The organism is Paenibacillus sp. SJS-P3 (assembly GCF_056711585.1).
In genome coordinates, this window is record NZ_CM160043.1 from 4,208,015 (window position 1) to 4,265,685 (window position 57,671).

Here is a 57,671-nt window from a genome sequence, read left to right on the forward strand (position 1 = left end):
TCGTTGGGTTTGCCATCCCTAGCGGTTACGGAATATTGACACATGGGGGCCATGACTACCCGATTTTTCAATTGTAAACCGTTAATTTCATAAGGAGAAAACAAGTGATTGGTCAAGTCAGAACCTCCATTAATTTACATAGGTCATATCATCAACTCTTCGCCTATCGGATATTCCCATAGTCCCAGTTTTCCCTTCACTGGAATATAGGTCTTCAGCAGACGGAAACCCGCTATTTCCCACGCAAAATAACCTGGACTGTAATCGCCTAACAGGAAGTCATCCCCCGTCACGACCTTCCCGCAATCCAGAATGGCTGACGTATCATTAGCGTCGATGACTTGATAACAATTCGTAAGCTCGCAGGTTGCAAGGATAACCCCCGTAGGGAGGTTTTGTTCCGTATAGCCATTCTTGGCGAGTAAAGAACGAATGGGTTCATATTTGCAGGCCTGCTTATCGACTTTCTTGCTTGCATGAATGGCCAACGGTCCGCGATACCGGGTCTTCCAGGATCTTGTTTCATAGAGAGTCTCGCCTTGGACAAGCAGAGTCGCCCACGGTTGAATCATGGATAATACTTTCATTCCTCTACGCTCCATTACGGTTCATAATGAAGTACTATTCCCCAAACATTCTCCAAACTTTCCTTACCCCGCATAAAAAAGACGCAATCGCTCCGGTCGCATAAGACCTTCGGGATCAACCTCTGTTTCACAACGCTCCATTAAGCCTGAATTTCGTTTACGATTTGACGTAGACCCTCGCACTCCGAATTCCAACCCGAATCGGAACGACCGGTTCAGGTACACCTACGCTGCTCATTATGCTGGCATAAGTTTCGTCATCCACTTGTTGAACGGGATGAACGGGATAAAAGCCCTTCCATATTTAAGGAAGGGCTTGATCGCCGATGCGCCTTGTATTCAAACGTTTCTTACCAGTAGCGAACAGCACTCCACATGTGTGGAGTATACAAAAAAAAGAAGCCCGCTATCTAATCCCTTGTGCTTTCGATTCGTCTTAGATTCTCAGTGTCCCGAGCCGGAGATGAACCGAAGAAGCGAGAGTATTCTCGATTAAACTGCGAGGGACTTTGATAGCCAACTTGATATGCGGCACTTGCTACTGGATAGCCCTCAAATGCAATGAGGCTTCTAGCCTCCAAAAGCCTTAATTGCTTTTGAAATTGAATAGGACTTAAACCCGTTGCCCTTTTAAACTGACGGTGAAAGGTATTTATAGCCATACCAGATTTTGATGCCATCTCGCCAATGTCTATTGGCTTCATAAAATTATTGCGAAACCATTTTATACTCTGGGGAATCTTAGATAGATTACTTTCCCGTAGACCAAATTGCCTCAGATACCATCCTTGTGGTCCCATTAGAACGCGATATAGGATTTCGCGCTCATAAGCTGGTGCAAGACCAGGAATGTCTCTTGATGTTTTCGATAAACGCAGTAAGCGCAGCCATGCCTCCATAAATTCAATGTCCATTTCACAAGCTGCGAAATGCTCTGAAGCAGTCGGTAATTGATTTTCAGGAAGATCTCTCAATATACTCTGAAGAACATTCTGATTCAACTTAAGGCCAAGGGACATGTAAGGACGGCCCTCGCGGTCTAGATGTACACTCGCTTTTGCAGGAACATGCACCGGCAACACGTAATATGATGGCCCTTTCAGGTCAGTGCTGCGCTCCCCGATGGAAAGAATCTTTGTTCCTTGAACCGTAAAACCAATCATCGGCTCGTAGAGCGATGCGAGTTGATGAGCGGGGATGTCTCCCTTAATCATACTTAGCCCCGGTACTCCGGTTTCCATTTGTCGAGTACTTGCCCCGCTCATTAGATCAATAATTTCATCAAGGACGTTATTCATGCACTTATTTTATCACACGACTTCTTGTCACTCAACACAGCTCTGAAATGATTCGGCATTTTTAGACTCATCATAGGACATATATAAAGGATAATTGGGGTTGCACGAAAGATAACGTGGTGGTTTTAGGCAATAAGATGGCATTATTAGATCTATGTTATTTCAACAGATGCGACTAAAATTGAAACCAGATCGAACATAAACGAACACAAAATTAGGAGGAAGATCTTATGAAAATTGCGATTGTAACAGGTGGAAGTAATGGCATTGGAAAAGCGACGGCGCTCGAGCTTGGCAAACGTGGAATTAGCGTCATTCTCACCTACAATTCCTATAAGGACCGGGCAGAAGCTGTCGTTAAGGAAATTGAGCAGAATGAAGGCGTTCGGGCACTCGCACTGAAGCTGGATCTGACTCAAATATCTACATTCGAAGGTTTTGCTCTTGAAGTGAAAAAGAGCCTCCAAGACATCTGGAACAGAACGACTTTTGATTACTTAGTTAATAATGGCGGTGTCGGTGGGCCAATGATGCTCTCTGATATGAGCGAAGAATACTTCGACAAGATTCTTAATACGAACTTCAAAGGATCGGTTTTTTTAACAAAGCAACTTGTCGAATTCATGGAGGATGCCGGAGCTATTGTAAATACTACGAGCTCTTCCAAAAACCAATCATTCCCAGGCTACTCCATCTACGGCTCGTTAAAAGCAGCATTCTCAAATTGGACTCGCTATATCGCCAAAGAACTTGGACCTCGCCAAATTCGGGTCAACGCAGTTTCGCCCGGTCCTACGCACAGCAATTTTGGCGATGGAGTATTCGACAAACATCCTGAATTCATTCAGACGCTGGCTGAGCAATCTGTATTTGGCAGAATCGGCCAACCCGAAGATATTTCGAAGGTCATTGTGAACTTATTGTCTGATGATTTCGGCTGGGTTACAGCCCAGGACATTGAAGTGTCTGGCGGACATTTGCTTTAGTTCCCCAGGTGAAAAAAGTCAATAAATAGCCCGTATAAAAAAGGGTGTCACATCGTCATTATTATGACTTATTGGACACCCCTTCATTTTGCGACATTCTCGGGATCGCCTATCAATTGCTCGCATCGTTTATCTCTAGCAGCTTCCCCTCTCGGTACTGCATACTGTTCCCCCAACCGGCCGTCATTGTGCGAAATGCACTGCGAAAGCCGGAGACAATCGAATCTGTCACATCTCATGTTCGAACCCTCAATATGACCGACTCCACATGTGTGGAGTAGACAGTGTGAACAAAACTTATCTTCACAATGTGTTGCGCCTTAGTTCATAGAAATACTGCACACTTGGATGCTTTAACTTCATCTTCTCGGACATGGTTAAGATCCGCTTTTTTCCAAACCTTCTGTCCACCAAGGCTAGGATATTCAATAAGATATCATTGCTCTCTAAGCTTTCCTCTATAGAAGTAGATAAAAACTTATTAGCCACAACGATAAAATTTGATTTACTTAATGAAGCCTGTGCTGCCAAAAGCTCTTTTGCATATTCTGAACTTATTCTGCTTCTGGCAATTACTTTTAGACGATCTTCCGGCACGGTCCCCTTGGTAGCTTTTCTAACCGCTTCAATATCGTCATTGTTGATAGGAATTTGAATATCTGGATCATTCTTGATTTCCAGCTCCGTCTGATACCATCTGATGAAGCTGGTTTTATCCATCATATTGAGTACGTTCTTTTTATCTACAGAGATATAACAAATACCTGTTTTATCAGGTAAATAACGGTAACCCGGTGCGCGGTATTCTACCCTTCCTTCTAACGCAGGACAGAGAAAGCTCTCCAGTTGTTGCTTCAATTTGCTCCAGGACATGTAATCCCCTCCATATAAAAACAGAGGAAAGGATAGTTGTCTCTGGGTTTGCCCCGTCTCCATTCATCCGATCCTCAACATCTTCAAGTTTTTTTCTAATTTCTACGCCGAATTGTCACTATCGAACCAACCACTCTTTACCGCAATCGTCCGTTGCCTCTCCTGACTTGGCCACTTAATTTCCTTCTTCCTCCGCCCCATCATGCTCCTTATTTGCATATTCATTGAGCAGCGCACGCACTTCAGTTGTTGATTTCGTGTTCATTAAGCTATTTCTTAATTCACTTGCCCCTCGAAATCCACGGACATATATTTTAAAGAATCGGGAAAGCGGTCTGAACGAACGTGGTTCCAGTTCTGAATATTGATCATGGAGATCTAGATGCAGCCTTAGCAAATCAAGCAATTCCTCACTGCTGTGATCCTTCGGCTCCTTCTCAAAAGCAAATGGATTATGAAAAATACCGCGCCCAATCATAATACCATCCACGCCGTATTGCTCAACGAGCTGCAAGCCGGTCTGACGGTCAGGAATATCCCCGTTAATGGTCAGAAGTGTATCCGGTGCCACCTCATCACGAAGTTTCTTAATCTCTGGAATTAGTTCCCAATGAGCATCTACTTTGCTCATTTCCTCTCTTGTCCGCAGATGAATGGACAGATTAACAATGTCTTGTCGCAAAATATGGCTTAACCAGCCGCGCCATTCGTCTAAGGCACTAAAACCGAGCCTTGTTTTTACACTGACGGGCAATCCCCCGGCTTTTGCGGCCTGGATGATATCCGCTGCGGTTTCTGGACGGCAGATCAGGCCGCTTCCCTTCCCGTTCTCTGCTACATTCGCTACAGGACAACCCATATTAATATCGATGCCTCTGAATCCTTCTTTCGCCATACCGATGCTCATCTGACGAAAGTATTCCGGCTTATCTCCCCAGATATGGGCTACAATGGGCTGTTCATCCTCTGTAAAAGTCAAGCGCCCGCGAACACTGTGGTTCCCCTCCGGGTGACAGTAACTCTCTGTATTCGCAAACTCTGTAAAAAACACATCCGGTCTGGCAGCTTCACTAACGACATGGCGAAAAACAACATCCGTCACATCTTCCATGGGCGCCAGTATAAAAAAAGGCCGTGGTAAATCACGCCAAAAATTATCTGTCATATCAAAAACCTCTCTATCAATACTAGGAGAAATCCTTATTCCGAAGAGGTAAAACTCACTTACGGCATGGTAAAGTAAAGTATATTATAACCCCGAGAGAATCATAGTCAACCAATAGATCCAAAAAAAAAGAGGGTGTCCCCTCTTTAGTATTTCCTTAGATCTCCGTTTTACTTGTCCTTTTGGCCTAAGATACTTAAATTTCTAATAAAATTAATAAGTGATATCAGACTGAACAAAAAAAGCCGCTCGAAAAGTAGACTATCCTTAATTCTCGGTCGGCTCTTAGATGAGTTGTCAAAAGTTATTGTTTATCTTCTTACTCCCTATTTCTCAAGGGATAGCAACGCCACACTCTCCACATGTGTGGGTTGCGTAAAATGGACAAATAGACAGGAATAGATGTGGCAGTGTTCGCTAATTATTTTTCGCCAACCTAATGCGATTTCTCAGTTCGCCCTTATGGTGGTACTAACGTTATCTATCTGCTACAATTTTCTATATATGTTTACGGTGTGATTTCATGGATACACTTTTGTTTGGCAACGGCATAAACATACAATTTTGTGGCGCTGACAATATCGTTTTTTTATTAGGGGAGGGGGATAAAATGAACATAGAAAATTATATTGAAGCGCAATATAGAGAACTGCTTTCTAACAGCGCAATAAACGCAGAATTTTCAGAAATATACATTGGTGTAGAGCATGCAAGATTACGCGAAATACTGGCAACACTTCATTATGATTTTATTTCTTTATTTAGAACTATGAACGAGCGACTTCCTACCAATGAAAATGGTGCACATTTCTGGGCAGACCCAAGCAGGAAGCTAATAAAAACTATCGAAATAACATTAGGCTTGTATACTGCTCTCAAAAACACAAAGCTAGCATTTGAGATAACTGAATATTATTTTGAGCTAATAAAGAATTGCCGCGATTTTTTAAGTACAAGCGGTGGAAGCGCCCTCCCCCCACATATGAAGAAAATAGATTTATATTATACAATACCGCTATTTACTCCGAACAGTATTGTAACAATAGACCATCCTCAAACAACAAGATCATTTTCACTAAAACAAATTGGGAATGGTTCATACGCCAATGTTCACAAGTATCGGGATACGTTTTATGATAAAAATTTTGTGTTGAAACGGGCAAAAAAGGACTTAACACCGAAAGAACTCGAAAGATTTAGACGTGAATTTGACGAGATGAAAGAATTTTCATCACCTTATATTCTTGAAGTCTATCAGTACAATGAAGCCAACAACGAATATATAATGGAATACATGGACTATACTCTTGATAGCTTCATCCAAAAAAATAATTCATCGATGGCAATAGGGTTACGAAAGAGTATTGTAAATCAAATTTTGCGGGCTTTTGCATATATCCACTCAAAGGATAGATTGCACAGAGATATTAGTCCTAAAAATATTTTGCTGAAAGAGTACCACGATATTCATGTTGTGAAAATCGCAGATTTCGGTTTAGTCAAAGTCCCAGATAGCTCACTTACAACTGCTAACACTGAATTTAAGGGTTACTTCAATGACCCTTCTCTTGTTGTTGATGGATTTGATACTTATAGCATTCTGCATGAAACATATGCTTTAACAAGGATTGTCTATTTTGTGATGACAGGAAAAACCAATACAGACGCAATTCCTAATTTGAAGTTACGTGAATTTGTAAATAAAGGATTACACCCAGATAAATCAATGCGTTTCAAAACAACAACTGAAATGGTACAGGCTTTTCGGACTATTTCTTAATAAAATCAACATGGGTACGACAGCCGTTAAAAAGTCGCCACGCTCCGAATCTTCATAGATTGGATTACCCATTGACCCCTTCAAATCAATTGCAGGGGCTTTTATTTCAGGAAAAGGAACGTATTTGCTGAAATTTTCGACGAATAGGAATGACGCTGTGCGTACACCAACATTTCCATAAAATTTGGTGCGGAGCAAACAAGGGTAAACTTTGTCGCGACAACAAAAAGTAAAACAATCGCCACCGGGTGGGGTCAAATTAAAAGCCTGTAGTAGCCCGTAGAACGTAAGATAAGAGCCGCCCTAATCAGGATGGCTCTGTTTGTATTAGTCCTTATAAAGCCCTTCAATGGCTCTTAGCTTGTCTTCTTCGGAGGGTTTGGAGTAACGCAGTATCATGTCTGCTAAACTATGACCGCTCAGTGATTGAATGACCGCTATATCTTCATTCGCCCTGACAAGCCCTGTGATGAACGTGTGGCGTAGTTGGTGAGCGTGTAGGTCATGTTGTTTGAGTTAACCTTTACAACTTGATAATTACCGAACTGTTCGCCAACACTAAAAAACGGCAACTCAGATTGAGCTGCTGAACAAATATCACGAATATCCCGGGCTGCACCTTGTAATTTATTCGGTTATCGACTGTTTCCGCTCTAATACCTTCAATGAATTCCTCATATGAGAAAGATTGATGAAAAGTTACAAATCAAACCCTCCCTGATCTTCTTAAAGAGTCCATCATTTGCAATACTTCATCCTCATCCATAGCGGAATAATGCAGAGCGTGAAATAGTGGATTACGCATCTTGAGAATGGCAGAAAAAGATACTTGCTAATGTTTTTTATACTTAATAACAATGACATCCATTTTTCGAACTAAACAATGGATAGAGAAATCAGAAATCATCCGATTCTCTATCCATTGTTTTACCTGCGACATTCTAAATTAGCGTATCGTCGTTTAGACAGCTTATTTACAAAAAGCAGGACTTATCTTTTGTATTGCCGAAAGTTGTAATTTAATACCTACAGTGATACAGGGGGATCTTATGACCAATGAGTTTTTCTCAGAACGAACTGAAGCTTCCGAGGTAACGTCAAAAGGTGGTTTAGGTTTGCCTGCTATTTCTTCACAAGCAGTTGATGTTGATGATCATGTCACCGGCTATTTATGGTCGGTTGATGAGATTAATGAGTTGGGCAAGATTATTGCAGTGATCGCTCTCGGACAAGCCGAGCATGCAGCTGAAATTATTAAAGAACTTGATTCAATTGTACCGGTACGTTCGAGAGCCGAATTTTATCAAGAAGCCCGGGAACAATTGCGGATTCGTGGGACAACCACTAATCAAATAGAGGTTTCTCGATATCACCGAGACGGTTTTTTGTTCGAGTGTATGTCCTGGATCGAGGCACGCCAAGCATCGGCCGAGAATACATATCTGAAAGATCCCCATATCAGCTCGACGACCCAAGGTCTTGATGGTTTGATCATTCAAATGGATCCCGAAGAGAAAGTTGTCCTGCATACTACGATTTGTGAAGATAAATGCACACAAAACCCAAGAGATACGTTTAGAGACAAAGTTATGATTGCCTTTAACGAACATCATCTAAATAAGCGTGGGCGTGATTTGTTGGCAAATGCAGTTTCTCTTATAAAACAGAGCGGTTTGACAGGTACAGCCGCAATCTTTGCTGCGGAAAGAGTTCATAATAAGACACATAGAACCTACCGGGCGGCTTTGACTGTTAACTCGGACATCTGTACGGCTGAGGAGCGCCAAAAGTTGTTTAAAGGGTATGATGGGCTGACAGATATTTCGCAGGCCCAGCGAATTGGCGCAACGTTTATCGTAACAGGAAATCTGCGCGATTGGTTTCAAGAGTTGGCGGATCATGTGATCCAATCTCTCGATGAATTTGAGAAGATGGAGGTTGCCGATGTTTGACACACGAACTTCAATGTTACTTAGTTCGGCCCCGAGTCTTCCCACTCTGGATGCTCGCAATCTCCCTGCATTATTGACTGGTCATTATGCGGAACTCGTTTCTACCCGCTTAAAAAGTGCAGACGGCACAGTGGATAGAGACTCGAATGAACAATGGCCGCCGGAACGCATAGCGGATGTTTATGAAACGATTGCATCTATAGAAGAGGACTCGACACTCCGGCGAGCAGCTGCTTTTGTTGCTGGAACGGCGAGGCTCATTATTGCGAGAGGCGGGACGCATGCATCAGGTGAAGATCGGTTTTCTCCAATCGACCGAGACAGTGTGGATTCCTCTGCAGCAGCTGCTATTTTGTTTCTTGCGGCTGAACAATATGCTGATGCGTTTGAAGCAGTTAGTTTTATTCCGAAACCAAGTGGACCTTACGAGGTGAAGATTCTCGGCGAACATATAAAAGATCTCACATCCGGTAGACTGAATGAGATCCTAGAACGCGCGACAAAGTGGCGAGATATTAATCCTGAGGGAGGAACGTTGCAAGATCGCGCACTTCGTTCCTTAGTTGCTGTACTTGTGGAGGGCATTGAGCTCCTTGCTGCACATATGATGTCCGTGCCCGTTCCTGATACCCTAACCGGAAAGTATTCGAACGCGCAACAGGCTTTTTCCCATGTAATTGAACTATCGCTCAAGAGAACTGATTATCATGATGTGAAATTGAGCACTGCGTATGCCGGTCCTGCCCACTTGGCTTCATTACTGCTTTCTTCAGCTAATGCGATTGAGCATGCTGCCCTAACGAAACTTCCTCCGCCTAATGGAGCAGATAAAGAGTTTTGGGGCAGGTGGTTGCGTTTTCGGGCCAATGATATGCCCTTTCTTTGGAAAAATCATCGAGAAGCCATCGAGAAGCAATTTTATCAAACAGGGCAATCCGCAGTTTTGGTTCTTCCAACAGGTGCGGGTAAAACGACCGTGAGCGTGTTGAAAATTGCTGGAACCCTCTCCCGAGGAAAAAAGGTTGTATTTCTAGCTCCAACCCACGCTCTTGTTGATCAGCTTACCGAAGACTTGCAAGCCATTTTTCCGAAGGAGCAATTTGGGCTGGATGTATCGAACGACTTCGATTCTCTCTTTATCGAAGGCACTCAACTTCAGGATGTTGAAGTCATGACCCCGGAGCGATGCCTTGCAATGCTGTCGTTTACCCCGAAGTCATTTGAAAGTGTCGGATTGTTAGTGTTTGATGAATGCCACATCTTGAGCCCTCAGTCGGGTAATATCAGGCGTTCGTTAGATGGGATGCTGTGTCTCTTGGCGTTCTATACTACTGTTCCTGATGCAGATCTGTTGTTTTTATCGGCTATGTTGAAAAATGGTCAACAGTTTGCGGATTGGATCGCCGATCTGACAGGTCGTCCGTGTCAAGCTGTCGACCTCCTCTGGAAGCCCAGTCGCCAGGCACGGGGTGTAGTTGTCTATCACGAAACGGAGATCAATGACGCCAAAAAGCGAGCTAGTGAGAAACAACGTGATCTTAATAGACAGAAACGTAAAGTTGCAGCTGGTTTAAGGGCACCAGCGGAGCGAGAACTGTCGGCAGTTCCTCATGTAGTTTGGGGGTTGCAACATAATTGGCTACCTACTAGCTCAGTTTTATTTACTAAAATCATGGATGAACCTCTACAGCTCGCTGGCACATTGGGGAGATATGGTGGAGTTAGGGTAAGTCCTAATGCGAATAAGATCGCTGCCCAAATTACTATACAAGCGGGTATGGCTGGTCTTAAAACGATCATCTTCGTCAACACAAAGGACGATGCCGTACGTACTTCACGGAATATTGGCAGTAATCTGGGCGGAACGATTGAACTAAATCAATCTGAAAGCGAACTATGGGAAGGTCTGAGGCTGGAGCTGGGACATACCAAGCATTCGATCTTCGGTGACTCCAGTTTTACAGCTGTGCCTCATAATGCATCAATGCTAAGAGTGGAACGGATGCTGTCCGAGAGACTTTTTCGAAGAAGCAACGGCGCCAAAGTTATTGTTGCAACACCAACCCTTGCACAGGGTCTCAATCTTCCGGCTCATCTTGCCGTACTTGCAGGCGACAAACGTATGGGAGCTGACCAAGAACGCGAAGAGTTACAGGCTCATGAGCTTTTAAACGCAGCAGCCAGGGCTGGCCGAGCCGGTCATCTAGCAAATGGCGTTGTTATTCTAATCCCAGAGCCCATCGTGACGTTCATTCCAGGTACTCCTCCCACTGATGAATTAAAACAAAAGTTATTGTCTGTTCTGCCTGAAGACGACCGATGTGTGACCATAAGCGATCCGTTAGAGGTTGTTCTTGATCGCATTTCGGAGGGGAAACTACAAGATCGCGAAGTCCGTTATACGGTAAACCGTATTGCCGCTATAAAAGCGGAAGCGGAAGTGGCATTGCCGGAAGATTTTTTATCACACTCCCTTGGTGCATTTCTAGCAAAAAACAGGGGAGAAGAAGAAAACTATTCGCAAAAAGTTGAAAGACTATGGGATGAAGCAAAAGCGGCCTTAGAGAGCAATCCGGATCGAGTCGAGATCAAGCTCGCCTCTCAAAGCGGCATTCCGTTAGATATTTTAGAACTACTGAGACTTAGATTGCTCGCCGATGCGGGGCATATACCAACTTCAATTAGCAGTTGGGTGGACTGGACCATCAGTTGGCTGACGGAAGATACGAAATCTCGAGTTTATTTGTTTCAAGATGTTTATAGATCCGCACTCGCCGCTACAGGAAGATCTTCTACATCGTCATTGGAAGGAAATACTTTATCTGCTCTTCTTCCTGGCATACAAGGATGGATAAGTGGCAGGCCGTTAAACGAGATAGAGCGTTTGTTAGGCGGCGACCCTGAAGGAAAGACCGAAACGGCGAAAATGTGCCCACGGGCTCGTGAACTGGTATCCACCTTTATTCCGAGGGGTCTCTCTTTTATTATGATGATTGTAACTCGAATGGTAGAGGAACTCGATCTTTTCGCATTGCAAGAAGATCTCGATAAAAGTTTGATGAACAGCCTCTCAATTGCGGTAAGAAAGGGTTTCGATAGCGTAGAAAAGCTGGAATTTGCAAATGCACGCAAAAACATATATGGTCGAGTACAATTGCACATGCATTATGTCCAAAATGGAGAAGACAACTAATATTCTTGAACTTTTAAAGATTATTGGATACGCTATACCTAAACGCGGCAGCTATAGAACTCTGTTAAGGGGAAGCATGCAAATCGTTTACACGTAAGCTGCACAATATTTTGACCGAATAAATTTCTCAAACCATTATGCGGACCATTTTTTTATGGTTTCCGCAACAAATTGTTCAGCATGAATCAGTCTTGCCACAAGTTCATGTTTAGATAATTTAAGGTATTTTTGATATGATCTATTTTTGATTTTTAAGATCATATCACGACTTTCTAAAATGACAAGTTGAATAAAAAAAGCAAAGTACCGTGGTAGTACACACAGTTCTTTGCCTTTTTTTAATTGTATAACATTTGATTAGATATCCGTAATCAATTGAGAAAACTCAGTGTCGCAAATGTCTCAGTACATTCTGTACATTAACATTATAATTATAGATTAATATTATTTTTACCCCAGATATTCTTATCAGTACTCTATGATATTCTGGAACTGTTGAAGAATCATACTTATTCTCATCCCACCAAGTACACTTTCTTTTATAAAACTGTATAAAACGATCGTTTAACTCCTTGATGTTAATTCACACAAAAAAAATTAATTGTCATATATCCCAAGTGTATCGTTGATCATATTTTTTATAAGTTCTTCCTCTTCAGTATCCTTATATGAGTCCCATAATAATGCATTATCTTGCGATATATTAAACATATCATCTATTAAATAGTCCACGACGTAATACACTATTGGAACTTTAATATTAGTTTCATATTTATGATTTCTTATTAAAATTAAGTCGGTTTCTTCTGGGTTATAATTAGATGTAGGGAGAAGCTCAAGTATTTGGTTAATCGGAGTGTTATCCAACACTTTACATATTTTATCTATTCCAAAGTATTTTTCATTTACATAATATTCTTTTAAAAATATCGATGTATTAGCTACTACACCTAAGTAGTAATTATCATTAGAAAACTCAAAACTTATTACATTTTCAATTGAGCTTATAAAGTTTGTAAGTATGTTTTCTCCGTCAATAATATAATCTTCACCATTCGAATAATAAATTATATATTTTTTAAGTGAGTTTTCAGCGGTGTATCTGCCCATAAATTTGGTAAATGCTTTTAAGATATTACTAGCATTAAGTTTAATATTAAGACCTTTATAATGATCAAGGCGTTCTTTTATTTTTGTAAAAAGAAACTGAAAGTCAATAATAAGGACATCATCGATTTCGGCAAGTTTATCAATGTTGATACTTCTTATTAAGTTGTTGGGTATTTTGATGTCTATTTCGTCTAAATCAAAATCGTAAGTTTCATTCATATCCATTACATCTTCAATATTATACATATTTAACAAATCTTCTCTCGATATATATGGGAGTTGAAACGACTTAATATAGAAAACAGGTATATTTATTTTTTCGTCTGATTGGTATGAACATAGTTGTAAAACTAAATCAGGATTATTAATGAAGGCTACTTTTATCTGGGACCCACGTTTTAAATACCTAAATCCTATACTAGTAATGTTCCTTCTGTTCGTATCGTTAAAATAAATGCAATTATAAAATTTACTATAAAAAACAATAAATCTTGGAGGTGTTGTGTTTAGTATCTTAAGTAATTTTCTAATAATATTATGTCTTTTAAAGCTATCTTTATTTGTAGTAAGTGATCCAAATATCTTATTTGTTTCATTGAAATCCGACCCTGTAAGTAAAACATCCTCTCGAACGGATACATTTAATGTCACTCTATCTTCAAAATTTCTCTCATAAAAGAGATAAAACAAATCATCATTCCAAATAATTTCTTCTTCTAGGCAAGCTCCGCAAACCGTTCCTCCTACCCCATATTCTAAAAATCCATTCTTATATATAATTATTTGCAAAAAAGCAACCATTTTACTGAGAATTGTTTTGGGATCATCTTCTTCAAAATCAAATCCTTTTGTGAAATTTAATAATGTATCTGTAAGTTGGGTTATTTTATTGCCACTCCCAATACTTTTAGCTTCATCAATTCTTTCGAATGAAGAAGGTGTTACATAAAACAACATGTTTGAACTTGCTTTTTTCTTGGCAACTAATAATTCGAACTCAGCTGCATGGGAGAATGAATTACTGATATTTTGTAATATTTCTTCAATATCAAAGTAGCTTAACTGTAACTCAATTTGTTTAATAATATCTTTTGAATGTTCTACTTTTCCAGAATAAGCAATTAATAAATTTTCAATTCTAAATAACTTAGAGGTGGTTTCTTCAACATAATAATCTCCGTATTTACCATGTTCTTCACCAATAGAACTTACATTTGAATTTAATATATCATTTTCTTTACTTGACATTAATGAATCTCCAACCATAAACACACAACCATTTTGTTTCCAAGCAAAGCAGTACGTCATATTATCCTCCAAGTTGGTCAACTAGTGAATTTTAAAAAAAGCATTCTCACCTAATCGCGAAACTTCAAAAATTATCATTACATAATTCCACATACTTTTTGATATTCCTTGTCATCTATTGATCGGAGGTCTAGGTATGTTGGCCCGGTAAAAATTTACTATCAGCAACTAACACAATACTCTCTAAACAAATAGAGATTGTGAACTCAATGCCTCATTGATCGGCTCCCGCTATTCCTGCATATTACTCTTGCCATTGTACCGCTAGAAATTGATCTAGGAGTCATTTAGAGAAAATAGCTTAGATAAACTCTAAGCTCCTACCAGATCACCTAGCTAAAAAAGCAAAAACACCTGATTTTCAGCATCAGGTGTTATCAGGTGTGTTCGGGTGTTATCTAATATTAATCTATTAATTTCGTCAACAATCAGTCAACTCTACTATTTTCTAGCCTCTGTTTCGCATATTCATTTCATCTGTACTAGTCACGAATCCCCGCTCCACCACTGTAATCTCAGCCTTCTGTACCATTCCTTACCAACAAAGCGACCGATTCCACATGCACCGTATGCGGGAACATATCCACCGGCTGAACCTCAACTGTCCTATACCCTCCGGCCTCCAGCACCTGCAGATCCCTCGCCAAGGTCGCTGGGTTACACGACACATATACAACCCGCTCCGGCTTCATCTCCAGAATCGTGTCCAGCAGCTGCTCATCGCAGCCTTTGCGAGGCGGATCGACGACGATGACGTCCGGCTTGATGCCTTCCGAGCGCCAGCGCGGAATGACAACCTCGGCAGCTCCCGCTTCAAACGATGCATTTTCAATGTCATTTAATGAAGCGTTCCGCTTGGCGTCCTCGATTGCCTCCGGAACAATCTCAACCCCATACACATGTCCAGCGCGGCGGGCCAGGAACAGCGAGATTGTCCCGATGCCGCAATAGGCGTCGATGACATTCTCGCTGCCGGTCAGGCCGGCATAGTCGACAGCGGATTGATAAAGCCGGAGCGTCTGCACCGGATTGACCTGGTAGAACGACCGTGCTGATATGGCGAAGCGGATCCCGTCGAGCTCGTCGTAAATGACATCGCTGCCCCAGAGGGTGCGCGTCTCGTCTCCGAAGATGACGTTGGTCTGCCGCTTGTTGATGTTCTGTACGATGCTCGTTACCGCGGGCAGAGCTTCGCGAATGCCCTGGATCCAGTCCTCCAGGCGCGGAATGCGTGGACCGTTGGTGACGAGGACGACCATCATCTCGCCGGTGACGAATCCGGTCCGGACGACGACATGGCGGAGGATGCCGCGCCCTGTGGCTTCGTCGTACGCGGAGATGCCGACGCGGTTGCCAATGGCTTTGACCTGCCGCACCGCAGAGTCATTGTTCTCGTGCTGGATCAAGCACGCGTCCATGTCGACGATGCGGTGCGAGCCGCGGGCGTAGAAGCCGCCGATCAGGCTGCCGGCCGCGCCTCCGTCCAGGTCCGCCATCGCCATGCCGATGGGGACCTGCGCCTTGTTGCGGTAGCGCCAAGGCTCGTCCATCCCGATCGTCGGATGGACGACCACGCCTGCGCGCGAGCTATTCTCTTCGGAGGCCGCAGCAGCGCCGGACTCAGCGGTCTCGCGGCCTTCAACCGCCCGCGAGCTGCCTGCCACGGTCAGCTTGCCGATGCGCTCCAGGCTGTCGATGACATGCTGCCTTTTCCAGGCCAGCTGTCCTTCATAGCTCATATGCTGCAACTGGCAGCCGCCGCACTGCTTGTAGATCGGGCACGGAGCCTCGACACGGTCAGGGCTTGCCTGGAGCAGCTCCAGCTGCTTGGCATAACCATAGGTTTTCTTGGTCTTGAGCACCTTGGCGGTAATTTTCTCGCCCGGCAGCGCTCCCTGAACGAATAAGGTAAAGCCGTCGACGCGGCCAACCCCTTCGCCTTCATGCGTCAGCCCGATGATGTCGAGCGTGACGATATCGTTTTTGCCGACTGGCAAAGCTGGTTTCATCTCTTCGTTTCATCCGTTCTCTTCGTAGTCTAAAAGGTCCGACAGAGGCTCCCAGCCTCTTATGTCGCGGAACGAACGGTTCCGCTCGCGGCCTTGTCCGTCAGTCAAGAATACCATATTTCCGCCTCTTTCGCTCCGTGGCAGAAGTCTCCAAGCCCTTTTGAAAGGGATGCTAACCATAGAGCCTTCCCGATGGTCGGTCTACTGGCGAGCCGAGGCGGTGATCATAATTCTGAACCTGCTGAAAGCAAAGCAGCAGTAAGACAAAGAGCGCCAGGCATAATGATGTCTGGCGCTCTATTCATTAACTTGTGGCGACATCGGCCACCGATGTGCAGAAGTACCGTTCAACGAGCATATTAACAGGTGCAGAAAGTGCGGTTGGCACTTTCAAAGAAGTGGGCTAGGGGCGGAAGGTGAGGCCAGTTTCTCCATATAAGTTCATTTCCTACATGTCGCAGGCTTACATGTGGCGGGCTTCTGCCACCTATGTGCAACTTGTACCATCCAAACGAGTAAGGACAGGTACAGAATGCAAAGCATGCAACTTCATACAGGTGCAGGAATCGCAGCAGGCACCTGCAAGGTGCAGAATGCAAGCTTGCAACTACGTACAGGAGCAGAATCCTACTCAAAGGTGCAGGAAGCGTAGCATGCAGCCATGGATAGGCACTTAATCCTTCTAGCCGGAGAGGCCGGAATGGTCGTGAAGAAGCGCAAGCGTTCGCATTTGAAGGCCGGATTTCCCCCATCAAGGGGGTAATCAAATCAAGAAATCCGGACTTCAACAGCGATCGGAATGACCTTCCGACTTCTCGAATGACCTTCCAGCTTCTCGAATGACCTTCCGGCTTCTCGAATGACCTTCCGGCTTCGGAGGCAATAGCTTTCCAGATGCTAGTAGCTAGCCTTCCCATCCTGGTCCACAAAGATATTCAGATGCGAAGGAAGCATCGTGAACGTGCAGGGCAGCGTGCCGCCGTACTCGCCGTCGAGATTGAGCTGGACATAGTCCGGCGTCGTGATCTGCATGCGCGGCGTCTTGAAGTGGATCAGATGCGGATCGTTGAAATGCTCCCCGCGCAGGGCGAGCGTGACGATGCGGATGAACTCCGCCAGGTTGCATTTCTTGAGCACGACGACCTCGAACAAGCCGTCGTCCAGCCTCGCGTCGGGGGCCAGCTTCTCGAAGCCGCCGACGGAGTTGCTGTTGCAGATGAGGAACAGCATGATCTCCTCATGGATTTCCGGAATTCCCTCCGCCTGGATGAATACCTCGGTGGCGCGCAGGCGCGTCATCTTCTCCAGGCCCTTCATGTAATAGGCAAGCTGCCCGATCAGCGTCTTGAGCTTGCTCGGAACCTCGTAGGTCAGCTCCGTCATGGAGCCGCCGCCGGCGATATTGATGAAGTACTTCTTGCCCGCGCGGCCGACGTCGATGGGCCGGGCATATTGGCGTGTAATCAGCTCGCACGCATACTCCAGGTTGCGCGGAATGCCGAGCGCCCGGGCGAAGTCGTTGGTCGTGCCGACCGGCAGGATGCCGAGCGGCGGGCGGTTCTCCTTCTCGCCGAGGCCGTTGATGACCTCGTAGAGCGTGCCGTCTCCGCCGGCGGCGATGATCATGTCGAAGCCGCGGTCAGCCGCATCGGCCGCCGCGATGGAGGCGTCGCCCTCCCCGGCTGTGGCATGGGTGCTTGTCTCAATGCCCCCGCGCTCCAGCATGGTGAGGATATCGCCCAGCCTTTTCTTCATCTCTTCGCGCCCGGAAGTCGGATTATAGATCAGACGGGCTCTCTTGTACGTCTTGCTCATGCTTCATCCTCCTGCTTGTTCCAGCCACTGCAGCATCTGCAGCTGCATCCAGCGGACGACCGCTGCATCCGGGAGCATCCCCCGACCATTATATTCATATTCTAACTCACTCAGGCGTCCGGGAATCACCGAGGTTGTGAAATATCCTTGGCTAAGAAAAAGCGGAACGACGATGACGCGCTCCCGAGGGCGCTTGCGCAGCATCGCCGACAGCTTGCATGCCGCCTGATCCGGCAGCAGCATCGCCGTCTCCGCCCGGGCGAAGCCGCCCGCTGCCCTGATCCGCTCCGCCATCCGGCGCATTCCTTCGCGCCAGCGGCCGTGGAACACGGGCTCGCGTGAGCCATGGCCGATCAGCAGCAGCGCCTCCTGAGCGGGATCGCGTGAGAGCTCCAGGATATTCGCGAGCAGCAGCTCCGCGATCTCCGGCTCGTCGTCGATCGGCCGGCCGGGATAGATGCGGGCGCCGCCAACACGGAACATCCCGATCTCTCCTGCCCGGTTCCCCGCCGGGGGCTGGCCGAACGACTGCATGATGTCGTCGACATGCGTCGCTCCCGACGAGACGAACAGCGGCAGCACGAGTATATCCGTGACGCCGCGTCCCAGCAGCTCGTCGACCCCGTCCTGGATCAGACGCCCATCCACGAGCTCCAGGAACGACGAAACGACCGGCACAGGGCCGGCCGGTTGCTGAAGTCGTATCGCTGCCGCCTCGACGGCTTCGTCCACGAGCGCCACCCAGCCCCCGTCGCGGGAGCCGTGGCTGATGACAAGAATGCCGGGACGGACAATAGGGGAGGGAAAAGAAGATGATGAAGTCGCCGACGCTTGCAAGGACCGCTCCCCATCCGGGTTGCCGAGCGGAATAGGATGGCCTGCGGAGCTCATTAGCGGTCCAGGCGGTCGAGGGTCATCTTGTACCCGTCATTGCCGTAGTTCAGGCAGCGCTTGACGCGCGAGATCGTCGCTGTGCTCGCTCCCGTCTCGGCTTCGATCTGGTTATAGGTGCTTCCTTTGCCCAGCATGCGCGCGACTTCCAGACGCTGAGAGAGGGATTGGACCTCGTTGACCGTGCACAGGTCGTCAAAAAACACATAACATTCTTCCACGCTCTTGAGCGTGAGCACCGCTTCGAATAATTGGTCGACTGCTTTATCGTTCAGCTTCTTTAGCTGCATTAATCCTTCACCTCGGTAAGAGTATCGCTGACTTTCTGGCTAGTGTCGCTACCTTTCATTCTAAAGGGATACGGCGAAGAAAACAACCAGTCACCGTATTCACGCTTTAGAGGACAATAGAATAATGAAAACGCTATCGTAATAAATCGCCAAAAATCCTCTTCTTCCTCGGCGGAGCCCTCCCTCGGGAAGCCCTGTCTCGTGCTGCTGAACCGCTGCCAAGCGCCCGCTTTCACGCGATTCATATCGGCCGTTGCCATAGCCGATGCCCCAGCCGGTTGCCCATGAGCAATCAGCGCCGGGCCCATCGTTATGCACCAATCGATGCCTCTCCGGCCGCAGGACCAGGCGCTCTCCTTTTCCATGGAAATCTCCTGCAGGCATCCCCCCATGGGTTTTTCGGCAATAACCGGGCTATCGTCCATACCTTCCGCCCGCCTATTCCATACACTGTAACAAAAGCGGAATAAATCCGCCTTATACCAAGGATGTGATTGCAAGTGAACCCGAATCATTACCCTCCATCCGGCCAGCGCAACACACCTGCCTCCGGACCGCCTTCTCAGGGAGGCATTTTTCCAGGCCTCGGCAATTCGTTTCCTTTTCAGCATATGCCCCAGCAGTCGCTCTTCGCTCCGATGCCGTCTTCGTCCCCTTCCTTGATGCCGTCCGGTCCCGCTACGTCGATCGGACCGCTGGCCACGCTGGAAGCGGCTGCTCCCGCAGCCAAGGGCGGCCTGTTCTCGCTCGACAAGCTGTCGGATATCAAGGGCTTCGTAGACCGGATCGGCGGCCTTGACGGCATTCTCGGCACGATGACCAAAGCCCAGAAGATCATCGGCAGCTTCCAGCAGATGGCTCCGCTGATGAAGGTCATGATGGGATCGTTCGGCAAGAAAGGCTCTGACAAATCCAAGCTGGTGAATCTGGAAGACGACGACTGGAAACCTTCGAAGAAAAGAAGAAAGAACAAGAAACGCCGTCCGTCCGGTTCCCGCAAACGCAAAGGAGGCTCCGCCAAAGGTTCGCGCAGCCGCAACCGCCGGCGCCGGAAAGGGCGCATAACGAAGTTTGATGAATAACTTGTTCAGGCGCAAAAGACAGCCCGCCCGGCCGCATGAAGCGGTCCGGACGGGCTGCTTGCCTTGCAAGATGAACATGAGCCGTCCAATGCGCCTATAGGAAGATCCATTCGATGATCTTGTACATCAAGGCGGACAGGCCCATCGCGATCGGAATTGTGATGATCCACGAGATGACGATGCGTCCCGCCATGCTCCACTTGACGTTGGCGAAGCGCTTCGCGCTCCCGACGCCGAGCAGGGACGACGTGATGACATGCGTCGTGCTGACCGGGAAGTGGATCAGCGTCGCGGTGAAGATGACGGCGGCAGAGCCAAGATCGGCCGCGAAGCCGTTGATCGGCTCGATCTTGAAGATCTTGGTGCCCATCGTCTTGATGATCTTCCAGCCGCCGACCGATGTGCCGAGCGCCATGGCCGTCGCTGCGGACAGCTTGACCCACAACGGAACCTCCAGGTGGTCCTGGATGCCTGCGGCCACGAGCGCGAAGGTGATGATGCCCATCGCCTTCTGCGCGTCGTTGGTGCCGTGCGTATACGACTGGAATGCAGCCGTGATGATCTGGCCGGTGCGGAAGCCTTTGTTGAGCTGATGCGGGTTGCCGTTGGCGAAGATCAGCTTCAGGATCCACATGAGCGTGAAGCCGATCGCGAAGGCGATGAACGGCGAGAAGATCAGGCCCTTGATGATGTTCGTGAAGCCGCCTGCGTTGATGGCTCCGAAGCCGTCCGCCGCGATGACTGCGCCGGCAAGGCCGCCGATCAGCGCATGGGAGGAGGACGACGGGATGCCGAACCACCAGGTGACCAGATTCCAGATGATGGCGCCGAGCAGCGCCGCGATGACGATCTGCTCGCCGTGGGCGAGCGTGGCCGGGTCGGCGACGCTGCCGCCGATCGTCTTGGCGACGCCGGTGAAGCTGAGCGCGCCGACGAAGTTCATGACGGCGGCCATGATGATGGCTACGCGCGGCTTGAGCGCCCGGGTCGAGACCGAGGTGGCGATGGCGTTGGCCGTGTCGTGGAATCCGTTGATGAAATCGAATGCCAGCGCCAGAAACACCACCGCTATCATGACGACAAATGTTGTATCCATGGGCTGCGGTTAGTCCCCTATCCTATTAACTGTTACGCATGATAATGGTTTCAAGCGTGTTGGCGACGTCCTCGAAGTAATCGGTCGTCTGTTCCAGCATTTCATACAGTTCCTTGCGCTTGATGAGCTCGATCGGGTCCTTGACGTTCGTAAAGAGCGCCTTGATGCAGACGCGCAGCAGATCGTCGGCCTGGTTCTCCAGCTCGTTGATGGCGATATTCGGCTCGCGGATGGCAAGCAGCTTTTTCTGGGACAGCAGGTAGATCGCTTTCTTGACTTGATGCGAGTTGCGGACCAGATTGTCAGCGAACAGGCGAATGTATTCGTCATGGTCGGTAACCTGGTACATCTCGAAGCGGGAAGAGCAAGCCTCGATCTCGTCCACGACATCGTCGAGAGCCGTCGTCAGCGCCATGATGTCCTCGCGCTCGATCGGCGTAATGAACGTCTTGTTCAGCTCCGTAATGATCGTATGTGTATAGCGGTCGCACTGGCTCTCATAATCTTTCATCACCTTGGCAAACTCGCCGACATTCGTCAAATCCTCGACACCGCGGGCAAAATATTCCACGCATTCGACAATCGTGTCCGCCATCTCTTCCAGCGTCTTGAAGAAAATATTCTTCTTGGCCATGTTCGTCCCCTTTGCTTTCAGGAAAATGATGCAGCTTGCCCAATTTGGGCCGAACTAATCTTATCACAGTTGCTCCGCATCTTGTAAAGAATTTGTAAACGAAAACAAGCCGTCTGACACAAAATTGTCGTTTTTTCGACAATATTCGACCTTTTTCGCCTGTTCCCAGTCTTCCCCTTTCTTCCGCTCCTATGCCGAAAAAGGAATAACGAAGAACGCCGGGCGGGTATATCCGCTCCGGCGTCCAGATGAAACGGGAGATGCTGCCGTCCCGGCTCCTAACTCGAATGTAATCAGCTGTACGTGACATGGCCCTCAAGCGAAGGATCGAGGGGCATGACATGCCAGAACGTTTTGCCCGGCACGAAGTTCAGCTCCCTCCCGTCCTTCTCGAGGCGGAACGAGCCGTCCGCGCCCCGCTTCCACTGCGCCTCCATGACTTGCCCGCGCTGGATGAGCAGCGCCGGCCCTCCATCCTTCAGTCCGACCTCCAGCCGCCCATAATCGTCGTACGCCCGGTGCTTGGCGCCGATGACGACCAGATTGCCGGCGGCGAGCTGCTCCTTGCTCTCCCGGTCCTCATGCGGCTTGCCGTCGATGAAGCGCTTGTACACGTCAGAGCCGGAATCGTACTCATACGACACCTTGTAATTCTGCAGCTGGAACCTCAGCTCCACATGGGTGGCCGCAGGAGAGGCGGCATCGACCGAAGCGTTCGGAGAGAAGGTGTAGGAAGGCCCTCCCGCCGACTTCAGATAGCCCTTGCGGTCGGCGATCTTCGTGATCTTCTCCAGATCGGTGTACAGGTTGTGCGGCGCCTTGCGCGTCTTGTCCCGCCAGTAGTAGCCGCCCGCATTGGAAATCTCGTCGAGATACGGCTTGCCCTGATGCTGCAGGATGTCGTAGGCGTCCGTGCTCGCGCCCGCATGAGTGAGGACGCCGTGGAAAGACTCTCCGATCTCGATCAGATACGGCCGGATGCTGCGGACCGGGCCGATGGCTCCCTTGTAGACGGTGTCGCTCTGGAAGACGGCGATCAGCCTTGTGATTCCGCCTTCGGCGAGCACCTCCCACAGCATGTCCGCATGGGTCAGCCCGCTCTGAGGGCGCGCCGCGGAGAAGTTGTTGACCATGACCGTGTACGGCCTTGCCGTCAGGGCGGCTCCGTCCGCCAGCGGCAGCCCCGTCAGCGGCGCGGCCGGCCCGGCCTGCTCCGCCGGAGCGGAAGGGCTCGGCTCCGGCGACGGGCTCTCCGGGGCAGGCGCCGATGTCGGCGCCGCAGTCGGCTGCACCGAGGCGGGAGAGCCGCATCCGCCGAGCAGCAAGCCGGCGGCCAGCAGCAGCGCTGCCGCCGTCTTGAGATGCCTGGGACGGGGCAAGCCCGGGGTCCGCAGTTCCATGTGCATATCCAGATGTTCCTCCTCCAATATCCATAGGTTGGCAGTTATGTCCATTTAAGCATACTTGCCGCAGCTTGTCTCCCGCGGCCTTCGGATAGAGGAGGAAGAAGCGGATCATACTACCAATTGCCATCATGCCGCTGTTCTGTTTCTGCTTGTGCTGACAGCAGGCTGCTTCAAGAGCGAGATTTCCGCCGACCTGATGTTCGTCAAAGCCGTCGGCATCGACGATGACGAGGAGAGCAAGGACTGCACCGTGTATGTCCAGATGCTCGCGGAGGAAAAATTCGCCGGGATGCTGACCGAGGAGCAGCTGGAGAGCTGGACCTGGATGAATCCCAACATGAAGAGGTTCCACGCCCGCGTCAGCCTCTGTATACCGGAACGCGCTGACGATCGAGGCCGATCGTTTCGGCCTTGAGGAGATCCTGTACCTCAAACATCCCGGACGCTGGAAGCAGCTGACCCGGGATGGCAAGGAGTTTATGCTGAAGGAGGATTCCTTCGATGTGGAAGTTGGCGTGGATCTGCAGACATCCGGGAAATACAAGCCGCTATGAATGATGCCGCGCCGTTATGAGCCCGCATGCAGACGGCCGCTGCCGAAACCTTCGATGCGCCTGCAAGATCATTTCCTTGAAGCGATGCCGGCGGTTCAGATGCTCCAGTGCTGCCACTCCTGCCGGCGGCCCTCCAGCTTCTCCAGCCAGTCGGCCGTCAGCCGGATCGCCTCCTCCTGATGGGCGCGGGTCGAGTAGGTATGGTCCGCCTGGAAAATGATTTCCTTGTCGCACAGCCCGTCGCCGCGGGTCCAGAAAACCTTCTGGTACAGGAAGCTGTAGTCGGCCGGAATGACATCGTCGCTCGTGCCGTGCACGAGCAGCACGTCGCCGCCGAAGCGGGACGCCGCCTGGAACGGCTGATGCTGCTGCAGCGAGTCGAAGAACACCGGCTCGAGCGTGTAGCCCGCATAATCCGTTGATCCCTTGAGCACGGCTTCGTCATAGCCTCCGCGTCCGACGATGCGGACGATGTCGTTGAACGGATAGCCGACGGAGGACCACATGACCAGCCTCGTCACCCTTTTGTCCTTGACCGCCGTATGCAGGGCGACCGCTCCGCCGAGACTGTGGCCCAGCAGGGTGATCCGCTGCGGATCGACGCAGTCCATCGAGAGGATGTAATCGAGCGCGGTGCGCGTCTGCTCCACCATGGAATCGAAGCCGAGCGAGCCGTAGCTGCCGCCGCTCTCCCCGCAGCCGCCGTAATCGAAGCGCAGCACATAGGAGCCCTGCGCCGCAAGCTGGCGGGCCGTCTTGACGAACAGCCGGTCCACGCCGATCCGGCTGCCGACGAATCCGTGGCAGATCAGGACGGCGGGCTTGCGCTCCTCCCGCTCCGCTCCTCCTCCGGCAGGGTAATGCAAGGTAGCTGTCAGCTCCAGTCCGTCATGACGCAAAGTCAGCTGTTTTTCCATATGCGCTTCATCCTCTCTATCGGGGTCCGATTCATTCATCCTCATAATTCCGACCGAATTAGTAAGTATTATCTGAAATCAGCTTAGCATCTCCCTCCGCCGTCTGTCAATGGAAGGAGGCTGATGCCCGAACCGCAGCAAAAAAGCCGCTCCGAATGGAACGGCTTGGCCGGTGCAACCCTATATGACGTAACGATATGATCAAGAGACAGGAGAGAAATCCACATGGAACAGCTCATCGATTGGATCGGACGCCACTGGCTGGCCGCATTCCTGGCCGCAGCGCTGCTCGTGGCAGTCGGGTACGTATTCGTCAACCGCAAGTTGCTCTTCTACAAAGAATGAGCTTCCTGCCTCTCGGCTCCGGCACGGGCCGGCAGCAGAGGCAGAATGAGCTCGGCGGAGGTGCCGGATCCCGGCTCGCTCCGGAGCAGCAGCCGTCCGCCGTGCAGCTCGGCGATTTCCTGGCAGATGGCCAAGCCCAGGCCGCTTCCCGAACGGGATGAGCCTGCCTTGTAGAACTTGTCGGTCACATGCGGCAGGTCCTCCGGCTCGATGCCGACGCCGGTATCCTCGACGCGCAGCACCGCCTCGTCGCCTTCGCGGGAGGACATGACGCGGATCGTTCCGCCATGAGGGGTGAATTTGAAGGCGTTGTCGATCAGGTTGATCATCACCTGGCGCAGCCGGTTCGGATCGCCGGCGACATACAGCGGCTGCGGCTCCAGCAGGCTGATCAGGCGCACGCCGGTCTCCTCCTGCCGCACCGCAAGCTGCTGGACGCATTCGCGCACGGGCAGATTGAGGTCGAACTCTTCTTCATGGAGATCCATGCTCTTGGAGCTCAGCTTGGAGAAATCGAGCAGATCCTCGACCAGCCCCGTCAGCCGCTCCGTCTCGCGGGAGATGATGGACAGTCCTTCGCGCAGCTCTTCCCTATCCGTATGAGGATCGGCGAGCGTCTCGCTCCAGCCCTTGATCGAGGTGAGCGGCGTTCGGAGCTCATGGGATACGGAGGAAATGAAGTCGTTCTTCAGCTTCTCCCGCTTGTTGAGCTCGACAGCCAGCGTATGGAGCGTGTCCGACAGCTGGCCGATCTCATTGCGCTTGCCGCTGCCGGAGATGCCGAGCGACCAGTCGCCATCCGCCATGCGGCGGGCTCTGCGGGTCAGCTCCCGGAGCGGCCGCACGATCAGGTTGGCCATCAAGACGCTGAGCAGCAGGAAGAGAGCGACGATGGCGGCAGCCGTCAATGCGGTCATCTGGAACAGACGAGCGACCATCGCGTCGACTTCCTTCAGCGAGGCGGAGTAACGGATGATGGCCACGATCCGGCCGTCCCGGTAGAGCGGCGAGGAGGCTGCGGCGATCCGCTCTCCGGTTGCGTCGTCCTTGCCGTACCAGGCCGTCGTATCTCCCGCCGCCGCATGCACGACATCGGGCGTGCGGATCGTCCGGTTGTCGGAGATGCCGTCCGAATCCATGAACATGCGTCCGTCGGCCTGCAGCATCTGGATGCGGGGGTAGCCCTCGGTCATGTTCTGGAGCATGTAATCCGCCCGCTCGTTCGGCGTCATCCACTGCATGGAACGGGCGTGCAGCGTCATCGAGGACTCCACGCGCTGCTTCATCGCGCTGGAGGCGCTGCCGTAGTAATAGTTCCAGATAAGCGTCATGAACATGCCGCCAAGCACGAGCACGACGAGGAAGATGAGCAGGAAATAGCTGAGCACCATCTGGGTTCTGAGGCTTTTCATGCTTCGCCTCGCTTCCAGCGGTAGCCGTAGCCCCACACCGTCTCGATGATCGCCGGCTCGGAAGGATTGCTCTCGATTTTCTGGCGGATGCGGCGGATGTTGACGTCGACGACCTTCAGATCCCCAACGTAATAACGTCCCCACACCTCGCTGAGGATCTCGTCCCGCGAGACGCTCTGGCCGCATCTCTCCATGAGCAGCTTGACGAGCGTCCATTCGGTCGGCGTCAGCACGATCTCGCGTCCGTCCTTCCACAGCTTGTGGAGCCGCTCAGACAAGCGGAACGGACCGGCGGCGAGCATGTCGGCCGCTTCCGGCTCGAAGGATGCAGCCGCCTGCCCCCGGGAGAGAGAGGCCGCTTCTTGAGCGCCGCTGGAAACCAGGTCCGCCGCAGCCTGGCCTGCCGGCCGCAAGGAAGGATCGGCATCTCCGGGCGCCGGCGCCGGGCTGCCCGCCGCGGGAGCGGACAGACGCAGCCGGCGGGAGAGGGAATGGATTCTCGCCATCAGCTCGCCGGGGCTGAACGGCTTGTGCATATAGTCGTCCGCGCCAAGCTCCAGGCCGCGGATCTTGTCCTCTTCCTGCGCCTTGGCCGTCAGCATGATGATGCCCATCGCCGGATAAGCTTCCCTCAGCGAGGCGCAGACGTCGAATCCGCTCATGCCCGGCAGCATGACATCAAGCAGCGCGATATCGACCGCTCCTTGCGACAGCACCAGCTCCAGCGCCTCTTCTCCGCTGCCGGCCTCCAGCATCTCCATGCCGCTGCGCTTCAGGTTGATGCGGACGAAGCCGCGGATGGCCTCTTCATCTTCCACCAGCAAGATTCTCAAGCTTCCCTCTCCTCCTTTCCGCTTGAAATGGGATCCATTCGTTCCATGACATCGCTAATTTTCCGGGAGCAGCCTGACCGAAGAAGCAAGCTGCTCGTCGGTCAGCCGCATGGAGCGGTACTGGTTCAGCTCCGCCTCCGGCCACTTGCCGTCGGGATCGGGCTCCTGCACGGCGGCGTAGACGAATCCCCCCGCCGTACGGAGGTTGACGACTTTTTTGCGCGGAGCGCCGAGAGCGGCCGACCAGCCGTCCCATTCCTTGACCGGAACGGCGCAGATCGTCCAGAGCGGGGCGATACGGCCCGACTTGGCGTTGTAATAATTGACGGTAATGATGCCGTTCGCGATATCGTCGGGACGTGTCAGCGTGAACTGGCCTCGCCAGCGCGACGGAATCTGCAGCGACAGCCCATGTTGATAGCTGTTGTACTCGATCGACACCGGCGCGAACGGCTCCCTCGGATCATACTTCTCTTCGCCGGGCAGCAGGCCGTTCCACTGCATCCACTCCGTGTAGAACAGCATGTCGGCATGAGGGGTGTCCTGCTTCTGTCCGGCCGCTTCCGTGAGGCGGCTCCATTCGAGAATGCCGTCTCCGTTGATGTCTCCGTTCATGACGCCGCTCGGACTGAAGCCGAGGTCGGGATTGCCGTACGGCGGGTATACCTGCTCGAGGGCTCCTTCATTCCACATGAACATGGCGCTCATGGAGGAATGCGCTCCGACGCTTGCTTCAGCGATGAGGCCGTACCGCTCCTTGGACACTTTGCCCGCGGCAAGCCTGTCGTACAGGTTCACGTCGGGATACAGCGGAAGGGATGCCGCTTCCGTCAAGCGGCCTTCGGCCAAGCGGTATACGCGAAGCGTAGGGAGAGTCCCTTTTTTGTTCCGGTTCACGAGGGAAATCTCGGGCAAGCCGTCGCCGTCCACATCGCCGGTCTCAGCCGTCTCGTAGGCTAGCTCGGCGAGCGGCTTCAGAACGAGTCCGCTGTCCCCTTCCTCGAATTGCGGATTCAGGAACGAGTAGACCTGCAGCATATATTGCTGCCCCGACGTCGAATCGCCGGGCACGCTGACCGCCCAGCCCGCCACGAGCTCTGGCCGCTTGTCGCCGTCGAGATCGACGATGGACAGCCAGTCCAGGCTGGTGCTGGCCGCAGAGCGGATGGTAGCCCACTTCTTCCAGCCGGAAGCCTCCTCCTTGGCGATCATGAGCTGGCAGCCTCCGTAGCTGTCTGTATAGGAGACAAGCGCCTCGGGCTTGCCGTCTCCGTCGAGATCCAGCGTGCGTATGGCTTCCGGCTGCTTCTCCCGCTGCGGCAGGGCGAGCGAGCTTCCCGGAGGCAGCAAAGCACGGACTTCCTGCGTCAGCTTGCCGGACGGCTGGGCCGCCTCCGGCGCCGTGAGCAGGTCGGCGGGCGCAGCCGTATAACGGCAGCCTGCCAGCAGCACAAGGCAAGCCGCTGCGGCCAGGCAGGCCGTGCGGCGTTTCAAGGACGGACGGCGGGCAGTGCCCGCCTCCCGCCGATTGTATTTAAAGCGCATGGTCAAGTCGCCTGCTCCTCCTTCGTGCCGATTCTGCCCACACAGCGATCCCCGCATGGCGGCGGAAATCAGGCTTCAGGCAGCTCGTCGACCGTGACGAACACGTAGCCTTTGTTCTTCAAATCCTTTATGATCAGCGGAAGCAGCTCGGCCGTATGCAGCTTGCTGCCGAAAGAGTGCATGAGAATGACGCTTCCGGGCTTCACATTGCGATCCACATTGGCCCGCATGGTAGCGACGGATGTGCCGGCCCAGTCCCGCGTATCGACGTTCCAGAGCTCCATGCTCCGGCTGCTGTCCCGCAAGATCTGCTTCAGCTGCGGCGATGTCGAGCCGTATGGAGGGCGGAACAGGCTCGGAATGATTCCGGTTGCCCTTTCGATAAGTGTATCATTATACGCGATTTCTTGCAGGATCTTTGTCCTGCCTGTTTTAGCCAGATCGGCATGATGATAGGTATGATTGCCTAGGGCATGGCCTTCCTTGACGATGCGGGCGACGACGTCGGGATACTGCTTGACCTGCGTGCCGACGACGAAAAAGGTCGCCTTGATGTCATTTTTCTTCAATATATCGAGAATGGCCGGTGTCGTGCGGCCGTCCGGCCCGTCGTCGAACGTCAGGGCAACCGCGCGCGTTCCCTTCGCGACCTTCGCCGTATGCTGCCTTCCGTCATTCGGTTTGGCCAGGCCGGCAAGCGACGTCTTTCCTTGGCCGTAGACGCTGTCGGCCACGTTGCTGCCAGGGGCTGGCGCAGCGTTCACATGCGGCTTGGGGCTTGGGCTGGCAGCCGGCCTTGGGCTCGAGCTCGGAGAAGCCGGAGGCGCGGACGGATCCGGGCTTCCGGCCGGCATGGGCGAAACAAGGGATGCATCCGTCCCCGGCGAGACGGACGGAATGGGATCCGCCGGAAATCCTCCGGCCGATACGCGGTCTGCCAGATCGCCCGCGGAACAGCCTCCGGCTGCCGCCAAAGCCGCGGCCAGCGGCAGCAGCAGCAGCCTCCGGCCGATCCAAGCCCCCTGCGATCTTCCCCTTCCTGTTGCGGTAAGATGGCGGGACTGCTTCTTGAACGCCGCTCCCGCGTTGATTTCTTCCGAATGCCTGAACGTCAGTCGTGTCATGATGTCGTTTTTCCTTCGTTCTTTCATTTCGCGCAACTTCTCCCCACATGATTGGATGAGACCATCGTAAGGGATCCGGCTCCAGGAGGAGTTACAATCCGGTAACACGGCCCGACAGCCGTCCCCGATATTCGACACGGTCTGTGGTACAATATGTCTATATCATTCGATTCAGACATTTCTGTAAAGGGGGTGGCGGTCCTGAACAAATCATCCGCCCGTTCCAATCCGCTGCGGCTCATCATCCTCGGCATGCTCATGGAGAAAGACCGGCATCCTTACGAAATCTATACGACGATGCTCGAGCGCAGAATCGACCAGCATACGAAGGTCCAGATGGGCTCGCTCTACTATGCGGTCGACCAGCTGGCGGCCAGCCATGACATCGAGCCGGCCCGCACCGTCCTGAATCCGCGCGGCCAGGAGAAGACGGTCTATCGGATCACCGAGCCGGGCAAAATCCTGTTCCATGAGCTGTTCTTGGCCCGGATGAATGAAATCGGCCCGATCTACCATCCTATGCTCGGGGCGCTCGGGTTCGCCCGCTTCATCGATCCCCATGAGCTCGTCTCCAGTCTGGAGAGCCGCATCCGGGAGCAGGAAGAGGTCGTCCGCCACTGGGAGGCTGTGTACGAGGAGCACATATCCGATGTGCCGCGGGCTGCCCTGCACATGATGTCCGGCATGCACGAGCATGCTCTGACGGAGCTGCGCTGGCTGCGCAGGCTGCATGCGGACGCCGCCGCCGGACGCCTCGGGGAGATCGGCTCGCCGCTGGACCCGCTGGAGGATTGATTGCTGCGAAGGCGCCTGCCTGATACGGCAGCTATGGGCTGGAATGGTGTCTTTGCACGCGGCTTGCCGGTATAGAAAAAGAGCTTCGTTCCCGAATGGAACGAAGCTCTTTTCGATTGAACCGAGGCTCTGGCCTGTTGGACCCGACTTTCTTGTTGGATCAAGCTTGGGTCTCTTGGAGACAAGGCGTTCTGAGCGGAACGAAACTGTGGTCTGCTGGACAAACCTTTCTGATCGGAACGAAACTGTGGTCTGCTGGACAAACCTTTCTGATAGGAACGAAACTGTGGTCTGTTGGACAAGACGTTCTCATTAGCACCAAGCTTCAGTCGATTGAATGGAAGCTCTCTTCCACTATCCTTGCTGGGAGCTCCCTCACTGGGCAAGCAGCAGGACGATGGAGAACAGTCCGAAGCAGATGTTCAAAAGGTAAAGAAAGGACACGACTTGAACCGGCTTCATTCCGGAGGCAAGCAGCCGGTAATGCACCTGGGACGCGTCCGCCTTGTAGAACGGCACTCCGCTGCGGATGCGGGAGATGACGACGCGCAGGTTGTCGAGAATCGGCACGCCGAGCGACAGGATCGGGATGAACAGCGACAGCAGCGTCGCTTGCTTGAACGCGCCGTCAAGCGCGATGACGCCAAGCATGAAGCCAAGATAGGTCGCACCGGCATCTCCCATGAACACCTTGGCCGGGGGGCGGTTGAAAACGAGATAACCGGCCGAGATGCCGACGGTGATGACGGCCATCATGGCGGAGCCCTGCTGGCCCATGACCAGCGCGACGACGAGCAGCGTGCCCGCCGAGATCGCGGACAGTCCGCCGGCAAGGCCGTCCATGCCGTCCGAGAAGTTGATGACCGTGGTCACGCCGAATATCCAGAGAACCGTGAAAAGGAACGAGAGCCACTCCGGCAGCGAGACGTAGGAGCCGGTGAACGGATTTTCGAAGCCCGCGAATACGATGCCAGAGGCATAGACGAGCACAGCTGCGGACAGCTGGACCGCCATCTTGGGCAGCGCCGGGAACTCCCTGCCATGCGTCTTGTACCAGTCGTCCACGAGACCGATCAGCAGAATGAGCAGCCCTCCCCCGAGAATGGCAAGCGACTGCGTCCACGTATCGCGGACAAAAATCAAGTAGACGGCGGTGAATCCGGCGAAGATCGCAATTCCGGCCGTCAGTGGAATCGGCTCCCGATGTATTTTGCGCTCGCTGTCCGCACGAGGCTTATCCACAAAGCCGATTCGCAGGGCGGCTCTGCGCAGCGGCGGAATCAAGGCGACGACAATGATGAACGATAGCAGAAAAGCGATCACGTAACTCATAACCCACTCCCTTCCAGGTTGTCCATTCGATTTTATCTGGGTAAAAATGGCATTGTCAACGACAACATCTCCCGGCAGCTCTTCTTAACGGACCTGCTTCGACACCTTTCGAGACAGGCAGAGGAAACGCCGTCCCGGCTGGAGCGGATAAGAAGAGCCTGCAAGGCTCCGGAGGCTGACGCCATGAAAGAGAATCCTTCCGCAAACAGGCTCATTGCCCACTGTAACCGGCGTGCATGAACGCCAGATGAACGTCAGATGAACGCTTCATTAAACGGCCAGACGGAGACTTCCAAAGCAAGGCCATGACAAAAAAGCCCCTTTCTTCCGGAAGGTCCGGAAGAAAGGGGCTTTCACGGTGTTGCTTGACGCGGCATCCTCGCCTTTTGCTCGGCAGCCGCGGTTTCAGCCTATCTGTCGGCTTGCAGCGCCTTCATCGCGATGTCGGAGCGGAGCTGCATGCCCTCGAAGGAAACGACAGCTGCCGCCTCGTAGGCCCGGGAGCGGGCTTCCGCGATATCGCGGCCGCGGCCGACGATGCCGAGCACGCGGCCGCCGCTCGTGACGATCTCGCCGTCCTGCAGCGCCGTACCGGCGTGGAAGACGAGCGCGCCGGCGGCTTTGGCCTCCTCAAGGCCGGAGATGGCGCGGCCCTTCGGATACGAGCCGGGATAACCCTCCGATGCGGCAATGACGCATACGGCCGCCTCGTCGCTCCATGATATCTCGATCTGGTCCAGAGTGCCGTCCATGGCGGCGAGCACGATATCGAGCAGATCCGTCTGCAGCCTAGGCAGCACGACCTGGGTTTCGGGATCGCCCATGCGCGCGTTGAACTCCACCGTCTTGACTCCCTCGGGCGTCAGCATGAGACCGGCGAACAGGACGCCGCGGAACCGGCGGCCTTCGCTGACCATCGCCCGGGCCGTCGGCTCGATGATGGTACGAAGAGCCTCCTCGACAAGAGCCGGATCCACATGCGGCAGCGGTGAATAAGTGCCCATCCCGCCCGTATTGGGACCGAGATCGCCGTCAAAGATCGGCTTGTGGTCCTGAGCCGGCACCATCGCCCGCACGGTCTCTCCGTCTACGAAGGCAAGGATGCTCATCTCCTGTCCGGTCATGAACTCCTCGATGACGACCTGGCTGCCGGAGGCGCCGAACACGCCGCCCAGCATCATGCCCCGGAGCGCTTCCTCCGCTTCCTCCAGCGTCGCGGCCACAGTCACGCCTTTGCCCGCGGCGAGGCCGTCCGCCTTCACGACAACCGGAAGCGGCTGCAGCCGCAAGTAGGCGAGAGCCTGCTCGAAGTCCGTGAACGATTCATAACGGGCGGTTGGAATGTTGTATTTTCGCAGCAGGTTCTTCATGAAAATTTTGCTGCCTTCGATTTCAGCGGCTTTTTTGTCCGGACCGAACGCCGGAATGCCTGCCGCCTCGAATACGTCTACGATGCCAGCGGCAAGCGGATCGTCGGGACCGACGAACACCAGGTCGATGGCCGCCTCCTTGGCGAAATCAGCCAGCTCCGCGAACTTGTCGGCCGCGATCGGCACGCACTCGGCGACTTCCGCGATGCCCGCGTTGCCCGGCGCGCAGTACAGCTTCTCCACTTTGGCGCTCTTCGCGAGCGACCATGCGATGGCATGCTCGCGGCCGCCGCCGCCGATGATCAGAATACGCATATTCATGCCCCCTGTAGATGATATAGGTCGATCCTTCCGCCTTCCTGATCCCGGCGAACCGGAACTAGAATGACATCGTCATAACCGGCGATGGACAAAACGAGAGGCGCCTTTTAGCGCCTCTCGATGTCGTTCCGTCGTTCAGCGCAAGGCGCCTGCCAGCAGCCGTCGGAAGGCCTTATTTGCTGAAGCTGTCCTCAGTGCTTGAAATGGCGGACGCCGGTGAAGACCATCGCAATGCCGTGCTCGTTGGCCGCCTTGATGGACTCTTCGTCCTTGATGGAGCCGCCAGGCTGGATGATCGCCGTAATGCCGGCAGCAGCGGCCAGCTCGACGGTGTCGCCCATCGGGAAGAAAGCGTCGGATGCAAGCACCGCTCCCTTCGCCTGCCCGCCGGCTTGCTCCACGGCGATGCGAGCCGCGCCGACGCGGTTCATCTGGCCGGCGCCGACGCCGACCGTCATGTCATCCTTGGCCAGCAGAATGGCGTTGGACTTCACATGCTTGACGACCTTCCAGCCGAAGAGAAGCTGCTTCAGCTCTTCCTCGGTCGGCTGGCGGTCGGTCACGACCTTGAGATCAGCTTCCGCGATGCTGTGCACGTCGCTCTCCTGCACGACCATGCCGCCGGCCACGCTTGTGACGACCCAATCGCTCTTGCGCTGTGAAGCAGCCGGAAGCTCGCCGGTTTTCAGCAGGCGGATGTTTTTCTTGCGGGAGAGGATTTCCAGCGCTTCCGGCGTGAAGTCCGGCGCCAGGACGATCTCCAGGAAGATTTCCGACAGCAGCGCCGCCGTATCGGCGCCGATGATCCGGTTCGCTGCGACGATGCCGCCGAAGATCGAGGTCGGGTCGGCCGCATAGGCTTTTTGATACGCCTGATGGATATCGGCTCCGACGCCGACGCCGCAAGGATTCATATGCTTGATCGCTACGACCGCCGGCTCATCGAATTCCTTGACGATGGCGAGCGCCGCATTCGCGTCGTTGATGTTGTTGTAGCTGAGCTCCTTGCCGTGGATCTGCTCGGCCGTCGTGACGTTGCCTTCCTCGGCCAGAGGCTTCCGGTAGAAGGCCGCGCGCTGATGCGGATTTTCGCCGTAGCGGAGATCCTGCACCTTCTCGTAGGTGACCGTATAGCGCTCCGGCAGCGGCTCGCCGCCGAGCTTGGAGAGGTAGTCGCCGATCAGGGCGTCGTAAGCGCCGGTATGGCGGAACACCTTGGCCGCGAGGCGCTTGCGGGTATCCAGCGTCGTGTCGCCGTCCGCCTTGATTTCCTCCAGCACAGAAGCGTAATCGGCGGCATCCACGACGACGGTGACGAAGGCATGGTTTTTGGCCGCGGAGCGGAGCATGGTCGGACCGCCGATGTCGATGTTCTCGATCGCATCCTCATAGGTGACATCCGGCTTCGCGATCGTAGCGGCGAACGGATACAGGTTCACGACGACGAGATCGATGTAATCCAGCCCGAGCTCCTGGATCGCCTTGCGGTGCTCCTCATTGTCGCGCACGGCAAGCAGGCCGCTGTGAACGGCGGGATGGAGCGTCTTGACGCGTCCGTCCATGATTTCCGGGAAGCCCGTCACGTCGGAGATGCCGATGACCGGGACGCCTTCCTTTTCGAGGAGGCTGTGGGTGCCCCCTGTGGAAATGATCTGTACGCCCTGAGCCGCAAGCTCGCGGGCAAATTCGACGATGCCGGTCTTGTCCGATACGCTGATTAACGCCCTGCGGATAGCCAATTTGTCCCCTCCTGATCGGTTGTATTAAATGAATTTCATAATGGCGGATTAAATGTCGCTGACTATTTATCCTCCGAATCGTTCTCCGGCACGATGCTGTCCGGAAGCCGGACCCGGCGGCCCTCCAGCGTGATGAGGCCTGCGGCGAACTGCCTCACGACCCAAGGATAAAGGACGTTTTCCGCCGCATGCATGCGCTCCGCGAGGGAAGCCTCCGTCTCGTCCTCGCCGATCTCGATCGCGCGCTGGGCGATGATCGGACCGCTGTCGAGTCCTCCGTCGACGAAATGCACGGTGACTCCCGTCACCTTGGAGCCGTGCTCCAGCGCCTGGCGGATCGCATGCATGCCCGGAAATGCCGGCAGCAGCGACGGATGGATGTTGATGATTTTGCCTTCAAATGCTTCGACAAGCAGCGGCGTCAAAATACGCATGTAACCCGCCAGCACGACGAGGCCGACGCCTCGCTGCCGCAGCTCGGCCAAAATCTCGCTCTCATATTGTTCGCGGGAAGCATAATCCTTGGGGGCAAAGGTCCAGGCGTCGATGCCTGCCGCCTGCGCCTTGGCGACGACGGGGGCCGACGGCCTGTCGCAGACAAGCAGCTCCACCGACGCGCCGGCCAGACGGCCGCCGGATGCGGCCGCGGCCAGCGCCGCGAAGTTGCTGCCCTCGCCAGAGGCGAAAACCGCTATGCGCAATGGCGCCATTAGACGTCGGCTCCGCGGAACGTGACGATGCGGCTGCCCTCCGTGACCGTGCCGATGCGGAAAGCCCGCTCGCCCAGCTCGTTCGCCGCGGCGACGGCCGCCTCTGCCTGATCGGCAGGCACGACGACGACGAGGCCGATGCCCATGTTGAACGTCGTGAACATGTCGCGATGCGTGATGGCGCCTTTTTCCTGCATGAGCGAGAAAATCGGCTGGATCGGCCAGCTGCCGTATTGAATCTCCACATTCACGCCTTCCGGCAGCACGCGTGGGATGTTCTCGATGAAGCCGCCGCCGGTAATATGGGCCATGCCCTTCACCTCGACGCGGTTGATCAGCTCCAGAGCCGGCTTGACGTAGATTTTCGTCGGCTCGAGGAGGACGTCGCCCAGCTTCTTGCCGCCGAGCTCCTGGAGCTCATCCTGCAGGCCGTAGCCCGCCTGCTCCAGCAGCAGCCGGCGCACGAGCGAGTAGCCGTTGCTGTGGATGCCGCTCGAGGCCAGGCCGATGACGGCGTCTCCCGGCGCGATCGTCGTGCCGTCGATGATCTTCTTGCGGTCGACGACGCCGACCGTGAAGCCGCCGATATCGTATTCCTCCGGCGTGTACATGCCCGGCATCTCGGCTGTCTCGCCCCCGATCAGGGCGCAGCCTGCCTGCACGCAGCCTTCGGCGATGCCGGCGACGATCGCCTCGATCTTGGACGGCTCCACCTTGCCCGTCGCCAGGTAGTCGAGGAAGAACAGCGGCTCGGCGCCCTGCACGATGATGTCGTTCACGCACATGGCGACGGCGTCGATGCCGATCGTGTCATGCTTGTCCATGGCAAAAGCGAGCATCAGCTTCGTGCCGACGCCGTCGGTGCCGGAGACGAGCACCGGCTCCTCATACTTGTCCTTGTCGAGGCCGAACATGCCTCCGAAGCCGCCCAGGCCGCCCAGCACCTCGGGGCGGAGCGTTCTTTTCACATGCTTCTTCATCCGTTCGACCGCTTCGTTGCCCGCCGCGATGTCGACTCCGGCCTGCTTGTATGCCTCTGCCACTGAACGTTCACTCCTTTGGTATGAAAAACATGGACTGGCTGAACCTGTTGCTGCGCCCGACGGCAAAATCAAAACCTGGCTCCGCCCGACCGCAAAATCAAAACCTGGCTCCGCCCGACCGCTCGATCCTCCGATCGCTGTTGAAGCCGGATGGCCTGAATGTACGATTACAAGGAAGCCATCCGTCTTCAAATGCGAACGCTAAAGCTTCTACGGATTCGAGCGGTCAGGCTGCGCCGATCTTGAATGCCAACGCTGCCTCGTTGGAAAGGCCAAAAGCTCGCCAACGAGCGGCAATGCCTTCGTCAACACGCTTATTTAGGGAAGATTCCGCCCTCGCGCAATCGCGCTCAAGGGCGGCAAGTCCGACCTGCAGGCCCTGCGCTGGCGGGCCTGGTTGGCCGGGCGGATGAACCCGCCGGCAAGAGCTTGCCTGTGCGGTCTAGCACCGCTCCAGGCTCATTCTCGGCCGCTCGCCGAATGCACGGCGAGCGGCTGTTCTTGCTGCCGGGACAGCTGCGGCTGGTCCTCAGCACTGCTTGGCTTAGCCTTGTCGGCCACAGCGGCAGCGCGAAGCCTGTTCGAGCGGCACCGCCGTAGCCCCAGCTCTGGAACTCGCGCGATATAGAGCGGCGCGAAGCCTTTGGGGCAACACCGCCATAGCCGCCAGCTCTGAACTCGCGCGATGTCGAGCGCGCGAGCCCTGTGGGCCGGCCATAGCTGCTACCCCGGCGAAGCTTCCGCGACGGAAGGCGGAGCGGCTGCTTTTGGCTGCGCCGGCGAGCTGCGATGCCGGGCTTCCCCCTCTCTTTCCTCGGCTGGAGGGAAGGAATTGGGTTGAGCGGTTGGGATGGGGAAAGCGGAGAAGGCAGATGGATTCCGGAGAAGCGCCAGCGCTCGCATTTGAAACCGGATTCCATCCCTGACTAAAACTTCAATCGAGGAATCCGGGTTCAACAGCGATCGGAGGAACCATCTGCTTTCGCAGCGGCAATCACCAAAACGCCCCTAGCAGCTGCAGCTCTTGTCCGAGCTCTCGTCGATCGGAGTCGGGTACTCATTCGTGAAGCAGGCGAGGCAGAGGCCGCCGCCCTTGGAGTCGCCCGGAACGGAAGCCGCCTCGATCAAGCCCTCGGCGCTGAGGAAATACAGCGAGTCGGCGTTGATCGCCTGGCGGATCTCCTCGACCGTCTTCGACGAGGCGATCAGCTCGCGCCGGTCCGGCGTGTCGATGCCGTAATAGCAAGGGTTGGCGAACGGCGGAGAGCTGATCCGCACATGCACTTCCTTCGCTCCGGCCTCGCGGAGCATGTTGACGATCCGCAGGGACGTCGTGCCGCGAACGATGGAGTCGTCGATCATGACGACGCGCTTGCCCTCGACGATTTTGCGGACGGCGGACAGCTTCATCTTGACGCCCTTCTCGCGCAGCTCCTGCGACGGCTGGATGAACGTGCGGCCGGTGTATTTGTTTTTGATGAGGCCCATCTCATACGGAATGCCTGTCTGCTCCGCATAGCCGATGGCGGCGGAAATGCTGGAATCCGGCACGCCCGTGACGATGTCGGCGTCGACGAACGCCTCCACCGCGAGGCGGCGGCCCATCTGCTTGCGGGCGGTATGGATGTTGACCTCGTTGATGTCGCTGTCGGGGCGCGCGAAGTAGATGTACTCCATCGCGCAGGATGCCCGGCGCTGCTCCTGCTCGAAGCGGTCGGCACGCAGACCGTCCTTGTCGAGGATCAGCAGCTCTCCCGGCTGGACGTCGCGGACGTACGTCGCGCCGATCGTCTCGAACGCGCAGGTTTCCGAGGCGAAGACGTAGCCCTCGCCAAGACGGCCCATGACAAGCGGACGCAGGCCGTTCGGATCGGAGGCGACGAGCAGCAGATCATTGGTCATGATCAGGAAGGCGAAGCCGCCGATGATCCGCTGAAGCGCGTCCTTGGCGGCTTCGACGAAGTCCTTGGACGAGCGTGCGATAAGATGCGCGATGACCTCGGTGTCGCTCGTCGTCTGGAAGATCGAGCCCTGCGCCTCCAGCTCGCGGCGGATCGACGGCGCGTTGACGATGTTGCCGTTGGTCGCCACGGCGAGGTCGCCGCCCCGGTACTTGAATACCAGAGGCTGAGCATTGCCGAGCTGGCTGCCCCCGGAGGTGGAATAACGGACATGGCCGATCGCGCGGTCGCCCGGCAGCGAGGCCAGGATGTCCGTCGTGAACACTTCTTTCACGAGTCCCATGCCGCGATGGTAAGCGAAGCTGCCGTCCGAGCTGTCCACGGTGCAGACGCCGGAGCTTTCCTCGCCGCGATGCTGCAGCGCATGCAGGCCATAATAGGCCAGAGATGAAGCGTCAGGGGTATTGAATACCCCGAATACGCCGCATTCTTCCTTGAGCTTGTCGAAAATGTCGTCGCGGCCGATGCCCGCATTGTAATGGGCATTTTCCCATGTGCGGGACACAGCTTGGAGCTCCTCGGATTTGGAGCCGGAAAGTCGGCGGGCGGGTACTGTGGTGTCGGCAGGCTGAACCTCGGGTCCTGAACCGCCTATAGGCAAGCCCCCGGGAGCCGGCAGCTCCGGCGCCGAACCCGTCAGCGCGATGCCGTCACCGTCCAGCTCGGGAGCGGCGGATGAAACGTCCTCTCCCCAGCGGGAGCCGAGCTGGACCGCTATGCTTACTTCATCAGACATGGAATCGCATCCTTCCAGACTTTCCGGAGCTCGCCTACCGGGGCCTGCACGCCGGGCTTGCCGTTCACCTTGATGAGGAGCTCGTCTCCGCCGACCGTGCCGATCTCCGCATGCGGAACGCCGCGCTCCGCGAGCAGCGCCAGCAGCGCCGCCTTGTTGTCCTGCGATGCGCTCAGCAGGATGCGCGACTGCGATTCGCTGAACAGCGCGTGGTCCGGACGAAGGTCCGTCGCCACGTTCACTTCGGCGCCGAGTCCGCGGCCAAAAGCGGATTCCGCCAGAGCGACAGCCAGGCCGCCCTCGGACAGGTCGTGAGCCGAGGCGACGAGACCGCCGCGGATGGCAGTCAGGACGGCTTCGAGCAGCTTCTTCTCCACAGAGAGATCGAGGCCCGGAGGACGTCCTTCCGTCTTGCCTTCCAGCACATGCTGCAGCTCGCTGCCGCCAAGCTCGGCCTTCGTTTCCCCGAGCAGGATGATGGAGTCGCCGGCATTCTTGAATTCCTGCGTCGTAATGTGGCTGATATCCTCCACGAGGCCGACCATGCCGATGACCGGCGTCGGGTAAATGGCGCCCTTGGCGTTCTCGTTGTACAGGCTGACGTTGCCGCCGATGACCGGCGTCTCCAGCACGCGGCAGGCTTCGCTCATGCCGTCTGCGGATTTCTCCAGCTGCCAGAATACTTCCGGCTTCTCCGGGTTGCCGAAGTTCAGGTTGTCCGTGATCGCCAGCGGCTCGGCGCCCGAGCAGACGATGTTGCGCGCCGCTTCGGCGACCGCGATCGCGCCGCCGACCTCGGGATCGAGATAGACGTAGCGGCCGTTGCAGTCAGTCGTCATCGCCAGCGCCTTGCGCGTGCCGGGAATCGTCACGACCGCCGCGTCGGAGCCCGGCGGAACCGCCGTGCTGGTGCGGACCATATGGTCGTACTGCTTGTACACCCATTCCTTGCTTGCAACCGTCGGGGAGGCAAGAACCTTTTCCAGAGCGGCGTTCAGGTCGGCGGCTTCGCCATAGGCAGCCGTATCTACGCTTGCGTTCGCCGCATAATAGGCCGGCTCCTTGGATGGCTTGTCGTACACCGGGCATTCGTCGACGAGCGCGGTGACCGGCATGTCGGCGACTTCCTCGCCTTGATGGAACAGGCGCAGGCGGCCGTCGTCGGTCACCTTGCCGACCTTGGCGCAGATGACGCCCCAACGGTCGAAGATTTCACGCGCCTGAGCTTCGTTCTCCGGCGTGACGACGAACAGCATGCGCTCCTGCGACTCGGACAGCATCATCTCGTAGGGCGTCATGCCTTCCTCGCGCTGCGGCACCTCGTCGAGGTACAGCTCGAGGCCGTTGCCGGCCTTGGACGCCATCTCGGCGCTGGAGCAGGTGAGGCCGGCCGCGCCCATGTCCTGGATGCCGAGCACGATGCCGGAATTGATCAGCTCAAGCGTCGCTTCCATGACGAGCTTCTCCATGAACGGATCGCCGACCTGGACGGCAGTGCGCTTCTCTTCGGATTCTTCCGATAATTCGACGGAAGCGAAGGTCGCGCCGTGGATGCCGTCGCGGCCCGTGGCGGGACCGACGTAGAACACCGGGTTGCCGACGCCTTTGGCGACGCCGCGCTGGATTTTGTCATGGTCGATGAGGCCGACGCACATCGCGTTGACGAGCGGATTGCCCTCGTAGCTCTCGTCGAACATCACCTCGCCCGCGACGGTCGGAATGCCGATGCAGTTGCCGTAGCCGGCAATGCCGCTGACGACATGCTCGAAGAGGTATTTGACACGGTCATTTTCCAGATTGCCGAAGCGAAGGCTGTTCAGCAGCGCCACCGGGCGCGCGCCCATGGAGAAGATGTCGCGGATGATGCCGCCGACGCCGGTCGCGGCGCCCTGATAAGGCTCGACTGCGGACGGATGGTTATGCGATTCGATTTTGAACACGACCGCCTGATTGTCCCCGATGTCCACGATGCCCGCGCCTTCGCCCGGACCCATGAGCACCTTCGGTCCCGTCACCGGGAACTTCCTCAGAATCGGCTTGGAATTCTTGTAGGAGCAGTGCTCCGACCACATGACGCTGAATACGCCGATCTCGGTGTAGTTCGGCAGGCGGCCCATGAAACCGCAGATAAGCTCATACTCATGATCGGTTACGCCGAACTGCTGGTAGATCTTCTGCTCGGCAATCTGCTCCGCCGTCGGTTCCTTAGCTGTTAACTGCTGCGTCATGCTGTTCCCTCCATGCGTTCAAAATCGATGTAAACATCCGCTTGCCGTCTTCGGAGCCGAGAATCTGATCTACCGCGCGCTCCGGATGCGGCATCATGCCGACGACGTTGCCGCGCTCGTTGGAGACGCCGGCGATGTCATAGACGGAGCCGTTCGGATTGCCGCCGTTCGCGTAGCGGAAGACGATCTGGTTATTCGCCCGGAGGCGCTCAAGCGTCTCGTCGTCGCAGTAGTAGTTGCCTTCGCCGTGGGCGATCGGGATCGAGATGACCTCGCCCTGCGCGTATTGGTTCGTAAAAGGAGTCGCCGCGTTGACGACCTCGAGAGGCGACTGGTGGCAAAGGAACTTCAGGTCCCGGTTGCGCAGCAGCGCTCCCGGCAGCAATCCCGCCTCGGTCAGAATCTGGAAGCCGTTGCAGATGCCGAGCACGTATTTGCCAGCCTCAGCCGCCTTGACGACCTCGTTCATGACCGGGGCAAAACGAGCGATCGCGCCGCAGCGCAGGTAATCCCCATATGAGAAGCCGCCCGGCACGAGAATCGCGTCGTAAGCCGAGAGGTCGGTTGCCGTGTGCCAGACATAATCGACGGACTGTCCGATCGTTTCTTCAACGGCCTTGTAGCAGTCGATGTCGCAGTTGGAGCCCGGGAAAACGATGACCGCAAACTTCATCGGCTCAGCCCTCCAGCTCGAAGCGATAGTCTTCGACGACGGTGTTCGCCAGCAGCTTCTCGCACATGGCGCGCACCCGCTGCTCCGCTTCGGCACGGTCTTCGGTGTCCAGTGTCAGCTCCAGGTATTTGCCGATGCGCACTTTGTCCACTTCCGCAAAGCCCATGCTGTGAAGCGCTCCCTGCACGGCTGTTCCCTGCGGGTCCAGCACGTTCTGCTTGATCGTCACGTATACCGTTGCTTTCATTATGGCAACTCCTCTTATGGGGGAATGTGATTTCGTTGTAGATGAAGAAGGATGAAGAGCTAGATTGGCTTGCCAGCTGCACAGTCCGAAATCCGCTGCGCGCAAGGGGCCGATCCTCCGATGCTGTTGGACCGGGGATCGTCCTGGCGGCCGAATTAGACGACTTTTTCGGCTAATTCTGCTCCGGGATCGTCCTGACGGCCGAATTAGACGACATTTTCGGCTAATTCTACTCCGGGATCGTCCTGACGGCCGAATTAGACGACTTTTTCGGCTAATTCTGCTCCGGGATCGTCCTGACGGCCGAATTAGACGACATTTTCGGCTAATTTTGCTCCGGGATCGTCCTGGCAGCCGAATAGACGACTTTTTCGGCTAATTCTGCTCCGGGATCGTCCTGACGGCCCAATTAGACGAATTCTTCGGCTAATTCTGCGCCTGCCTGTAATGGCCCTATACCAGCTCTGCGCCGGTCAGAAGGCGATAGATTTCCCGGTAACGCTCCGTCGTCTTCGAGACGACAGCCTCGGGCAGAGGAGCCGGCTTGCTGTCCTGATCCCAGTCGGTCCCGAGCAGGTAGTCGCGGACGATCTGCTTGTCCATGCTGTCGATGTCGGCGTCCAGCACGTACTTGTCCTCCGCCCAGAAGCGGGAGGAATCCGGCGTGAAGATCTCATCGATCAGGATGATCTCGCCGTCGATCAGGCCGAACTCGAACTTGCAATCGGCAAGGATGATGCCGCGCTCCGCGCAGTATCCGCGGGCAAATTCATACAGCCGGATGCTGCGGTCCCGCAATTGGGCCGCGATATCGGCGCCGACGAGTTCTTCCATCCGGGAGAACGGGATGTCCTCGTCATGGCCGACATCGTTTTTGGCGGCGGGAGTGAAGATCGGCTCCGGGAACCGTTCGTTTTTGCGCAGCCCTTCCGGAAGCTTGATGCCGTTGATCTCGCCGTTCTGCCGGTATTGCTTCCAGCCTCCGCCCGTGATGTATCCGCGCACGACGCATTCGATATCGATGCGCTCAGCCTTGCGGGTCACCATGATGCGGTTGCGCAATGCCTCCTTGTCGGTGACAATGCCGCCAAGCCGCTCCACGTCTGTATGGACGACATGGCCCGCCTGGATGCCGGCCGTCTGCTCGAACCAGAAGGCGCTCAGCCGGTTCAGCACATTGCCCTTGTCCGGCACGGCCGGGTCAAGCATGTAATCAAACGCGCTGATGCGGTCCGTCACGACGATAAGATAATGCTCGCCAAGATCGTACAGCTCCCGCACCTTGCCCTTGTAGAGCAGCGGCGCCTGGATAAGATCCGCTGCCGTGGACAGCGCTTGGGACGTTGCGGCCATGATTTTCTCCCCTGCCTCAATTAGAAATAAATGAATGGATCTTGCTCCGGAAATAAGGCTGCTGCAATGCTGCCTAGATAAGCTCCAGCCGGCGGAAAATCGTATCGACATGCTTCAAATGCCAGCTCGGGTTGAACGCGTCGTCGAGCTCTTCCGCGCTCAGCACCGCTGTGATCTCCGGCGTCGAGCCGATGATGTCGCGGAACTGGCGCTGCTCCTCCCAGGCTTGCATCGCGCGGGGCTGGACGGTGTCGTACGCCTGCTCGCGGCTGAAGCCCTTGTCGATGAGCTTGGTCATGACGCGGCCGGAGAACGGCACGCCGAACGTGCGGCCCATGTTGCGCTTCATGTTTTCCGGGAATACCTGCAGGTTCTTCAGAATATTGCCCAGACGGTTCAGCATGTAGTTCAGCAGCATCGTCGCATCCGGCAGGATGACGCGCTCCACCGAGGAGTGGCTGATGTCGCGCTCATGCCAGAGCGGCACGTTCTCGTAGGCGCTGATCATATGGCCGCGGATGACGCGGGCAAGGCCGGAGATGTTCTCGCAGCCGATCGGATTGCGCTTGTGCGGCATCGCGGACGATCCCTTCTGCCCCTTGGCGAAAGGCTCCTCCACCTCGCGGAACTCGCTCTTCTGAAGAGCGCGGATCTCGGTCGCGAACTTGTCGAGCGACGTCGCGATCAGGGCAAGCGTCGCCATATACTCCGCGTGGCGGTCGCGCTGCAGCGTCTGCGTGCTGATCGGCGCCGGCTTCGTGCCGAGCTTGCGGCAGACGAACTCTTCCACGAACGGGTCGATGTTCGCGTAGGTGCCTACAGCGCCGGAGATTTTGCCGAACTGCACGCCGTCGGCCGCATGGCGGAAGCGGTCCAGGTTGCGCTTCATTTCCTCGTACCAGAGAGCGAGCTTCAGACCGAACGTCGTCGGCTCCGCGTGGACGCCATGGGTGCGGCCCATCATCACGGTGTCCTTGTACGTTACGGCTTGTCCGCGCAGTATTTCGATGAAATTGGTCAGATCCTTCTCCAGAATCTCATTGGCCTGACGGAGGATGTATCCCATCGCCGTATCCACGACGTCGGTGGAAGTGAGGCCGTAATGAACCCATTTGCGCTCGGCTCCGAGCGTCTCCGAGACGGCGCGGGTGAAGGCGATGACGTCATGGCGCGTCTCCAGCTCGATCTCGTTGATCCGGTCGATGTCGAAGCCGGCTTTCTCGCGGATCGCGGCTACATCCTCGCGCGGGATGACTCCAAGCTCGGACCATGCCTCGCAAGCGCAGATCTCGACCTCCAGCCACGCCTTGAATTTGTTCTCTTCCGTCCAAACCGCCCTCATCTCGGGCCTGCTGTAACGCTCAAGCATGCATTCATCCACCTTTGTCTGATTTATTCGAAGCCGCTTGCTTCAGTCAGTCGATCCTTATGACGGCCGGCCGGTTCAGCTCCAGATTCCCGTTCCGCGGATCCACTCCAGCGCCGCGGCCGTGTCCGGAGCGAGCACGTTGACATGGCCCATCTTGCGGTTAGGCTTCGCCTCCGCCTTGCCGTACAGATGCAGCTTCGGGACGGCGCCAAGCCTGGCGGCTTCTCCATCGCGCTGCGACAGATGCCGCACCAGCGGCTCCACATGCTGGCCGAGCACGTTCACCATGACGACGGGGCTCATGAGGCCCGCATCCCCGAGCGGCAAGCCGCATATCGCGCGGACATGCTGCTCGAACTGCGAAGTGCTGCAGGCTTCCATCGTATAATGGCCGCTGTTGTGGGGACGCGGGGCCAGCTCGTTGACGAACAGCTCCCCTTCCTCGGTCAGGAACAGCTCCACCGCGATCAGGCCGACGACTTCAAGCCCTTCCGCGATCCGGACCGCCAGCCGCTCGGCTTCCTCCAGAACGGCGGCGGGGACGCGGGGCGGAACGACGGATAGATGAAGAATGTTGTCGATATGGATATTTTCCGCAGCCGGAAACGTCTTCACATCGCCCAGAGAGCTCCGGGCGGCGATGACGCTCAGCTCCATCCGGAAGGAAACGAACTGCTCCAGCACCAGCTCTGCTCCGGATCGGCTCAGCTCCGCATAGGCTGCCGGAATCTCCGACTCGCTGCGGATGACCCATTGCCCTTTGCCGTCGTAGCCGCCGGTCGCCGTCTTCAGCACCGCCGGCAAGCCAAGACGGCCGCAAGCCTCCCGCAAGCCTTCCTCGCTTGTAATCTCCTCGTACGGAGCGACTCGCGCTCCCGCCGCCTCGATCGCCCGCTTCTCCCGCAGCCGGTGCTGCGTCGTATAGAGTAGCTCGCTTCCTTGCGGCACGTAAGATTGCTCCGCCAGCATGGCGGCGACTCCCGCATCCACGTTCTCGAACTCGTACGTGATGACGTCCGCGCGCGACGCCAGCTCCCGAGCCGCCTCCCGATCGTCGTAGCCGGCCGCGATGCTCTCGGCAACCTGCGCGCAAGGCCCGTCCTCCGCAGGATCAAGCGCCACGAAACGGTAGCCCATCGCGCTGCCTGCCAGCGCCATCATGCGGCCGAGCTGCCCGCCCCCAAGGATGCCTACAGTCGATCCCGGCGGTATGACGAGCGCTTGATCGGTCGGTACAGCTCCGCTTCCGCTTCCTGTCGCCCTGCCGGAATTCAGCATAGCTCTTCGCCGCTTTCCAGCACCTGCAGCTTGATGGCTTCGCGCCGCTCTTCGATGAGCCGCCTGATCTCCGGATCGAATGCGCCGAGAATCTGCGCGGCCAGCAGTCCTGCGTTGCTTGCTCCTGCATGGCCGATCGCCACCGTGGCGACGGGAACGCCGGCCGGCATCTGCACGATAGACAGAAGCGAATCGAGTCCGCTCAGGCTCGACGATTTGACGGGAACGCCAATAACCGGAAGCGCCGTTTTCGCGGCTACCATTCCGGGCAAGTGAGCCGCTCCGCCGGCTCCGGCGATAATGACCTTCAGCCCTCGCTCGACAGCGGTCTCGGCATATTGGAACATCAGATCAGGTGTCCGGTGAGCGGATACGACCTTCTTCTCATAAGGAATTCCAAGCTCATCCAGAATGCCGCAGGCAAGCTTCATCGTTTCCCAGTCGGATTTGCTGCCCATAATGACGCCCACGATAGCAGTCATGATTGTTCATCCCGCCTTTGTCTATATTCCTTGTGCGAAAAATCCGATCGGATGCCGGAAACAAAAAAAACCGCATGCCGGCCAGCCGGCGGAATCTCCAGGTAGGGAGAATCCGGCACGGGCGACTCGAAAGCCTGCGGGATGTAAGTACGCTGAAAAAGCGCAGCCGAAGCCAAACAGCTCGCTCTCCAGTCGTGGACAGCCAGCCTGCTTCCGGCATCCCGTAGTCCGTCGATTAAGGTCGCCGGGTAGAAACTTTCGGGCCGATTCCCGAAGATATACGAGTTGCTTGAAAATAATATGCGGAGCAAGGTAATGCGGCCTCCTACAAGATTCGACAATCTCAGGATAATTCAAACCGCTCCCCGCCCGCTCTGCCTTCCTAGTTTACCAACCTGAGCAGAGCCTGTCAACTCAAAAACACGAACATTAATTAAAAATAATGCTATTAAAGTTCGTTTTTGATAAAGCCGCCTTCAAATGAAAAATGCAATTGGCTCCGCAACGCCAATTCCATGCATGGCCTCGATCTTCCTCGTTGTCCTGCAAGCCGAAACGCTTCAGCGGCAGGCTCATTTCCTTCATCGACGACAGCAAAAATCGAGGTTCAATCCGGCTTTTCTCAAGGAAACGATTCCTCGGACACCTTTCGCCATTCAAGTCGCCAATTCCATGACAGCTATTATGCCATATCTCCAAATCCGAACAACCCTTCTTCATTCGGCGTCAAGAATACTGACATAATAATTTCTTTTTCCGCCCAAGAATCACTCTAAATCCGAACTATATTCCAAATTCCCGGATATCTCTTCCGGATCGTTTTCTAGGACCAAAAAGAAAAAACCCTCGACAAGAGGGTTTGCATAGGGATGAGCTGGCAGGCAAGCTCCATGCCCGGTCTAGGAATCAGTTGATCCAGAATGTCTTGTCTTTAGCCGAAATGCGGCGGCCCTTCGGCGCTGCCATATCGGGGTAGCCGATATAGATAAGACCGACCAGCTCTTCCTTGTCCTTGAGACCGAATGCCGACTTCATGGATGGATGGTGCATGGGATCGCCGCTGCGCCATACCGCTCCAAGCCCTTCTTCATAAGCGCTGAGCAGAAGGTTCTGAACGGCGGCATGCACGGCGGCGAGCTCTTCCGAACGAATGACGCGCGGGTTGTCGGAAGGCGAGCAGGCTGCTGCAATGACGACAGGGGCCCTCATCGCTTTGGCTTCTTCCTTCGACAGCTTCTGCTCCCTTTCCTCCGGCTCCAGTCCGGCAAGCGCGTCGGAGGCGGCATTGGCGTAAGCTCTTCCGAGCACACGGCGTCCATCCCCCGTCATGACAAAAAATTTCCAAGGCTCGGTGTGGTGATGGTTGGGCGCCCAGACAGCGGCCTCCAGGATCCGTTCGATCTTCTCCTTCTCGACCGGCCTGCCCTCGACCTTCCCGATGCTGCGGCGCTGACGGATTGCTTGCTGTAGCTCCATTCCTGTACCTCCTTGAGCGAATTAGATGAATAGTCCAAGATTGCCTGAGATTATTATACCTGTGAAATGCTCGCCCAGGAAAGGCGGGGCACCGGAACCATCGTGTCCATCCGCAGCGCGGGCACAAAAACGGCCTTTCATTCGGCGGTCGGCCGCGCCTTTATTTGCGCAAGAAGAACCGGAGCCATCAGGCTCCGGTTTCGATCATTCAACGGTAAAACGAGCTGTTTCCGCTTTCCGTGAGGATGAAGTCAAAAGCGCTCTCTAGGCTGAGGTTCAGGCCGAAGCCGAGCGTGCTCGGCTTTTCGCTTCTCCTAATTTTCTCTGCACTCGTTTCCTTCTATTTTTCTCTTGCCGAAGCGTCTTTAAGAAAAGCTTCGAATGACGCCATATGAGAAAAGCGGTTGATTTCGACTCCTTTGCTCCGAAGATGGCTTTCCAGAGCAGCGCCCAATCGTTCCGCGCCTGCCTGCAGCCGCGTCAGGTCGTGCGGATCAAGCAGCGGAACAAGCTCGGGCAGCCCCGCCTGCCGGTAGAGGGCGTGATGATCGGCGTTGAGCGTCAAGTCGCTTGGCCACTGTCCGGTCTCCGCATAGCAGAGAAAGGCGGCAATATTATCCTGCGCCTTCACAGCATGAAAGTAAGCCGTATCATAATCGTTTCTTTCGCAGGCCGATTGGATTTTGTCCAATATTCCTTTTTCCTCTTCATAAAACCCCTTCATGCGATCCCCGAAGGAAGGGGTTCCTTTCAAGCGCTCTTTCCGAGCTGATATCAGCTCAACGGTGTCTTCCGTCAGCCGCTCGCAAGCATGGAGGATATCCGCCGCATGGTCCCCATGCATAATGGCATGCATATAGGAATCCAGCAGCGCCGGTTTCAATGGGAGCCGATGTATTTGATCCTTGTTTTGGCCAAAACCTCTCGAGAAGTAGGATTGGTTCAGCAATGCCAGCCCTTGCAGGACTCCCTCCAGAATTCCAGACGCCTCCGTCCGGCTATAGACGCCGCTGCCCGAATCCCCTGCGCGGATCAGCTTGTAGAGCCTGGCATAGACCTGGCTCAGCTCTGCTTCCGCTTTCTCCACAAACTCGCGTTCATGCTCCGGACTCTGAAGGCCGACAATCCTTTCCTGCAGCCGCAAAAGTCGGCTGCGGTCCTCATCCGAACGCGCATAGAGCAGCTTGCAATCGGCGATGATCGAGGTTTTCTCTTCCTGAAAGGCCGCCATCCTCTCCGCCCGTTCCCAACTGATGGGCCAGAAGTCAAAGCTGATGTCAGCCAGGATGAATTGCAGGCTCGCCTCATAACCTCTGGCGGTGGCCGGAATGAAAAAGAAATCCAAGTCCGAGCGCTTCGTCGCGGTCCCTTGAGCGTAAGAGCCATAATAGGCTGCAAGCGCGACATCATCGGGATAATTGGCCTTGATGTGATCCACAAGCTTATCGGCAACCTCGAACACGTCCGGCATGGTGAGACCCCCCCTTTTCTCCTCATCCTAACCTTTATTTCCCCAGCTTCAAGGTAATGGTTGGATATAACCGAAATGTCCGCAGCTTCCAGAAAGGAGAGAGCGGGTTAATACCTTCTGCAGGGAGCGATCGGACAAGCCTTTCCAGCCCTTCGGACTTTGCCGGACAAAAGAAAAAACCTCCGGAACCGAGGTTCCGAAGGTTTTCGAATGCGCGGAGCCGTTCAGCCGGCCGCGCCGAGGTAAACGTAGCGGGCGACGATCAATACCGCAAGAATCACCATAAGCGGATGAATCTTGTATTTCTCCTTGCCTTCGGGGAGGCGTCCCGTCGCATTGGCAAAGAAGGCAAGCACGACGTAGAACACGATGCCGAAGGAAACGCCGTTGGCGATGTTGTACGTGAACGGCATCAGGATGATGGTGAAGAACGCCGGAACGGCATAGACCATATCCTTGAAGTCGATGTCGGTGACGGACTGCATCATGAGCAGGCCGACGAGAATGAGCGCCGCCGCCGTCGCGGAGCCTGGAATCAGGGCGATCAGCGGAGCCAGGAACAGCGAGAGCAGGAAGCAGATGCCGGTCGTGACCGCGGTCAGGCCGGTGCGGCCGCCCTGGGCGATGCCCGCGGAGCTCTCGATATAGGTCGTTACGGTGCTCGTACCGAGAACGGCGCCGCCGCCGACGCCGATCGCGTCCACGAACATCGCTTTGCCGACGCGTTTTTTGCCTTCTTCCGGATTTTTCATGAAGCCGGCGCGGTTGGCCGTGCCGACGAGCGTGCCGAATGTATCGAACAGCTCGACGAACGTGAACGTCAGGATGACCGTGACGATGCCGACATGCATGATGCCCGCGAAGTCGAAGTGCCAGAAGTTCAGCTCCGAAAACTGCGGAGCCCAGCTTTTGCCGCTGAGTCCGGCTTGAATGTCAAGGTTGCCTGTAATCCAGGCCACGACCGTCGTGCCGAGAATTCCCCACAGGAATGCGGCCGGTATGCGCAGCACGAGCAGCAGGCTGATGAGGATCAGGCCGATGATCGTCAGGTAGACCGACGGGTCCTTGAGGTCGCCGAAATGGATGACCGATTCGAAGCTGAGCAGGTCCACGTATTGATGCTTCTGCACGTCGGTGACAGCCGTTTCGGCGGCGATCGTCATGATGCCGCTGTTCTTCAGGCCGACGATGGCGATGAACAGGCCGATGCCGACGGTGATCGCATGCTTGAGGCTGTCCGGCACCGCGCTGATCAGCATTTGCCGAACCTGGGTTACGGTCAGGATGATGAAGATGATGCCGGAAATAAACACGGCGGTAAGGCCCATCGCAGGCGAGATTGGCTTATCCGTCCCCTGGGAGGCCACGATGGTAGCCGCGAAGTAGGCGTTGAGGCCCATGCCCGGAGCGAGCGCGACCGGGAAGTTGACGAACAGCCCCATCGCGATCGTGAAGATGCCGCCGGCCAGCGCCGTCGCCAGAAACACCGAGTTCCAGCTGAGGCCGGAAGCCGAAAGTATGCTCGGGTTGACGGCGAGGATATAGGCCATCGTCATGAACGTCGTGATGCCCGCCATAATTTCCGTGCGGATGTTGGTTCCGTTCTCTTTGAGCTTGAAGAAGCGCTCCATGATGCAAGTCCCCCCCGAAATGCGTTATTTTCCTTGCGCGGAATCCGAAAAAGCAAAAAACCCGGCAGAGACGGAATTCGAAGCCGGCATGCCGGCATTGCGATGGCGTCTCTCCCGGGTCCAGGTCGGCTGTCCAAGCAATCGGAGGCCGTTGCAAGGCCGGTCCGATGGAATGGAAGCTGCAGACGCCCGCCCGAAGATGCTTTCGTGGTGGACGCCCCCTGAATTTTCGTAGCCTGGTCATTACGGTGACCGAGTAGAGACTTCCGGGCCGATTCCCGGAATTATACGAAGGTTGGTTGGTTATCATTGCGGAACGTAACTAATATTACTGAATTTACGACAAATGTCAACAATCAAATGACAGGAATTCGTGTTATTCCCGAACATTAAAGAAAAATCAGGAAATAAGGGTTTTTCCGCTGTCGGCCTCGCGGGAAGTCCTTCCTCCTCTGGTTATCATGCCCATAAACGCATAAATCAAAAAGGAGCCGCCGAGCAGATAGAACAGGCTGCTCTCCGACAGGTAGCGAAGACCGTACCCGCTCAGGACGGGACCGGCGATGCTGCCGACGGAGAAATGAATGGACGCGAGAACATTGGCGCCGGGAAGCAGGTTCCTTGGAAGCATGTCGGCCGCATAGGCGAGGCCGAGCGAGAAGAACGAGCCGACCAGCCCTCCAGCCGCGACCATCAGCGCCGCCATCGTCCAGACGGACGATCCGGCCAGCGGAACGGCCAGGAACAGCAGGCCGCCCCCGGCTCCGCAGAAGATCAGCACGGGCAGGCGGCCGATGCGGTCGCTCCACATGCCGAGCGGAAGCTGCAGCAGCAGGCCGCCGATGCCGATAGCCGGCAGCAGGCCGCTGATCGCCGCGCGATCCAGGCCGATGCCGATGCCGTACAGCGGGAAGCCTGTATTCATGGACGCTTCCATGATGCCGTAGAGCATGGCCGGAAGCAGCGCGTACCAGGCGACGCGGTAGATCGACTTGTAGCGGCTGAAGCCGGCAGCCTCGCCCTGCTCCCTCGGCTCCGGACGATCGGCGGGCAGCTTCAGCACAAGCAGCAGGACGAGCGCATACAGCATGGCGCTGATCAGGAACGGAGCCTGGTCTCCAAAGTGCAGCAGATTGATGCCGAGCGGACCGATGCTGAAGCCGACCCCGTAGGACATTCCGTACAGGGAGATGAATTTTCCGCGCTGCCGTGCCGGCGCCCGGCTGACGATCCAAAGCTGGGTCGCGAAGTGAAGGCCGCTGTCTCCGATGCCGACAAGGATGCGAAGAGCGAACCAGACGGCAAACGAGCCTGCCGTCAGCGGAAACAGCAGCGTCGCGGCGATAATCATGACGATGCCGGCGAGGATGACGATCCGGAAGCCGTAGCGGCGGACGGGCCTTTCGATGAAGAACATGGTAGAGAACGTGCCGATGTACAGAGCCATGGAATTGAGGCCGTTGATATGTTCCGGAACGCCGCCGCGCTCGAGCAGAATCGTAAGCAGCGGCAGCAGCAGGCCTTGGCTTGCTCCGGCGGTAATGACGACCAGCAGCAGGACGATGAGTCGGTAGCTGAAGATCGGCTCTTCGGCGTGCAGCAGGCCGCCTTCTTGCTTAAGTGGCATGACGGGTCGAGCTCCTTTGGTCGATTGTTCATGGATGCGGGGCTGTGGGGGCCGGGAGATCCCTGCCGCCGGCTGTTCGGACGGACGGATGAAGACGGATGACGAATGATACAAATACGGACACGTATGAAGACGCGCCTCTCCGACCGGCTCCGCCGCCGCATCGCCGCACAGCTTCTGCAGCGCATCGCCACAGCGCCGGAGCGGTGAAAAAAACAAACACCGGAACCCTGTCAGAACAGGGCTCCGGTGAGAAACGCACTGGGCTGCACGCCGCTGAGGCGGCAGCCGGAAGGTCATTTAGACCCGCTTATTCCCACTCGATGGTCGCCGGCGGCTTGGAGGTGATGTCGTACACGACGCGGTTGACGTTGTCGACCTCGTTGACGATGCGCACCGAGATTTTCTCCAGCACATCCCAAGGGATGCGCGCCCAGTCGGCCGTCATGCCGTCGATGGAGGTGACGGCGCGGATGCCGACGGTATAGGAGTACGTGCGGGCGTCGCCCATGACGCCTACGCTCTTCATGCCCGGAAGGGCGGTGAAGTACTGCCAGATCTCGCGGTCCAGACCGGCCTTCGCGATTTCGTCGCGCAGGATGGCGTCGGATTCGCGCACGATTTCCAGCTTGTCCTCCGTCACTTCGCCAAGTACGCGAATCGCGAGCCCCGGACCCGGGAACGGCTGGCGCCAGACGATCGCATCCGGCAATCCGCACTCGGAGCCGACTTTGCGGACCTCGTCCTTGAACAGCGCGCTCAGCGGCTCGACCAGCTTGAACTTGATGTCCTCCGGCAGCCCGCCTACGTTGTGATGGGATTTGATCGTCTGCGCCGTCGCCGTGCCGCTCTCTACGATATCCGTATAGAGGGTGCCTTGCGCCAGGAACTCGAAGTTCGCCAGCTTTTCGGACTCCTCCTGGAACAGGTAGATGAACTCGTTGCCGATGATTTTGCGCTTCTTCTCGGGATCGTCCACGCCCTTCAGCTTGCCGAGGAACCGCTCGCTGGCGTCGATCTTGATCACTTCAATGCCGAATTTGCCGACAAAAGTCTCCATCACGCTGTCCGCTTCGCCCTTGCGCAGAAGGCCATGATCGATGAACATGCAGGTCAGGCGGTCTCCGATCGCTTTGTGGACCAGCATGGCGACAACGGAGGAATCGACGCCTCCGGACAGGGCGCAGAGCACGCGTCCGGTCTCTCCCACCTTCTCCTGGATGTCGCGCACGGCGTCCTCGATGAAGGTTTCCATGCTCCATGTGCCTTCGCATTTGCAGATCGTGTACAGGAAGTTGCGGATCATATCGTTGCCGTACACGGAGTGGCGAACCTCGGGATGGAACTGGACGGCGTAGAAATTCTTCTCCGGATGGCTCATGGCCGCGATCGGCGCATGCTCCGTACCCGCATCCAAGCGGAAGCCTTCCGGCATTTCGACAACCAGATCCGTATGGCTCATCCATACCGTCTGCGTGTTCTCCAGGCCGAGCGCGAGCGCGGCTCCGTTCTCGAAGGTCACGTCCGCGCGGCCGTATTCCCGCTTGCCCGCACGTTGAACCTTTCCCTTGAGCTGATGGCTCATCAGCTGCATGCCGTAGCAAATACCGAAAATCGGCAGCCCCAGCTCGTAGATCTCCGGATCGACCATCGGGGAATTTTCCTCATATACGCTCGCCGGCCCGCCGGAGAACACGATGCCCTTGGGCGCGAGTTCCCGGATCCGCTCTGCCGACGTGTTGTATGGCAGCAGCTCGCTGTAGACGCCCAAATCCCGGATGCGACGCGCGATCAGCTGGTTGTATTGTCCCCCGAAGTCGAGAACTACGATCATTTCATTTGGCTTGTTCACTGCCGAACCTCCCTCAATCAATTGGACTCATTATATCCAAGCCCTCTCCGGGCAGTCAAGGCGCATGGCAAGCCGTCTCCGCAGGTAAAATCCCCCCGGAAAACCAGCGGCGCGCGGGCCGGGGCTTCCCCATCCAGAAGGGGAGACCGGCTCGCCGAGGAAGCCCGGCAGCGGGATACGGCGCCGCTCAGGCGGTCCAAATTCGGGAAGTCCAGGGAGCATGCTCCGCTTGCGGACGCCGGATGGCCCGGAATACGGCCGGGCTTCGGCAGGCTGCGAGCCCTGCGCTTCAGGCGCCTGACGAGCCGGCGCCGGCGGCTGGACGAGCCAGCAGCAGCGCAGCCGCAGCCGCAAGCTCGCCCGGCGCGGGGCCGCTCCAGGCCGCCGCCGGCGGGCCGAAGCGGGCGGCCTCCTCCCAGGCCGCAAGCCGCTGCAGCGCAGCCGCTGCCTGCGGCTCGAGCGCCGGCGCCAGCGCGGCGGCACGCTCGCGGGCGCTGCCTGCGGCCAGGCGCGCCGCCGCATGCCTGCGCTCGAGCAGGGCGCCGAGCGCAGCCGCAGCCGCGAGCAGCGCGGCTCGCGGCGCGGCGCGCCGGCCGCGCGGACGGCGGCGCAGCCCGCCGGCGAGCTCCGGCGGCGGGCCGCCGCGGCGCCCGGCCGCGGCTGCGGCGCAGGCGCGCGCGTAGCGGCGCAGCGCGAGCGCGAGGCGCAGCCGCCCGCGCAGCGCGGGCGAAGCCAGCGCGCCGGCCGCGGCGGCGAGCGCCGCGAGCGCGGCCGCGGGGCCGGGCTGCGCAGCCGCCCGCGCCAGGCGCGCGGCCGCGGAGCCGGCGGCTTGCGCGGAGCCGGCCGCGCTTGCGGCGAGGCGGGCCGCGGCGGAGCCGGCCGCATCGCGCAGCCGCTGCGCCGGCGAGCCGTCCTGCGCGGCGCCAGGCTGCTCAAGCCCGTTCGGCGCTTGCGGACTCGCGCCTTGCGGAGCGGCCGCCGCTCCGGCCGGGCCGGCAAAGCCCGGCGTCGGATCGAACGCGACCCAGCCCGCGCCGCCCAAATACACCTCCACCCAGGCATGCGCGTCGGCGGCGGTGACCTCGTAAACCCGGCTTCCCGCTTCAGCCTCGCTTTGATCCTTGGCCGGACTTCCGGCGGTGTAGCCTTTGACCCAGCGTGCCGGGATGCCTTGCGAGCGGAGCATGACCGCCATCGCCGTCGAGAAATGCACGCAGTAGCCTGTCTTCTGCACGAACAGGAACTGGTCGGCCAGATCCTGGCCTTCCTTCGGAATGGAAGTGTCCGTCAGCGAGTAGACGTAATGCTCCTTCAAATACTCGCTGACGGCCGCCGCCTGGTCGTACCGGTTCGGGCCAGCCGCGCGGACGATGGACGAGGCCAGATCCTTCACCCGTTTCGGCAGGTTGGAGGGAAGCTGCAGATTCGCCTGGATCTGCTCCTGCAGCCACCCTGCATCGGCGCCCTCTGCCGCCTCCTTGACCTCCGACTGCGCGCGGAGAACCGAAGCGGATGTCTCCGGCTTGACCGAGCGCGCCTCGTACTGCAGCTCTCCCGAGCCTCCTTGCGGCAAATAGATCGCTTCGGTAATTTTGTCCTTCAGGTAAGCGGTGGCCCCCTTTCCGGCGCCTTCCCCTTGCGCCGCCATCAGCTCGGCGTTCCTGCCCGATACCGGAAGCGGCTGTCCTTCGGCATGCCTTGCGAGCCGCACCGTCTGGGTGATCTCATCGCTCCCGCCTGACTCCGAGCCCTCAACCGAACCGATCGGAACC

The 57,671-nt window shown here is 55.9% G+C and carries 45 protein-coding genes, 1 pseudogene and 2 riboswitches (2 of these 48 running past the window's edge); of the genes and pseudogenes, 7 read left to right on the forward strand and 39 right to left on the reverse strand.

Features of this window, described 5'->3' with window-relative positions:
• The 3 genes from AC06G8_RS19400 to AC06G8_RS19410 form a co-directional block, all read right to left on the reverse strand.
• A protein-coding gene (locus AC06G8_RS19400) for an oxidoreductase (protein ID WP_480283609.1) crosses the window boundary here: on the reverse strand, positions 1 to 116 show its start. The gene continues 754 nt to the left of window position 1, outside the view; the window shows 116 of its 870 coding nt (coding positions 1–116); the start codon lies at positions 114 to 116; its stop codon lies beyond the left edge, outside the window.
• A 27-nt stretch (positions 117 to 143) separates the two neighbouring features.
• Positions 144 to 587 (reverse strand): ASCH domain-containing protein, encoded by a 444-nt coding sequence (locus AC06G8_RS19405; RefSeq protein WP_480283610.1) that lies wholly within the window; start codon positions 585 to 587, stop codon positions 144 to 146.
• A gap of 410 nt (positions 588 to 997) precedes the next feature.
• The gene (locus tag AC06G8_RS19410; protein WP_480283611.1) at positions 998 to 1,885 is read right to left on the reverse strand and encodes an AraC family transcriptional regulator; all 888 of its coding nucleotides are present in this window, start codon (positions 1,883 to 1,885) and stop codon (positions 998 to 1,000) included.
• A 230-nt stretch (positions 1,886 to 2,115) separates the two neighbouring features.
• Here AC06G8_RS19410 and AC06G8_RS19415 point away from each other — a divergent pair, with 230 nt between their 5' ends.
• Positions 2,116 to 2,871 carry an SDR family NAD(P)-dependent oxidoreductase gene (locus tag AC06G8_RS19415; protein WP_480283612.1) on the forward strand — a complete coding sequence of 252 codons (756 nt, stop codon included), beginning with the start codon at positions 2,116 to 2,118 and terminating at the stop codon, positions 2,869 to 2,871.
• 303 nt (positions 2,872 to 3,174) lie between these two features.
• On the opposite strand, the gene AC06G8_RS19420 is transcribed toward AC06G8_RS19415, so the two are convergent.
• Positions 3,175 to 3,744 (reverse strand): SF0329 family protein, encoded by a 570-nt coding sequence (locus AC06G8_RS19420; protein ID WP_480283613.1) that lies wholly within the window; start codon positions 3,742 to 3,744, stop codon positions 3,175 to 3,177.
• A 175-nt stretch (positions 3,745 to 3,919) separates the two neighbouring features.
• Positions 3,920 to 4,909: a tRNA dihydrouridine synthase gene (locus tag AC06G8_RS19425; protein WP_437349935.1), complete on the reverse strand. Its 990-nt coding sequence runs from the start codon at positions 4,907 to 4,909 to the stop codon at positions 3,920 to 3,922.
• Positions 4,910 to 5,519: 610 nt separating this feature from the next.
• On the opposite strand from AC06G8_RS19425, the gene AC06G8_RS19430 reads away from it, so the two are divergent.
• Positions 5,520 to 6,689, forward strand: a complete 1,170-nt coding sequence (locus tag AC06G8_RS19430) for a protein kinase family protein (protein WP_480283614.1) — start codon at positions 5,520 to 5,522, stop codon at positions 6,687 to 6,689.
• A 327-nt stretch (positions 6,690 to 7,016) separates the two neighbouring features.
• Here the strand turns inward: AC06G8_RS19430 and AC06G8_RS19435 are convergent.
• A pseudogene (locus AC06G8_RS19435) lies at positions 7,017 to 7,184 on the reverse strand (tyrosine-type recombinase/integrase); the annotation flags it as partial.
• A 554-nt stretch (positions 7,185 to 7,738) separates the two neighbouring features.
• Between AC06G8_RS19435 and AC06G8_RS19440 the strand changes: the two are divergent.
• Positions 7,739 to 8,641 carry a hypothetical protein gene (locus tag AC06G8_RS19440; RefSeq protein ID WP_480283615.1) on the forward strand — a complete coding sequence of 301 codons (903 nt, stop codon included), beginning with the start codon at positions 7,739 to 7,741 and terminating at the stop codon, positions 8,639 to 8,641.
• Positions 8,634 to 11,834 carry a DEAD/DEAH box helicase gene (locus AC06G8_RS19445; RefSeq protein ID WP_480283616.1) on the forward strand — a complete coding sequence of 1,067 codons (3,201 nt, stop codon included), beginning with the start codon at positions 8,634 to 8,636 and terminating at the stop codon, positions 11,832 to 11,834. The genes AC06G8_RS19440 and AC06G8_RS19445 overlap by 8 nt, the downstream gene beginning before the upstream one ends.
• A gap of 597 nt (positions 11,835 to 12,431) precedes the next feature.
• Here the strand turns inward: AC06G8_RS19445 and AC06G8_RS19450 are convergent.
• The 6 genes from AC06G8_RS19450 to AC06G8_RS19475 all read right to left on the reverse strand — a co-directional run bounded on the left by AC06G8_RS19450 (position 12,432) and on the right by AC06G8_RS19475 (position 19,682).
• Positions 12,432 to 14,192, reverse strand: coding sequence for a hypothetical protein (locus AC06G8_RS19450; protein ID WP_480283617.1), 1,761 nt, complete (start codon positions 14,190 to 14,192; stop codon positions 12,432 to 12,434).
• 575 nt (positions 14,193 to 14,767) lie between these two features.
• A complete protein-coding gene (gene rlmD, locus AC06G8_RS19455; protein WP_480283618.1) occupies positions 14,768 to 16,261 on the reverse strand; it encodes a 23S rRNA (uracil(1939)-C(5))-methyltransferase RlmD in 1,494 nt (497 codons plus the stop codon).
• Positions 16,262 to 17,158: 897 nt separating this feature from the next.
• A complete protein-coding gene (locus AC06G8_RS19460; RefSeq protein WP_447664284.1) occupies positions 17,159 to 18,076 on the reverse strand; it encodes a diacylglycerol kinase in 918 nt (305 codons plus the stop codon).
• 3 nt (positions 18,077 to 18,079) lie between these two features.
• Positions 18,080 to 18,913, reverse strand: a complete 834-nt coding sequence (locus tag AC06G8_RS19465; RefSeq protein WP_480283619.1) for a sirohydrochlorin chelatase — start codon at positions 18,911 to 18,913, stop codon at positions 18,080 to 18,082.
• A gap of 53 nt (positions 18,914 to 18,966) precedes the next feature.
• On the reverse strand, positions 18,967 to 19,257 hold the full coding sequence (locus AC06G8_RS19470) for a YerC/YecD family TrpR-related protein (protein WP_447664282.1): 291 nt from the start codon (positions 19,255 to 19,257) through the stop codon (positions 18,967 to 18,969).
• Entirely contained in the window at positions 19,257 to 19,682 is a 426-nt protein-coding gene (locus AC06G8_RS19475; protein WP_480283620.1) for a hypothetical protein, read from the reverse strand. The genes AC06G8_RS19470 and AC06G8_RS19475 overlap by 1 nt, the downstream gene beginning before the upstream one ends.
• Before the next feature lie 75 nt (positions 19,683 to 19,757).
• Here AC06G8_RS19475 and AC06G8_RS19480 point away from each other — a divergent pair, with 75 nt between their 5' ends.
• A complete protein-coding gene (locus AC06G8_RS19480; protein ID WP_447664281.1) occupies positions 19,758 to 20,339 on the forward strand; it encodes a hypothetical protein in 582 nt (193 codons plus the stop codon).
• A 94-nt stretch (positions 20,340 to 20,433) separates the two neighbouring features.
• Here AC06G8_RS19480 and AC06G8_RS19485 read toward each other — a convergent pair whose 3' ends face one another.
• The 3 genes from AC06G8_RS19485 to AC06G8_RS19495 form a co-directional block, all read right to left on the reverse strand.
• Positions 20,434 to 21,435, reverse strand: coding sequence for an inorganic phosphate transporter (locus tag AC06G8_RS19485; protein WP_076359190.1), 1,002 nt, complete (start codon positions 21,433 to 21,435; stop codon positions 20,434 to 20,436).
• A 25-nt stretch (positions 21,436 to 21,460) separates the two neighbouring features.
• The gene (locus tag AC06G8_RS19490) at positions 21,461 to 22,069 is read right to left on the reverse strand and encodes a DUF47 domain-containing protein (RefSeq protein WP_447664280.1); all 609 of its coding nucleotides are present in this window, start codon (positions 22,067 to 22,069) and stop codon (positions 21,461 to 21,463) included.
• Between the two features lie 293 nt (positions 22,070 to 22,362).
• Positions 22,363 to 23,475 carry a DUF3048 domain-containing protein gene (locus AC06G8_RS19495; protein ID WP_480283621.1) on the reverse strand — a complete coding sequence of 371 codons (1,113 nt, stop codon included), beginning with the start codon at positions 23,473 to 23,475 and terminating at the stop codon, positions 22,363 to 22,365.
• 58 nt (positions 23,476 to 23,533) lie between these two features.
• Between AC06G8_RS19495 and AC06G8_RS19500 the strand changes: the two genes are divergently transcribed.
• Positions 23,534 to 23,890: a hypothetical protein gene (locus AC06G8_RS19500; RefSeq protein WP_480283622.1), complete on the forward strand. Its 357-nt coding sequence runs from the start codon at positions 23,534 to 23,536 to the stop codon at positions 23,888 to 23,890.
• Positions 23,891 to 24,124: 234 nt separating this feature from the next.
• Here AC06G8_RS19500 and AC06G8_RS19505 read toward each other — a convergent pair whose 3' ends face one another.
• From AC06G8_RS19505 to AC06G8_RS19525, 5 genes are all read right to left on the reverse strand, one after another.
• Complete coding sequence (locus AC06G8_RS19505) at positions 24,125 to 24,946, reverse strand: alpha/beta hydrolase family protein (protein WP_447664277.1); 822 nt, start codon at positions 24,944 to 24,946, stop codon at positions 24,125 to 24,127.
• Between the two features lie 332 nt (positions 24,947 to 25,278).
• Positions 25,279 to 26,703, reverse strand: coding sequence for a sensor histidine kinase (locus tag AC06G8_RS19510; RefSeq protein ID WP_480283623.1), 1,425 nt, complete (start codon positions 26,701 to 26,703; stop codon positions 25,279 to 25,281).
• The gene (locus tag AC06G8_RS19515; protein WP_447664275.1) at positions 26,700 to 27,536 is read right to left on the reverse strand and encodes a response regulator transcription factor; all 837 of its coding nucleotides are present in this window, start codon (positions 27,534 to 27,536) and stop codon (positions 26,700 to 26,702) included. Before AC06G8_RS19515 ends, AC06G8_RS19510 begins: the two co-directional genes overlap by 4 nt.
• Before the next feature lie 54 nt (positions 27,537 to 27,590).
• Positions 27,591 to 29,081 carry an FG-GAP repeat domain-containing protein gene (locus AC06G8_RS19520; RefSeq protein ID WP_447664406.1) on the reverse strand — a complete coding sequence of 497 codons (1,491 nt, stop codon included), beginning with the start codon at positions 29,079 to 29,081 and terminating at the stop codon, positions 27,591 to 27,593.
• A gap of 68 nt (positions 29,082 to 29,149) precedes the next feature.
• A complete protein-coding gene (locus tag AC06G8_RS19525; RefSeq protein WP_480283624.1) occupies positions 29,150 to 30,205 on the reverse strand; it encodes a polysaccharide deacetylase family protein in 1,056 nt (351 codons plus the stop codon).
• 192 nt (positions 30,206 to 30,397) lie between these two features.
• Between AC06G8_RS19525 and AC06G8_RS19530 the strand changes: the two genes are divergently transcribed.
• Positions 30,398 to 31,000, forward strand: a complete 603-nt coding sequence (locus tag AC06G8_RS19530) for a PadR family transcriptional regulator (protein ID WP_480283625.1) — start codon at positions 30,398 to 30,400, stop codon at positions 30,998 to 31,000.
• A 375-nt stretch (positions 31,001 to 31,375) separates the two neighbouring features.
• On the opposite strand, the gene AC06G8_RS19535 is transcribed toward AC06G8_RS19530, so the two are convergent.
• The 19 genes from AC06G8_RS19535 to AC06G8_RS19625 all read right to left on the reverse strand — a co-directional run.
• Positions 31,376 to 32,332: an MraY family glycosyltransferase gene (locus AC06G8_RS19535; RefSeq protein ID WP_447664272.1), complete on the reverse strand. Its 957-nt coding sequence runs from the start codon at positions 32,330 to 32,332 to the stop codon at positions 31,376 to 31,378.
• A gap of 410 nt (positions 32,333 to 32,742) precedes the next feature.
• On the reverse strand, positions 32,743 to 34,017 hold the full coding sequence (gene purD, locus AC06G8_RS19540; protein WP_447664271.1) for a phosphoribosylamine--glycine ligase: 1,275 nt from the start codon (positions 34,015 to 34,017) through the stop codon (positions 32,743 to 32,745).
• A 197-nt stretch (positions 34,018 to 34,214) separates the two neighbouring features.
• Positions 34,215 to 35,762 carry a bifunctional phosphoribosylaminoimidazolecarboxamide formyltransferase/IMP cyclohydrolase gene (gene purH, locus AC06G8_RS19545; protein ID WP_480283626.1) on the reverse strand — a complete coding sequence of 516 codons (1,548 nt, stop codon included), beginning with the start codon at positions 35,760 to 35,762 and terminating at the stop codon, positions 34,215 to 34,217.
• 62 nt (positions 35,763 to 35,824) lie between these two features.
• A complete protein-coding gene (gene purN / locus AC06G8_RS19550; protein WP_480283627.1) occupies positions 35,825 to 36,472 on the reverse strand; it encodes a phosphoribosylglycinamide formyltransferase in 648 nt (215 codons plus the stop codon).
• Positions 36,472 to 37,515 carry a phosphoribosylformylglycinamidine cyclo-ligase gene (purM, locus tag AC06G8_RS19555; protein WP_480283628.1) on the reverse strand — a complete coding sequence of 348 codons (1,044 nt, stop codon included), beginning with the start codon at positions 37,513 to 37,515 and terminating at the stop codon, positions 36,472 to 36,474. Before purM ends, purN begins: the two co-directional genes overlap by 1 nt.
• 1,008 nt (positions 37,516 to 38,523) lie before the next feature.
• Complete coding sequence (gene purF, locus AC06G8_RS19560; protein ID WP_480283629.1) at positions 38,524 to 40,212, reverse strand: amidophosphoribosyltransferase; 1,689 nt, start codon at positions 40,210 to 40,212, stop codon at positions 38,524 to 38,526.
• The gene (gene purL, locus AC06G8_RS19565) at positions 40,197 to 42,440 is read right to left on the reverse strand and encodes a phosphoribosylformylglycinamidine synthase subunit PurL (RefSeq protein WP_480283630.1); all 2,244 of its coding nucleotides are present in this window, start codon (positions 42,438 to 42,440) and stop codon (positions 40,197 to 40,199) included. Before purL ends, purF begins: the two co-directional genes overlap by 16 nt.
• Positions 42,418 to 43,113, reverse strand: coding sequence for a phosphoribosylformylglycinamidine synthase subunit PurQ (gene purQ / locus AC06G8_RS19570; protein WP_447664265.1), 696 nt, complete (start codon positions 43,111 to 43,113; stop codon positions 42,418 to 42,420). The genes purL and purQ overlap by 23 nt, the downstream gene beginning before the upstream one ends.
• A gap of 4 nt (positions 43,114 to 43,117) precedes the next feature.
• Positions 43,118 to 43,363, reverse strand: a complete 246-nt coding sequence (gene purS, locus AC06G8_RS19575; RefSeq protein WP_174806393.1) for a phosphoribosylformylglycinamidine synthase subunit PurS — start codon at positions 43,361 to 43,363, stop codon at positions 43,118 to 43,120.
• A 450-nt stretch (positions 43,364 to 43,813) separates the two neighbouring features.
• Positions 43,814 to 44,713, reverse strand: a complete 900-nt coding sequence (locus AC06G8_RS19580) for a phosphoribosylaminoimidazolesuccinocarboxamide synthase (protein WP_480283631.1) — start codon at positions 44,711 to 44,713, stop codon at positions 43,814 to 43,816.
• Between the two features lie 73 nt (positions 44,714 to 44,786).
• Entirely contained in the window at positions 44,787 to 46,082 is a 1,296-nt protein-coding gene (gene purB / locus AC06G8_RS19585) for an adenylosuccinate lyase (protein ID WP_480283632.1), read from the reverse strand.
• A gap of 75 nt (positions 46,083 to 46,157) precedes the next feature.
• Complete coding sequence (purK, locus tag AC06G8_RS19590; RefSeq protein WP_480283633.1) at positions 46,158 to 47,360, reverse strand: 5-(carboxyamino)imidazole ribonucleotide synthase; 1,203 nt, start codon at positions 47,358 to 47,360, stop codon at positions 46,158 to 46,160.
• Positions 47,354 to 47,842, reverse strand: coding sequence for a 5-(carboxyamino)imidazole ribonucleotide mutase (gene purE, locus AC06G8_RS19595; protein ID WP_447664261.1), 489 nt, complete (start codon positions 47,840 to 47,842; stop codon positions 47,354 to 47,356). Before purE ends, purK begins: the two co-directional genes overlap by 7 nt.
• A 204-nt stretch (positions 47,843 to 48,046) precedes the next feature.
• Positions 48,047 to 48,146, reverse strand: a riboswitch (purine riboswitch).
• A 602-nt stretch (positions 48,147 to 48,748) separates the two neighbouring features.
• Positions 48,749 to 49,318, reverse strand: a complete 570-nt coding sequence (locus tag AC06G8_RS19600) for a nitroreductase family protein (RefSeq protein WP_480283634.1) — start codon at positions 49,316 to 49,318, stop codon at positions 48,749 to 48,751.
• Positions 49,319 to 49,658: 340 nt separating this feature from the next.
• On the reverse strand, positions 49,659 to 50,789 hold the full coding sequence (locus tag AC06G8_RS19605; RefSeq protein ID WP_447664258.1) for a nucleotidyltransferase domain-containing protein: 1,131 nt from the start codon (positions 50,787 to 50,789) through the stop codon (positions 49,659 to 49,661).
• Positions 50,790 to 51,013: 224 nt separating this feature from the next.
• Complete coding sequence (locus tag AC06G8_RS19610; protein WP_480283635.1) at positions 51,014 to 52,420, reverse strand: NCS2 family permease; 1,407 nt, start codon at positions 52,418 to 52,420, stop codon at positions 51,014 to 51,016.
• Between the two features lie 212 nt (positions 52,421 to 52,632).
• Positions 52,633 to 52,732: riboswitch (purine riboswitch) on the reverse strand.
• A gap of 88 nt (positions 52,733 to 52,820) precedes the next feature.
• On the reverse strand, positions 52,821 to 54,047 hold the full coding sequence (locus AC06G8_RS19615; RefSeq protein ID WP_480283636.1) for an MFS transporter: 1,227 nt from the start codon (positions 54,045 to 54,047) through the stop codon (positions 52,821 to 52,823).
• A gap of 310 nt (positions 54,048 to 54,357) precedes the next feature.
• Positions 54,358 to 55,899, reverse strand: a complete 1,542-nt coding sequence (guaA, locus tag AC06G8_RS19620; protein WP_447664254.1) for a glutamine-hydrolyzing GMP synthase — start codon at positions 55,897 to 55,899, stop codon at positions 54,358 to 54,360.
• 289 nt (positions 55,900 to 56,188) lie between these two features.
• Positions 56,189 to 57,671, reverse strand: the end of a protein-coding gene (locus tag AC06G8_RS19625) for a transglutaminase-like domain-containing protein (protein WP_480283637.1). Its footprint extends 1,502 nt past the window's final position; the window shows 1,483 of its 2,985 coding nt (coding positions 1,503–2,985); the start codon falls outside the window, past its right edge; the stop codon is at positions 56,189 to 56,191.

Coding starts and splice junctions, on each gene's coding strand:
- AC06G8_RS19470 (WP_447664282.1), bottom strand. CDS start 19,257: ATGCAGCTAAAGAAGCTGAACGATAAAGCAGTCGACCAATTATTCGAA.
- purB (WP_480283632.1), bottom strand. CDS start 46,082: ATGCTTGAGCGTTACAGCAGGCCCGAGATGAGGGCGGTTTGGACGGAA.
- AC06G8_RS19580 (WP_480283631.1), bottom strand. CDS start 44,713: ATGGCCGCAACGTCCCAAGCGCTGTCCACGGCAGCGGATCTTATCCAG.
- AC06G8_RS19405 (WP_480283610.1), bottom strand. CDS start 587: ATGAAAGTATTATCCATGATTCAACCGTGGGCGACTCTGCTTGTCCAA.
- AC06G8_RS19490 (WP_447664280.1), bottom strand. CDS start 22,069: ATGGCCAAGAAGAATATTTTCTTCAAGACGCTGGAAGAGATGGCGGAC.
- AC06G8_RS19460 (WP_447664284.1), bottom strand. CDS start 18,076: ATGAGCAAGACGTACAAGAGAGCCCGTCTGATCTATAATCCGACTTCC.
- purF (WP_480283629.1), bottom strand. CDS start 40,212: ATGTCTGATGAAGTAAGCATAGCGGTCCAGCTCGGCTCCCGCTGGGGA.
- AC06G8_RS19430 (WP_480283614.1), top strand. CDS start 5,520: ATGAACATAGAAAATTATATTGAAGCGCAATATAGAGAACTGCTTTCT.
- purQ (WP_447664265.1), bottom strand. CDS start 43,113: ATGAAGTTTGCGGTCATCGTTTTCCCGGGCTCCAACTGCGACATCGAC.
- AC06G8_RS19410 (WP_480283611.1), bottom strand. CDS start 1,885: ATGAATAACGTCCTTGATGAAATTATTGATCTAATGAGCGGGGCAAGT.
- rlmD (WP_480283618.1), bottom strand. CDS start 16,261: ATGAAACCAGCTTTGCCAGTCGGCAAAAACGATATCGTCACGCTCGAC.
- AC06G8_RS19610 (WP_480283635.1), bottom strand. CDS start 52,420: ATGGAGCGCTTCTTCAAGCTCAAAGAGAACGGAACCAACATCCGCACG.
- AC06G8_RS19535 (WP_447664272.1), bottom strand. CDS start 32,332: ATGAGTTACGTGATCGCTTTTCTGCTATCGTTCATCATTGTCGTCGCC.
- AC06G8_RS19445 (WP_480283616.1), top strand. CDS start 8,634: ATGTTTGACACACGAACTTCAATGTTACTTAGTTCGGCCCCGAGTCTT.
- purK (WP_480283633.1), bottom strand. CDS start 47,360: ATGCTGAATTCCGGCAGGGCGACAGGAAGCGGAAGCGGAGCTGTACCG.
- AC06G8_RS19605 (WP_447664258.1), bottom strand. CDS start 50,789: ATGCCGGACGTGTTCGAGGTTGCCGATAAGCTTGTGGATCACATCAAG.
- AC06G8_RS19420 (WP_480283613.1), bottom strand. CDS start 3,744: ATGTCCTGGAGCAAATTGAAGCAACAACTGGAGAGCTTTCTCTGTCCT.
- AC06G8_RS19415 (WP_480283612.1), top strand. CDS start 2,116: ATGAAAATTGCGATTGTAACAGGTGGAAGTAATGGCATTGGAAAAGCG.
- AC06G8_RS19510 (WP_480283623.1), bottom strand. CDS start 26,703: ATGAAAAGCCTCAGAACCCAGATGGTGCTCAGCTATTTCCTGCTCATC.
- AC06G8_RS19485 (WP_076359190.1), bottom strand. CDS start 21,435: ATGGATACAACATTTGTCGTCATGATAGCGGTGGTGTTTCTGGCGCTG.
- AC06G8_RS19600 (WP_480283634.1), bottom strand. CDS start 49,318: ATGGAGCTACAGCAAGCAATCCGTCAGCGCCGCAGCATCGGGAAGGTC.
- AC06G8_RS19520 (WP_447664406.1), bottom strand. CDS start 29,081: ATGCGCTTTAAATACAATCGGCGGGAGGCGGGCACTGCCCGCCGTCCG.
- AC06G8_RS19475 (WP_480283620.1), bottom strand. CDS start 19,682: ATGGACGATAGCCCGGTTATTGCCGAAAAACCCATGGGGGGATGCCTG.
- AC06G8_RS19505 (WP_447664277.1), bottom strand. CDS start 24,946: ATGGAAAAACAGCTGACTTTGCGTCATGACGGACTGGAGCTGACAGCT.
- AC06G8_RS19525 (WP_480283624.1), bottom strand. CDS start 30,205: ATGACACGACTGACGTTCAGGCATTCGGAAGAAATCAACGCGGGAGCG.
- AC06G8_RS19495 (WP_480283621.1), bottom strand. CDS start 23,475: ATGCACATGGAACTGCGGACCCCGGGCTTGCCCCGTCCCAGGCATCTC.
- AC06G8_RS19615 (WP_480283636.1), bottom strand. CDS start 54,047: ATGCCACTTAAGCAAGAAGGCGGCCTGCTGCACGCCGAAGAGCCGATC.
- AC06G8_RS19450 (WP_480283617.1), bottom strand. CDS start 14,192: ATGTCAAGTAAAGAAAATGATATATTAAATTCAAATGTAAGTTCTATT.
- AC06G8_RS19440 (WP_480283615.1), top strand. CDS start 7,739: ATGACCAATGAGTTTTTCTCAGAACGAACTGAAGCTTCCGAGGTAACG.
- AC06G8_RS19425 (WP_437349935.1), bottom strand. CDS start 4,909: ATGACAGATAATTTTTGGCGTGATTTACCACGGCCTTTTTTTATACTG.
- purE (WP_447664261.1), bottom strand. CDS start 47,842: ATGACTGCTATCGTGGGCGTCATTATGGGCAGCAAATCCGACTGGGAA.
- purN (WP_480283627.1), bottom strand. CDS start 36,472: ATGGCGCCATTGCGCATAGCGGTTTTCGCCTCTGGCGAGGGCAGCAAC.
- purL (WP_480283630.1), bottom strand. CDS start 42,440: ATGACGCAGCAGTTAACAGCTAAGGAACCGACGGCGGAGCAGATTGCC.
- purD (WP_447664271.1), bottom strand. CDS start 34,017: ATGCGTATTCTGATCATCGGCGGCGGCGGCCGCGAGCATGCCATCGCA.